Genomic DNA, 56004 nt, shown 5'->3' with positions numbered 1-56004 from the left:
TCTGGACGAGATGGAGAGCTTCCTCAAAAAGGAGTACGACTACGATCTCAGGACGTCCTTCTCAAAGCAGTGTCAGGGACTTGCCGACAATATGAACGGCGATTACAGGATCACCAGGATAAAACTGGAAACGGCTCCTCAGTACGCCGAGGGCAAGGATAATATAGAGGAGTATTTCAGCTCACTCAACGATGTATTCGGCAAGGATTACTACAGTCAGGTAAAGTCCGAGTGCGATGATCTCATCGACGCCTGCTTCTATGTCATGGGCGAGGATTCATACGGAAACGAAAACGTTATTGTCAGCGGCTATGAAATAGTATTTGCTGTCAAGGACGGCAGATACTATACATTCGGATAAGGAGCATATTATGAGCATTATTATAAAAAGAGCGGCAGCTCTTATGGCTGCGGCAGTTATAACCGTAGGAGCAGCAGTATCGTGCAGCAGCAAAAAGAGTTCCTCGGATCACGAGCACGAGCATAACCTTGCAGGCGGAGATATCCCCGAGGGCTACAGCAAGGATCTTGAGGATATGCCCTACGGAGGAGAGTTCCAGAAATTCCAGCCCGGCGAGAACGATTTCCCCCTGGGTATAGATATGGACCCCCGATTTGTCACCACAGAGGAGGCAACGGCTCTTACCAATTATTTCTATGCCATAAACAATCAGGACGAGGAGGCGCTGAAAAAGGCTCTCCACCCCGATTTCCTTGAATACCGCCTTGAGAATTCACAGTATGGTTCCGCAAAGGAATTCCTTGAAGGAGAATACGAGCTTCTCAAGCAGTACACAGGCTCCGACTTCACCTTTGACTATGTGCTTATCGACGGCAGACTGAAGGACACAGAGGGCGCCTTTGAGACATACGATAAGCTCATCGAAACGGCTTCCCCGGGCTGCAACATCACCTCAAAGAATATGTATATGGTAGATGTGACATACCACAAGCCCAATGACGACGGAAGCTATTCGCTCAGGTACAGATTCGGCGATTATATGGATATCGCAGTCTACACCATAGACGGCAAGGCCTACGTTGTTTCGTGATATATCACTAAAAAAGGGAGCAAAGCTCCCTTTTTTGTTACAGTTCTATGAACTTTTCCAACACCCCTTGAAATCCGTATTTTTATGTGATATAATTCCAGTATAAACACTGAAGGGGGAGCTTTTTCAGTATGAAAAACGCTATCAAAACAGCTGCGGCCCTGGTGCTTGCGGCAGTTGCCTGCTTTTTGGGAAGCATGGACTGCTTTGCAAATGCTGCGGAGCAGGATATGGGGAACAGCGAGGCGTCTGTTGCTGATATCAGCGACATGGACTGAGTGCCTCTGCGTAAAAATTACAGGACGGTCAATGACCGTCCTTTTTTGTTACGATTTTTTTACAAATGATTTAAGATTTGCCGCCGACGGTTGAATTGTCACCTGCAGAGTGCTATAATATGGAAAAAGCACGGATAAGAGGCGCAGTTTTATGAAAAAAAGTATCAAAGCAGCGATCGCACTTATATTTACTGTATTCACCTGTATTTTCGGCGGCATGAATGCCTTTGCATGGGTCGCCGCAGACGGGCTGGTATGGATCAGGTACACCAACGCTCCCGAGGGGACCGTTTTTGCGGATATACTGCTGAAAAAGACGGACGACGACAAATACGCTTCCGCAGACGGCAAGGCCTCGGCGTCACTGGTCATTTACGGAGAAGATGAAAACGGCCGGCGTACAGAGACGCCCTTGACTCTCGATGAGAACTGTGAGCTTGCAAAGTATGATGACGGCTATACCAGCTGCCTTTTCGGCAGGGATATCGCCACGGAGTACAGGATACACAGCAGCGATGTGGATGTGATCCTGGACGAGCAGAAGCTGAAAAACATTGACATTTCCAATTACTACGGCAGCTTCAAGGTGGCATACTGCGACGAGAAGGGCAATGTTCTGGGAGTCACGGAGCCTGTGGAGCCTGAGTATACAGACCGGGAAGCGAATTTCTATGTCAATGCAGACGGCAGCAGCCTTGAATGTCAGCTGGATCATGGTATAGATGTGGGAAAGGGACTGACTGCAATTGTATTCGGTACTGTGATCGCCGTATGTATAATAGCTGTTTTGGGCATTGCAGTAATAGCAGCAATTGTTGTGACGATCATACTTATTGCAAGACATAGTAAAAAGAAAGATAAGCAGCAGTACAGACAGTAATGCGCGGTATGGGGGGATATTATGAAAAAGCATATCAAGACTGCCATAGCAGTCGTATTCACGGTAATGACCTGTATTTTCTGCGGCATGAACGCCTTTGCAATGGGGCTGGGAACAGACGTATGGAGTATAGAGATAGAGTACGGGAACGCTCCCGAGGGAACGGCTTTCGTTGACCTGCTCTTTCCTGAGAAGGCTGACGACATATACTATCCCGATCCCACAGCAGGGGAAAACAGCGAGAAATACAGCGTATGCCGCTATGTGTACGCAGACTATATGGGCAGGGGAAACAGCGATCCCATAGTCCTCGATGACAGCTGCGGACTTGCAGTCTACGATGATGGCTATACAAGCTGTATGCTGAGAAGGTACTTCGTTAAGTACAACCATGCCGACAAGGATAAATGCTCGCTGGAGTTCGGTGTGCCGAGCAATACCGAAAACCGTGAGGTCTTTGAGTATTACGGCAGTTTCAAGGTTGCGTACTGCGACGAAAAGGGCAATGTGCTCAGCGTCACTGAGCCTTTGAAGATAAAGCCTTCAAAGGTCAGCTGCCTGTATGAGATAAAGGCAGACGGCACAAAGGCTGATTATCACGTCAAAAAGGACGGTTCGGTAAATCTTGTGCGTATCGTTTGGGCTCTGATCATAGGCGTACCGATCCTTATCGCCCTTATCATAACAGCGGTGATATTCCTCTGCGTTAGGCCGAAGAAGCAGAGCAGATAAATAAAAAGTAAAAAAGGAATGCAGCATAAGATGAAGAAGACTATTTATTATGAACTGAGAAAACATATATTTAATGCACTGAAAAGCACTAATAGAACAATAATTATTGTAATAGCGGTTTTAACTGTAACCTTTAGTTTTACAGGTTGTATTGGTTCAAAAACAATAAAAATAAAAACAGAATATGGTGATCATTTTACTGTTTCATGTGATAGTTTAGGTGAGCTATATGTATTACGTGATGACAATTCGTATTTTTATGCTGATCTTGATTATTTTTCAGATAAAGATCAATTAAAAGCTGTATGTGACAATCAATATATCAGATGCTATCTGATATCTGATACCTTGGAAGATGGATACAAAGATCTATATATCCTAAAAATCAAGGAGTATGACGAGTTTTTTTCCGTAATATGCGGCGACGAAAAGAATAAATCAGATTATATGGGTAAAGAAAATGCTGAAAAAGTAAAAAGGGTGTTTTTATGTGATGATCTACTTGTAGAAATATGTATAGTTGATCTGGACTATCTGTATCATGATGAAATGGTAGACATTTTAGACAAGCTAAATAATCACGAATATGAAGAACTTGAAAAATACGGACTTACCAAGGAAATGACTGAGGACACAGAATCTTTAAATAAAAAAATCACTCTCATAAAGAACTGGCTGATCAAAGCAGACATCAAAGGAATTCATAATAATCAACGTTAAGATTACCTGTCTACAGCATAATAACATGAAATAAAAAAGGCGGACATCATGTCCGCCTTTACCTTTATACTGTGCCGTAAGCGATGTACGACTATCATTTTTTGCAATAGTGAGCGCGTGAAACAAGCGACACCGTGTCAAGGGTGCAGCGTCACGCTGCTTATATCTGTGTTGAGTAGTTGGGAGCTTCCTTTGTGATATAGATATCGTGGGGGTGGCTCTCCTTGAGTCCTGCGCCTGTAATGCGTATGAACTTTGCCTTCTCGTGGAGCGTGGGGATGTCAACACATCCGCAGTATCCCATACCCGAACGGATACCGCCCACAAGCTGGAAGATAGTGTCCGCAACGGGGCCCTTGAAGGGAACTCGTCCCTCTACGCCCTCGGGAACCAGCTTCTTGGCGCCCTCCTGGAAATATCTGTCCTTGGAACCGCAGGCCATAGCGCCGAGGCTTCCCATGCCTCTGTAAACCTTGAACTGACGGCCCTGATATATTTCGGTCTCACCGGGAGCTTCTGCACAGCCTGCAAGGAGCGAGCCGAGCATAACTACATTTGCGCCTGCTGCAAGAGCCTTTACGATATCGCCGGAATACTTGATACCGCCGTCAGCGATAACGGGGATACCGTACTTCTGGGCGACGCAGGCAACGTCATATACTGCTGTGATCTGGGGAACGCCGATACCTGCGACCACACGGGTGGTACAGATGGAACCGGGGCCGATACCTACCTTCAGGCAGTCGGCACCTGCTGCGATAAGAGCTTCGGCGGCTTCTGCTGTAGCGATATTTCCTGCGATAACTGGCATATCGGGATAGGCTTCCTTGACCATTTTCAGGCACTTGATGATGTTGGCGCTGTGTCCGTGAGCAGAGTCAAGGACGAGAACGTCAGCCTGAGCGTCGATGAGAGCCTTAGCTCTTTCAAGGACGTTTGCAGTCACACCGATAGCGGCGCCGCAGAGGAGCCTTCCTTTATTGTCGCGGGCAGAATTGGGGTACTGTACGGACTTTTCAATATCCTTGATAGTGATGAGTCCCTTGAGGTAGCCTGCCTCGTCAACAATGGGGAGCTTTTCGATCTTGTGTGCGCGGAGAATATCCTGAGCCTGCTCAAGAGTAGTACCTACAGGCGCAGTGATGAGGTTGTCCTTTGTCATGACCTCTGAGATCTTTGCGTTGAAGTCTGTGAGGAAGCGCATATCTCTGTTGGTGATGATGCCCATGAGCTTGCCCTTGGCGTCAACAATTGGAACGCCCGAGATCTTGTACTTACCCATAAGCTCGTCAGCGTCAGCAACGATATGATCCTCGGTAAGAGAGAAGGGGTTTACGATAACGCCGTTCTCGCTTCTCTTGACCTTATCGACCTCTTCGGCCTGCTGCTCGATGGACATATTCTTGTGTATGATACCGATACCTCCCTCACGGGCGATGGCGATAGCCATACGGGAATCTGTAACGGTGTCCATAGCGGCAGTCATGATGGGAGTATTGAGGCGGACAGTCTTAGTGAGCTGAGTACCGATCTGGATCATGTTGGGAGTAACATTTGATTCAGCGGGTATAAGCAGCACATCATCGAAGGTGAGACCTTCCTTCTGAAATTTGCTGTTCATGTCGGTCAGCATAATAATTCCTCCTTGCATTGATATTATTAACTTTAATGATACTATTTTTACGGGTCTATGTCAATAGTTTGGGCGGTAGGCATGACATAGAAATTTTTGCTTCAAAAAAGGTCGGGTTTTGGCGAAAAAAGCAATTTGATATTTTAAAGCTATTCAGTGTTAAAGTGACGTTACGGAGCTTGCGGCGTAAAATGCCAGTATAGCCGAAGCGTCCACAGCGTTTATATCGCCGTCGCCGTTCCAGTCTGCGGCGGTATTTGCGTCGCCGGTGAAGCGGCCGGGATTATCCGAGGACGTTGCCGCGTACTCGGCCAGCACCAGAGAAGCGTCCACAGCATTCACGTCTCCGTCGCTGTTGACGTCGCCCTTTTCGAGATGTCCCTCCGCGAAGGCCAGCTTACGGTCGCTTGCGTACTTTTCGGCGGCAGAGCCCTTTTCGCCTCTGATGACGAAGCCCGAGATGTTCTCCGAGGCGCTGCTTCTTACGTCATAGCGCCTGCCGAAGGCTTCGCTGCCTATGGTCTTTACGGAGGCTGGCAGGTAGATATTGCTCATGCCGGCGCAGCTGTAGAAGGCGCCGTTCCCTACGGAGGTGATACTGTCGGGGAAAGGTGCGTTCCTGAGAGAAGTACAGGAGTTGAAGCAGTTTTCGGGTATGGACTTCACCGAGCTGCTCAGCGACACTGTTTCAAGAGCGCTGCAGCTCATGAAGCAGCCCTTTCCCAGAGTTGTGACAGAGTCGGGAATATCCACGCTTTTCAGCGAAAGGCAGCCTGCAAAGGCATTGTCATCGACCACCGTGACAGAGTCGGGAAATGCTACCGAGACTATATCCGCCTTTCCGAAGAAGGCGCCCTTGCGGACAGTCTTTGTGTCCTTGTTTATGACGGCGTCGGCAGGGCCTGCATAGAGCAGCAGATCGCTGCCGTTCTCATAAAGACAGCCGTTTACATTGCTGTAGGTGGGATTATCCTTGTTGACGTCGATATACGACAGGGCAGGGCAGGCGGTAAAGGCGTAATCGCCTATTTTCGTCACGCCGCTGCCGAGGGTTATGGTGCTCAGCGCAGGACAGGTGCTGAAGGCTCTTTCGCCTATGGACTTCACGCTGTCGGGGATAACGCATATGGTTATGTCGGTATTCCCCGAAAAGGCGTCGTCTGCCACGGCAGTTACGGGGAAGCCCTCCAGCTCGGAGGGTATGACGATAACGGCGTCGCTGCCGATGCAGCCTGTGACGGTAGCCTGTTTGTTCTCAACGGTATAGCTGAGCATGAAGCTGCCTGTATCCTCAGCCGCCGAGGTCCCGACGGGAGCTGCGGCAGTCAGCATGACAGCGGCAGCTATTACAGATACTGCCCTTTTCATATCATATCTCCCTGCGGCATATACTGCCGTTTATCATGACCAGCAGAGGCTCCGACATGAGATCAAGGGGATTGCAGCCCTTTTTGTAGAGCTGAATATCCGCGTCCTTGCCCTCCTTCAGCGAGCCTGTAACGTCGTCTATGCCAAGTATGGCGGCAGGCGCAGAGGTGAGAGTCTCTATGGCGTCGTCAAATTCGAGACCGCCCTTTACCGCAGCCTGTGCGGACAGGGGCAGGTACTGTACGGGAATGACGGTGTGGTCTGTGCATATAGCTATCTTTACTCCGCTTTCGTGGAGAGCGGAGGCGTTTTTCAGTTCGAGGCCGCGCATTTCGGGCTTGCAGCGGTCGCACATCAGGGGGCCGCATATCACGGGGATATTCTCCTCCGCGAGGATATCTGCGATCCTGTAGCCCTCGGTGCCGTGGATTATAACGGCGTCAAGGCCGAACTCCTTTGAGATACGCATGGCCGTGCAGATATCGTCGGCGCGGTGACAGTGGAAGAAAGCCTTCACCTTGCGGTCGAGGAGAGCCATGAGAGCCTCGCACTTTATATCGTACTCGGGGGGATCGTAGTTCTCGCTGTCGGAGTAGTAGCTGCCCATATCGTGGACGTAGCGCCTTGCCTTGTAGAGCCCCTCCCTTATGAGGGCGGCAATGGCCATACGGGTAATGGGAGTCTCCTCACGTCCGTTGTATACGTTCTTGGGGTTTTCGCCCAGAGCAAATTTAATGCCGCAGCTGCGTATGAGCATATCGTCGATGCGTCTGCCGCAGGTCTTTACGGCAGCTATCTCGCCGCCGCAGGGATTGGCGCTTCCGGGACTTGAAGCCACGGCGGTTATGCCGCGCATACGGGCCTCCTCGAAGCAGCGGTCGAAGGGATTTATGCCGTCGATAGCCCTCATCTGTGGAGTAAAGGGATCTGTGGATTCGTTGCAGTCGTCGCCCTCGAAGTCAAGACCGTCCTCGATTATGCCAAGGTGATTGTGGGCGTCGATAAAGCCGGGGAGGAGCATACCGCCCTGTGCGTCTATGCTGTCCTCGGGAATATTATCAGGAGCTCCCTCACCTATGGCCTTTATGGAGCCCTCTTCGGTCTCCAGCCAGCCCACGGGTATGACGCCACGGGAGTCCATGGTGTGTATCTCAGCATTGTAGATAAGCATAGTATTACTCACCTTCTTACGGCCTCGGCGATGCGCTCCGCATTTTCAACGGGGCTGCCGACGCAGTCGAGTCTGACAGTGGAGTGTGCAAGGTAAACGTCCCTGCGCGAATTATAGAGGGCTTCCAGCTCCTCCTTGGTGGACTTCATCACGATGGGACGGTTGGTATCGTCCTTGATTCGCTCGTAGCAGGTCTCAAAGGGCACATCGAGGAAAACGACGGCCGCACCTGCCTCCTTTGCAGCCTTAGCGGTATCGGGATTGAGCATTGCGCCGCCGCCGCAGGCCGCAACTGTGGTCTTGCCGCAGAGGGACTTTACTATCTCAGCCTCGGTCTGACGGAAGAAGGGCTCGCCCTTTTTCTCGAATATCTCGGGTATGGTCATTTCCAGAGTGCGGACGATGAGGTCGTCCGTGTCGCAGAAGCCGCAGCCAAGCTTTTTAGCTGCAAGCTTGCCTATAGTAGATTTTCCGCAGCCCATAAAGCCGCATAAAAATACAGTCATAGTATTCTCCTTATTCTTGCTTGTTACGCGCCAGCTTTACCAGCGGTACCCATTCGTCCTCTATCATTTTCTCGCCTGTCAGCTCGAAGCCGTGGCGCTCATAAAAGGCTATGCCGCGGGTGTTGTACTCCAGCGCCCAGAGGTTGTCCGCGCCGAAGCTCTCCACTGCAAATTGCAGAAGCGCCCCGCCTATGCCGCCGCTCTGGAACTGAGGCTCCACATAGAGCTTTACCACCTCGGTGCCGTTTACACGGATAATGCCCTTGACAACGCCGTTGTCGTCATAGACGTATGTGTGGGCGAGCTCTTCGGAGCCCTCGGCGTATTCCGCCGCCATATCCACAACATTGAGTTCCCTGAAATAGAAGTCATCATTGCGGAAGAAGGGGTAGAAGTTCACGCGGTAATTGGTTATGATTATCTCGGCGATACGGGAGGCGTCCTGTGTTTTTGCAGGCCTTATCATATCACTTGTTCATGCTGTCAACAGCATTTTCGACGTCAAGGATTATCTTTGAGATATCCTCTGTGGAGAAGCTTCCGCCGTACCATATCTCATGAGCCTTTACTGCCTGATATACCAGCATGGAAGCGCCGCCCACAGCGGTCTTGCCGAGAGCCCGTGCCTTCTTCATGAGAAGGGTCTCGGTGGGGTTGTATATAACGTCGAATACGCTGAGCGAGTTTTCGATAACGGTATCGCTGACCGCGCAGGCGTCCACCTTGGGGTACATACCTACGGGGGTAGCGTTTATGAGCAGGTCGTAGCTGCCGTCGAGAGTGGATATATCGGCTATCCTTACGGAAGCGCCGCTGCACTTTGCCAGTATCTCCGCCATGAGGAGCTGGGCGTTCTTTACGTCCTGGGGGATAACGGCAAGGGTGATATTGCCGCCGTGGCGAGCCACCTCAATGGCGATCATTCTGCCGACGCCGCCGCAGCCAAGTATAGCCACATTCCCGCCTATGGGAAGGAGCTCCGCAGAGCGCAGGAAACCGTCGCAGTCGGTGTTGTAGCCTGTGAGCCTGCCGTCGCGGTTGCTGATGCAGTTTACGGAGTTGTAGCGCTGAGCGCTGTCCGCAAGCTCGTCCACCAGAGATATGACAGCCTGCTTGTGAGGGATAGTGACATTGAGGCCGCGGAGACCTTCCAGAAGTCCGCGGCTGCCGGCTATATCCTCGGGAGCTATGTCTATGAGCTCGTAGGAGGTATCGTCAAGTCCGCTGAGAGCGAACAGCTTTTCGTGTATGAGAGGGGACATGGAGTGTCCCAGTGGGTGGCCGATAAGTGCGAATTTATTCATGATAATGCTCCTTCAAGTGTTTCTGTATCCTCAACATTTACAGCTGTCACGTCCTTGAGCGTCTTTTTCACAAGTCCCGTAAGAGTTCTTCCGGGGCCGAATTCAACGAATTTGTCGGCGCCTGCCTCATGCATAGCTGCAAGCTCGGAGGTAAAGCGCACGGGAGATACGATATGCTTTGCCAGAATTGACGCCATATCCGAGAAGTCTGTGAGCTCGCCGCCTGTGAGGTTGGAATAGTACTTCACCTGCGGAGCCTTGAACCCAATTGTCTTTGCGGTCTCGTAGAATTTGTCCGCAGCGGGCTGCATGAGCTTTGAATGGAAGGCTCCCGCAACATTGAGGGGGATAACTCTTGCCTTCATGCCCTTGAATATGTCGGTGACCTCCTCTATACCCTTGGGAGTACCTGCGATAACGGTCTGGAGCGGGGAGTTGTAGTTTACCGGGGTGACGAAGTTATTTGCCTCTCCGCAGACCTTCTCCACTTCCTCGGGAGCTATCTTCATCACGGCAGCCATAGCGCCCTCGGCCGAGGCGGTAGCCTCCTCCATAGCGGCAGCCCTTGCCTTTATAAGGCGGAAAGCGTCCTCAAGGGATATCATTCCCGAGGCGTACATAGCGGCATATTCTCCCAGGGAGTGACCTGCCACGCCGTCGAAGGTGAAGCCCCTGCTCTGGGCAGCCTTCAGGCACACGATAGAGGTAGCCATGATAGCGGGCTGTGAGTTGATAGTCCTGGACAGCTCGTCAAGGGGAGCGCTGAAGCACATCTCCTTCAGATCGAAGCCCAGTATCTCAGAGCCTGTCTCGTAGACAGACAGGACTTCGGGGAATGACTCCGCGATATCCTGACCCATGCCCTCATACTGTGAGCCCTGTCCCGAGAATAGTGAAATTGTCATAATAATAAACTTCCTTTCTGTGCGATATATGCAGTGCTTTAGTAAAAACATCTTAATATCTTATTGCTTTTTTGTGAGAAATGACGATATTTTGTTTTTGTTTTGTCAAAGTGACAAAATATCGTTGCAAAAAAACTCAAAATGAATTACAATATTATATGCATGGTATTATGCCCGTTTGACGAAAAAGGTCAGCGGACAGCCTGCCAACACTATTACTATAACATAATTTTCTGGTTTTTACAACCATGTTTTTATAATTTTATTGTTTCTAAGGAGTATTTGATGGGCGTAAACATTTTGGGAATGGGCAGATATGTGCCTGATCAGGTTCTGACAAACGACGATTTCACACGCTTTGTCGAGACCAATGACGAATGGATAAGTACAAGAACAGGCATAAAGCAGCGTCCCATGGCAGGCTGGGAGCCTACATGGTACATGGGAAAGCAGGCCTCTCTCCGTGCAGTGGAGGCTTCGGGGATAGATCCTGCGGATATCGGTCTTGTCATATCCTGTACGGCGACCTCTGATTTTCATACCCCAAGTATGTCCAGCGTTATCCAGCACGAGGTGGGAGCCGTAAATGCTGCCGCCTTTGATATGAATGCCGCCTGCTCTGGCTTTGTGTATGCTCTGGATACCGCAAGACGTTTCCTGGAGACTGACGATTCGCTGAAGTACGTCCTTATCGTTGCAAACGAAGCTCTTTCACGCTTCCTTGACTTTACAGACAGATCCTCCTGTATACTCTTCGGAGACGGAGCGGCTGCGGTAGTTGTGGAAAAGAGCGGCAAGCTCTTCTCATCGGCTCTGCGCTCGGAGGGCAGCGGCGCAGGCTATCTTTGTGCAAGGGCTATGCAGGTAGCTCCCGAGGTGGCGCAGGAAAGCGATTTTGAGGATCCCTTCCCGCAGATGCCCCTCCACAAGCTCTATCAGAACGGAAAAGAGGTCTACAAGTTCGCGGTGCAGGCGCTGCCCCGTTCATTTGAGCTTGCGGCCGAAAAGATAAATATAACCAAGGACGATATAGACTGGTTCGTGCCTCATCAGGCCAATATCAGGATAATCGAGACCGCCGCAAAGAAGCTGGGGGCTCCCATGGAGAAATTCATCGTGACCCTCGATCATTACGGCAATACCTCCAGCGCTTCCATACCCCTTGCACTGTGCGAGGCCATAGAAAAGGGCATGATAAAGCGCGGACAGAAGCTTGCTCTCATAGGCTTCGGAGCAGGTCTTACCTACGGCGGCATTATACTGGAATACTGAGAACTATACGGGGCTGACGTTCGGATCAGTCCTGACAAAAAAGGAGAACTACTATGAAAACACGCATCACAGAGCTTCTCGGCTGCGAATACCCCATAATTCAGGGCGGTATGGCATGGGTAGCCGAGCACACACTGGCTTCCGCAGTATCCAATGCAGGCGGAATAGGACTGATCGCAGGAGGAAGCGCTCCCATAGACTATCTCCGTGAGCAGATACGCCTGTGCAAGGAAAAGACGGATAAGCCCTTCGGCGTGAATATAATGCTCATGAGTCCCAATGCCGACGATCTTGCCCAGCTCTGCATAGACGAGGGCGTTAAGGTCATCACCACAGGCGCGGGCAATCCGGGCAAATACATGGCAGCATGGAAGGAAGCAGGCATAAAGGTAATGCCCGTAGTTCCCTCAGTTGCACTGGCAAAGAGAATGGAGAAATCAGGCGCCGACGCAGTTATCGCGGAGGGCACCGAGTCCGGCGGACATATCGGCGAGAACACAACAATGTGTCTTGTTCCCCAGGTAGTTGACGCAGTGGAGATACCCGTTATCGCCGCAGGCGGAATCGCTGACGGCAGAGGTATGGCTGCTGCATTCATGCTGGGCGCAGAGGGCGTCCAGATAGGCACACGCTTCCTTGCTTCCGAGGAGTGTCAGATACACCCCACCTTCAAGGAGCTGGTCATCAAGGCAAAGGATACCGACAACATCGTAACAGGCAGATATACAGGCCATCCGTGCAGGAATATCAAGACCAAGTTCGCAAAGAAGCTTGCAACAGGCGAGAAGGAGGGAACTCTCTCTCCCGAGGAGTTCGAGCAGCTCACAGTGGGAGCTCTCCGCAGAGCCGTAGTTGACGGCGATGTGGACAGCGGTTCGTTCCTCTGCGGAGCTATCTCCGGCATGGTCAACGAGATAAAGACCTGTGCGGATATAGTAAAGGAAATAAACGACGGCGCAGAAAAGCTCCTGAAAATATGAGATACAAGTATCTCAGAGTAAAGATAAGCCTTACGGGATACTTCCACTATAAAAAGGACGGCACGGAAATGTCTCCCCGGGAGGCTATAGAGCATATGGCTTCCATGGGCTACAGATATGTGGGGAATGTCCCTGTGAGGATAATGGGCTCACACGGTATCATGGCGGAGTATGACATGATATTTGAAAAGGAGCTTCAATAAAAAAGTTACATTTGTAACTGCGGAAAGTGACATTTTTCACGTTAACATCCGCCGCAAAAGATGATAGAATAAGATACAGCAATCCAGAATACCATAACGGAGGTAAAATTATGGCAACTGCAATAATCACGGGCGCTTCTCAGGGAATAGGCGCCTGCATCGCAAAAAGACTTGCAAAGGACGGCTTCGATGTAGTTATAAATCATTATCCCAGCGACAGCGATAAGGAAAAGGCTCTTGCTGTTGCGGAGGAGTGCCGTGCCTTCGGCGTAAAGGCTGAGTGCTATGCGGCAGACGTATCGAAATTCGACCAGTGCGAGGCCATGGTAAAGCAGATAAAGGCCGACTTCGGCACCATAGACGCTCTTGTTAACAACGCAGGCATCACCAAGGACAAGCTCCTTGCAAGAATGAGCGAGGACGAGTATGATGCAGTCATCGCTGTAAATCAGAAGAGCGTATACAACATGACAAAGCACGTTACTGCCGTCATGATGAAGCAGAGACACGGCAGGATAGTCAATGTTGCCTCTGTTGCGGGACTTTACGGAAATCCCGGACAGATGAACTATTCCGCTTCAAAGGCAGCTGTCATAGGCATGACAAAGACCGTAGCCAAGGAGTTCGGCTCCCGCAATATCACCTGCAACGCCGTAGCTCCCGGTCTTATCAGGACGCCCATGACCGACGTGCTCTCCGACGAGCTCAAGGAGAAGATGATAGAGGCTGTGGCGCTCAGACGCTACGGCGAGCCCGAGGAGATAGCCTCGGTGGTATCCTTCCTTGTATCCGATAACGCTTCATACGTTACGGGACAGGTCATAGAGATATCGGGCGGACTTTCGATGTGACATAATAAGGCATACGACGCACTAAGGAGCTGAGGCTCCACACACACCACACATTTCCATTTTAACTAAGAAAGGTATATTTATGAGCAGAAGAGTTGTTATCACAGGAATGGGAGCTGTTACTCCCCTCGGAACAGGCGTTGAGAAGTTCTGGGCAGGAATAAAAGCCAACAAGCTGGGCATATCCTTCATTGATATGTTCGATACAGATCGCACGGGCGTAAAGATCGCAGGCATAGTCCGCGACTTCAATGAAGAGGATTATTACGACGTTCAGGGCTGCTTCACCAAGAAGGAAGCAAAGCACATGGACACCTTCACGAAATACGCCGTTGTTGCCGCTCATGAGGCTCTCACCGATGCAGGTACAGACCTGAAGGATCTGGATCCCTACAGGGTAGGCGTACTGGTTGGCTCGGGCATAGGAGGCGTGGATCTTACCCTCTCCGAGCACTGCAAGTATCTGGAAAAGGGCCCGGGCAGAGTTTCCGCTTTCTATATCCCTATGATGATAAGCAATATGGCAGCAGGCTCCATTTCGATGAAAACAGGCTTCAGGGGAGCCAATTTCGATATAACCACCGCCTGCGCTTCGTCGACCCACTCTATCGGCGAGGCCTTCCGCAAGATCAAGGACGGCTATCTTGACGCCTGTCTTGCAGGAGGAACGGAGTCCACAAGAGTTGAATTCACCTTCGGCGGCTTTGCAAATATGAAGGCTCTCACCAAGAGCAGCGATCTCACAAGAGCCTCCATACCCTTCGACAAGGAGAGAAGCGGCTTCGTCCTCGGCGAGGGAAGCGCTGTTCTCGTGCTTGAGGAGTATGAGCACGCCAAGGCAAGAGGTGCTAAGATATACGCAGAGATAGCAGGTTACGGAGCTACCTGCGACGGCTATCACATGACCTCGCCCATGCCCGGCGGAGAGGCTGCGGCAAAGGGTATGCAGCTGGCAATGGAGGAGGCAGGCCTTACTCCTGCCGATATAGATTATATAAATGCACACGGTACGTCCACAGGCCTCAACGACAAGTACGAGACCGCAGCGATAAAGCTGGCAATGGGCGATGAGGCCGGAAGAGTGAAGATAAGCTCTACCAAGTCCATGATAGGACATCTTCTCGGCGCAGCAGGCGCCGTGGAGGCGGTAGTCTGTGCCAAGTCGGTGCAGGAGGGCTTTATTCACGCAACAGTGGGATATAAGGTGCCCGATGAAGAGTGCGACCTCGATTACTGCGGAGACGGTAATTCAGAGCAGGAGGTAAATGCCGTGCTGTCCAATTCCCTTGGATTCGGCGGACATAACGCTACCCTCTGCTTCAGAAGGGTAACGGATTAAGGAGGATAATAAATGGAAAAGATCTACGGTCAGTTCGACCTTGAAACTATAGAGAGACTTGCTGATATAATAAATAAGAAGGATCTCTCTGAGCTCACCATCGCAAGCGGAGAGAACACCATAACTCTCAAGGGCAGAAAGCCCCTTCCGCCTGTAGCTATGCCCGTTATGGCACAGCCTGCCGTCCATACGGCAGTCCCCGAGGACGGAGTGCTTGCGGAGAGCGAGGCTTCAATGGCCGAGGAGGTAAGCGGCAAGGTGGTGAAATCGCCTATCGTGGGCACGTTCTATTCTGCCCCCTCACCCGACAAGCCACCCTTCGTAAAGACAGGGGACGAGGTGAAGAAGGGCGACGTCATCATGATAATCGAGTCCATGAAGCTCATGAACGAGATACAGTCCGATTATGACGGCACCGTTGAGCAGATACTTGTCTCAGACGGTCAGGCCGTAGAGTACGACCAGCCCATAATGGTCATAAAGTAATGAACTACAGGTATATTACACAGGACATCATCGACGCGGGGACTATAAATATCACGTCTCCTGCCATGTATGCCGAGGCCCGTGAATACAACATCGACGCAGGCAGGAACTACTGCAGGCGGAGAAGGAACCATATCATTATGGGACTGTGGTTCGCGGCTCAGCCTGTGATAATATTCATTACACTTTTCGTTATTGTAGAGATGAAGCAGATAGAACAGACCCATCGTGAGACCTATACCACCAACGCAAGGATAATCGCAGGCGTTGCAGGCCTGCTGGCCTTTGTCGGGGCATATGCCTATTTCGTAGGCTTCAGGGGATACCGCACGCCGTGGGTCATGCTTCTCTGTTCGCTTCCGCTGGTGTTTGTGCACCCTGTTCTGACCGTTCTGTGCGCAGCCAATTTCTTCATAGGGATGTGGTACAGCAAATGGGAGAGGATACTCCGCGGAAAGGACGGATATCCCGACTTCACGCAGCTTGCCATAACCACCATAGACAGCGAGGCCAATACCGTCGGCGAACTCACCTTCGATAATATCAGGGAGAGAGCTGTGAATACCCACAGACACGACGGCTCTTTCCTTAAATAGGAGATTGCTATGGAATACAGATATATCAATCAGGAGACCATAGATTCGGGAGGACGGAACATAACCTCTCCCGAGATGTTCGAGGAAGCAAGAAAATACAATGCAGAGGCCGTGAAGAACCAGAACAGGCGCGAAAAAGCCCGCAAGCTGTTCAATGCGTGGATAGTGGTGCAGTTCTTCCTGCTTTTCTTCAGCGTTACGGGAACTCTTTCAAGGACAACCCTGGAGCAGTACAACACCCATGAATATACCCCCGACTGGCAGGTATGGCTGGGGGTACTGGGACTTGTTGCCTATATCGGTCTTATAGTGTGGTTCGTATTCATGAAGCACAACCGCAACTGTTTCATACTGGCGCTTATATCCCTGCCCGTGCTGGCCGTATCACTGAGGACATTCTATATCCCCATAGGCAACTTCGTCATGGCGTGGTACTACAGCTACGTTGAGGAGCAGCTCTCAAAGGAGCTGGGCTATCCCTCCTTCCCGAGACTGAACGTCACCACCGTCAACAGCGACGCTGACAGCATAACAAAACTCACATATGACAGTATACGCGAAAAAGCCAACAGGGACCACCCTCACGACGGCACGTTCCTGTGATATATCTATCCTTCCCCTTCACGGGGACATATTTTAACGGAGGAAACCGATAATGTCAGATATACTTATGAATAAAGAGCAGATAATGGAGGTAATACCTCACCGCGATCCCTTCCTTCTCATAGACGAGATAGTTGATATGGAAGTAGGCGTGAAGGTACACGCAAGAAAGTACATCAAGGAGGACGATTTCTGGTTCAAGGGTCACTTCCCGGGCTATCCCGTTACCCCCGGAGTTCTCATGGTGGAGATGCTGGCTCAGGCAGGAGCGGTATGTATACTCTCAAAGCCCGAGTTCAAGGGCAAGATAGGACTTTTCGGCGGAATAGACAAGGCCAAGTTCCGCAGACAGGTAGTCCCCGGGGACGTACTTGACCTTGAGGTGGAGATCATACGTCAGCGCGGCCCTGTGGGCACAGGCAAGGCACTTGCCTCTGTAGGCGGCGAAAAGGCCGTATCCTGCGAGATAACCTTCATTGCAGCCGACAATAAATAATCCATACGGGAGATAAATACAGATGTTCAGAAAAGTTCTTATCGCCAACAGAGGCGAGATAGCTGTACGAATAATCAGAGCGTGCAGAGAGCTCAGCATACGCTGTGTGGCGGTATATTCCACCGCCGACAGGACAACTCTCCACGCCCAGATAGCCGATGAGGCGGTATGTATAGGTCCTGCGGCAACAAAGGACAGCTACCTCAACATGAACGCTATCATTCAGGCGGCGCTGAATACGGGAGCTGACGCCATACACCCGGGCTTCGGATTCCTTTCCGAGAACGCCGAGTTCGCAAAGCTCTGCGAGGCAAACGGAATAGTTTTCATCGGTCCCTCATATAAGTCAATAGAGATGCTGGGCGACAAGGCAGCCGCCAAGGAGACCATGGCTGCTGCGGGAGTCCCCGTTATCCCGGGTTCAAAGGGCGCTGTACGTTCTCTTGAGGAAGCCCGCGAGATAGCCGAAAAGGCAGGCTACCCCGTGCTGGTAAAGGCCTCCGCAGGCGGCGGCGGACGCGGTATACGCCGCGTGGATACTCCCGAGGAGCTGGAGGCGCAGATGACTGCGGCACAGCAGGAGGCAAAGAACTTCTTCGGCGACGACGCCGTATATATCGAGAAGTTCCTCATCAATCCCCACCATGTGGAGATACAGATAATCGCCGACAAGCACGGCAACTATATACATCTCTGCGAGCGCGACTGCTCCATGCAGCGCCGCAACCAGAAGATGCTGGAGGAGTGCCCCAGCCCCATAGTGGACGAGGAGCTCCGCGCAAAAATGGGCGCAGCGGCAGTTACCGCCGCCAGGGAGTGCGGCTACTACAACGCAGGCACTATCGAGTTCCTTGTGGACGAGAACCGCGACTTCTACTTCATGGAAATGAATACCAGGATACAGGTGGAGCACCCCATTACCGAGGAGGTAACGGGCTTCGACCTTGTAAAGGCACAGATAGAGATAGCCGACGGCAAGCCTCTTGAGATAAAGCAGGAGGACGTTACCATGCGCGGCCACGCCATCGAGTGCAGGATCAACGCCGAGAATCCCGAAAAGGGCTTCCGCCCCTCACCGGGCACCATAACCGCCCTCTATATGCCGGGCGGCCCGGGAATAAGGATAGACGGCGCAGTATATCAGGGCTATACCATAACACCGTACTACGATTCTATGATAAGCAAGCTCATCGCACACGGCTCTGACAGAGAGGACGCAATAAACAAGATGAGATGGGCTCTTTCCGAGTTCATCGTCGAGGGCGTCGATACCAATATAGACTTCCAGCTGGAGATAATCAGGAACGCTGATTTCAAGGCGGGAAAATACGATATAGGCTTCCTAGGCAGGTTCATGGAAGAAAAGCAGAAATAACACGGAATGTGGTGAACGGAATTGTTTGAGGATTTTTTCAACGTTGTAAAGAAGCGTTTCAACGACGGCGAAGAGGAATACAAGCCGCCGATGTTCAAATGCCCCCGCTGTCAGGGCACCAGCCCTCTCTCCAAGTATGAGGAGCTCCACAGGGTATGCCCCAAGTGCAATTATCACGGAAGGCTGTCCTCACAGGAGCGTATAGCCATAACAGTGGATAAGGAGAGCTTCAGGGAGTTCAACGCCAATCTGCGCGGTGCAGACCCCCTTGACTTCCCCGAATACAAGGAAAAGCAGGCAGAGCTCCGCGGAAGCACGGGACTCAGCGACGCAGTAATAACGGGTACGGCCACCATAAAGGGCTCTCCCGTAGTTATCGGCATAATGGATTCACGCTTCATGATGGGCTCTATGGGCAGCGTCGTGGGCGAGAAGATAACCAGAGCCTTTGAATACGCAACGGAGCACAAGCTCCCCGTGGTGATGTTCACGGCATCGGGCGGAGCCCGTATGCAGGAGGGCATAGTGTCCCTTATGCAGATGGCCAAGACCTCCGGCGCCGTAAAGCTCCACAGCGAGGCAGGTGGGCTCTATATATCGGTAATGACAGACCCCACAACAGGCGGAGTAACAGCAAGCTTTGCTTCATTGGGCGATATAATCATCGCCGAGCCCAAGGTGCTCATAGGCTTTGCGGGCAGACGAGTTATCGAGGGAACTATCAAGCAGAGGCTCCCCGAGGACTTCCAGCTTGCGGAGTTCATGTACGACAAGGGCTTTGTGGATATGATCGTAGAGCGCAGGAAGCTCAGGAGCGTGCTCTCGCATCTTCTGAAGCTCCACGGATTTTACCCTAAGGAGGCGTGAGTATGGACGAGAAAAGATCAGCATGGGAACGCCTTCAGATCGTACACGCCAAGGGCAGACCCACTATAAAGGACTATATCCCCCAGATCTTCACAGACTGGTATGAAATGCACGGAGACCGCCTTTTCGGCGACGACAGAGCCATCATCGGCGGCCTTGCCCGTCTTGACGGCGAGCCCGTGACCATAATCGCAGAGGTAAAGGGCAGAGACCTCAATGAGAACAAGGTCTGCAACTTTGCCATGCCCCACCCCGAGGGCTACAGAAAGGCTCTCAGGATAGCGCGTCAGGCGGAGAAGTTCCACCGCCCCATAATATGCTTCATCGACACCCCCGGAGCCTTCTGCGGAGTCGCAGCCGAGGAGCGCGGACAGGGCGAGGCTATCGCAAAGAATATCGCGGAGTTCATGACTCTCCGCACACCCATAATCTCCATCGTCCTCGGAGAGGGCGGAAGCGGCGGCGCACTTGCCCTGGGCGTGTGTGACGAGCTGGCAATGCTTGAGAACGCGGAATACTCCGTATTATCTCCAAGAGGCTTCGCAAGCATACTCTGGAAGGACGCTTCGAGAGAGCAGGAAGCCAGCGAGCTTATGAAGATAACCGCCGAGGATATGGTGCGTCTGGGCGTGGCCGAAGCCATCATTGAGGAGCCTCTCGGAGGAGCACATAACGATTTAGACAAAATTTCAGAAAATATACACGAATATTTGTCACATAAAATCCCCGAAAAATGCAAAAAAGATATTGACGTTTTGCTTAAAGAACGCTATACTAAATTTAGAAAAATCGGAGCGTTCACGGAATGAGCCGGTTTTGAGAAAAAATAAAGAATAAATGGAGGACCAAATAATGATTTTTGAAAAGCTCAAAGATATTATTGCAGAACAGCTCAGTGTGGAGGCAGACGAAGTAGCAATGGATTCTAATATCCAGGACGACCTCGGCGCTGATTCACTGGACGTTGTTGACCTCATCACAACTATCGAGGACGAGTTTGATCTCTCTATCCCCGACGAGGCTGTTGAGGAGATCAAGACAGTAGGCGACATCGTTAATTACATCGAAAAGAATACTGACGCTGAGTAATAGTGATATATGAAAACTTCCCCTGACGGCAGTCGGGGGATTTTTTTGTTTGCCTTGTCAAACGTCAAAGTTGAACGCTGCTGTGAAATACCACTTGCAATTAATGCTTTAACGTGATATAATATAGGTTGTAGGATTTTTCACAATAGAGTCAAGAGGATAATTATGAAAAATATCAGGATAATCACAGGACATTACGGCAGCGGAAAGACCAATTTCTCCGTTAATCTGGCGGTAAAGGCCGCCGGGGAGGGCAAGTCTGCCGCTATAGTGGACCTTGACATAGTAAACCCCTATTTCCGCACAGCGGACTTCAGGGACCTTTTCGAGGAAAAGGGCATAAGGCTCATCGCTCCCGATTTCGCCAGGAGCAACCTCGATATCCCATCCATACAGTTCGACGTTGTAGAGCTGGCCATGGACGAGGACTGCCTCATTATCGACGTGGGCGGCGACGACGCGGGAGCTGTTGCTCTCGGACGCTATGCCGAAGCTCTGGAGCAGTTCAGGGACAATATCGAGATGTACTACGTCATCAATCAGCGCCGCTACCTCACCAATACCGCTGAGGAAGTAACGAAGCTGATGTATGAGATAGAGGCGGCTGCCCGTATGAAGCATACGGCCATCGTCAATAACACCAACTTAGGCTGCGAGACGGATCTTGACATCATCGAGCAGTCAAGGAGCTTTGCGGAGGAGACCTCACGCCTTACGGGACTTCCCGTTATATATACGGTATACCCCGAGGATATAGCAAAGCAGTCGGACAAGCCCGACGTGTTCCCCGCAAAGATATATGTAAAGCCCGTCTGGGGCTGATGATGTTAATTCGGAATGCGGAATTCGGAATGCGGAATTGAGTATGCAAGTGCTTGACTTCGGATTCCGAACCCCGAATTCCTTATTAGACCATATAATTAATCAATCTGAAAGGAGCGAAAGGTATGGAAAAAATGACAGTTATTACCGAGCGCTGCAAGGGCTGCGGTCTCTGTACAGCTGCCTGTCCCAAGAAGATCGTCGTTCTCCAGAAGGAGCACCGTAACAAGAAGGGATATTTCTACGCAGAATGTACCGACCAGTCAGCCTGCATAAGCTGTGCAATGTGCGCGACTATGTGTCCTGACTGCGCTATCGTTATTCAAAAATAATTATTTATCGAAAGGAGCTGTTCAGCTTTGGAAAGAAATCTTATGAAGGGTAACGAAGCGCTGGCAGAGGCTGCTATCAGAGCAGGCTGCAAATGCTTCTTCGGCTATCCGATCACTCCTCAGACAGAGCTTGCCGCTTATATGGCAAAGCGTATGCATAAGGCAGGCGGCGTATTCTTACAGGCAGAGTCCGAGATCGCTGCTATCAATATGGTGCTGGGCGCTGCATCAACAGGCGTCCGCGCAATGACATCGTCTTCATCACCCGGAATCTCGCTGAAGAGCGAGGGCGTTTCCTACATCGCAGGTTCCGACCTTCCCGCAGTTATCATCAACGTAGAGAGAGGCGGCCCCGGTCTGGGCGGTATCCAGCCCTCACAGGCTGACTACTGGCAGGCTACAAAGGCTCTCGGCCACGGCGACTTCCAGCTCCTGGTATATGCTCCCGCATCAGTACAGGAAATGGTAGACTACGTTGTAAAGGCATTCGACCGCGCCGACAAGTACCGTATGCCCGCTATGATCCTGGCAGACGGTCTCCTCGGACAGATGATGGAGCCCGTTACATTCCCCGAGATCAACCCCGACGCCTACGATAAGAGCGGCTGGGCTGCAAACGGCCACAAGATGCAGAGAGAGCACCACATCATCAACTCCCTCTACCTCAAGCCCGACGAGCTGGAGAAGTCCATACTCGACCGCTACAAGAGATACGAGATCATCAAGGAAACAGAGACAGAGGCTGAGTCCTACCTCACAGAGGACTGCGACATTCTGGTATGCGCATTCGGCGCAACAGCAAGAGTCGTAAAGTCTGCTGTAAACGATGCAAGAGCACAGGGCATCAAGGCTGGTCTCTTCCGTCCCAAGACACTGTGGCCCTTCCCCGTAAAGGAGATCAACGAGGCTGCAAAGAGCGCAAAGAAGCTTCTCAGCGTAGAGATGTCAATGGGTCAGATGATAGACGATATAAAACTTGCTATCAACTGCTCAAAGCCTGTTGAGTTCTTCGGAAGAACAGGCGGCGTTATCCCCACACCTGCTGAGGTACTGGGCGAGATCAAGAGAATGGGAGGTGCCCTCTGATGGCTGTAGTATTTGAAAGACCCAAGTCGCTCATCGACGTTCCTACACATTACTGCCCCGGCTGTACTCACGGTATCGTACACAGAATACTCTGTGAGGTTATCGACGAAATGGGTATCGAGGGCGATACAATAGGAGTATGTCCCGTTGGCTGCTCCGTAATGGCATACGATTACTTCAACTGTGATATGATCGAGGCTGCACACGGCCGTGCTCCGGCTGTTGCAACAGGCGTAAAGCGCACAAACCCCGATAAGTTCGTATTTACATATCAGGGCGACGGCGACCTTGCCGCTATCGGTACTGCCGAGACAGTTCACGTTGCTACAAGAGGCGAGAATATCGTCGTTATCTTCATCAACAATACTATCTACGGAATGACAGGCGGCCAGATGGCTCCTACAACACTTCCCGGACAGGTAACACAGACCACCCCCTTCGGAAGAAGCCCCGAGCTTGCAGGCTACCCCGTAAAGGTATGCGAGATGCTCTCACAGCTGACAGGTACTGCTTATGCAGAGCGTGTCGCAGTAGACAGCGTTCCCCATATCAAGGCTGCAAAGAAGGCTATCCGCAAGGCATTCGAGAACCAGAAGGCAGGAAAGGGCTTCTCTATCGTAGAGGTGCTTTCAACTTGTCCCACAAACTGGGGACTTGCTCCTCTTGACGCTATCAAGAGACTTCAGGACGAAATGATCCCCTACTATCCTCTCGGCGTATACAAGGACGTTGAAGAGGGAGTATTCCCCAAGACAGAAGGAGGTAACGATTAATGGCTACTACAGAGATCCTTCTTGCAGGCTTCGGCGGACAGGGTATCCTTTTCGCAGGAAAGATACTTGCATACTGCGGACTTATGGACAATAAGGAGCTCTCATGGCTCCCCTCATACGGTCCAGAGATGAGAGGCGGTACCTGCAACTGTTCAGTTACTATCTCCGATGATCCCATCGGTTCACCTCTCGTACTCACACCCCACCTCCTCATTGCGATGAACCAGCCTTCATTCGACAAGTTTGTAAGCTGTGTACGTCCCGGAGGAAAGGTATTCTTCGACAGTACAATGATCGAGCCCGAGACAGACAGGACAGATATCGAGCTGTTCGGTATCCCCTCGCAGCAGATGGCTGACGACAACGAGCTGAAGGGCGGCTCAAACATCATACTTCTCGGCAAGCTCCTCAAGGAGACAAACATCTGCTCACTTGAGACTATGCAGAAGGCTATCGAGAAGGTAGTACCGCCTAAGAAGGCAGCACTTATCCCCAACAACTTTAAGGCTATCGAGCTCGGTATGAACGCATAATAAAAAGCTCCCGGTTTCCGGGAGCTTTTTCAGCTTTGCAGGGGCGCACACTGTGCGCCCCTTTGTTTTATTGCGTTTTCAGGCTGACCTTACAGGCTATGCGTTACATGAACAGTCCCACAAGGAAAGCCGCGCCGGAGGCGGCCAGTGCCACAACTATCAGCGGCATCTCGAAGAAGGCCAGAACTACCGCAACAGCAGTTCCCGCAATGGCTGTCCACATATTATGAGTGGTGTAGAATATGGCAGGTATGGTCATGGCGCTGAGCACCGCATATGGGATATAGTACAGGAAGCTGCGGAAAAACCGCGACTTTATCTTCCTGCGGAAGAAGGTGAAGGGCACCATGCGGATAAGATAGGTCACTCCTGCCATGACTATGATATAAACAGCTAAACTCATGCTTCGGCCTCCTCGTCCTTAACGGGGAATATCAGCGCAGCTGCCGCAGAGGCGGTAACAGCCGATATGATTATGGCGAAGCCCTCGCTGACCATGGGCAGGCAGTACCTGAACACAACGCTGAGAGCTGCGGCCATGGCAATTACAAAGAGCACGCTGTGCTGCTTTTTTGCAGGTGGGATTATTATGGCGATGAACATACCGTAGAGGACTATCTCCATGGCCTTGCTCACCGACACGGGAAGGAGCTCTCCTGCGGCCGCTCCCATAGCCGTACCCGTTATCCACCCCACGGCGGCAATGAGTATCATTCCGTACATATACGCAGGAGTCAGGGGCGTTTTCTGCGCCGAGCACACCGCGAATATCTCGTCGGTTATGCCGTAGGACGCCATCAGCCTGTGAGGTGTGGTGAAGCGCTTGTCCAGCTTCTGTGAAAGGGAGAGCGCCATGAGGGAGTATCTGATATTTATAGTGAGCTGAAGCAGTATCATCTCGATGATGGTACCGCCTGCGGCAATAACGTCAACGCCTGCCTTCTGGCCTGCCGAGGTCAGATTGGAAGCGGATATGACCGAAGCCTCAAATACCGACAGTCCCGCCTTGCTGACGGCGAGAATGCCGAAACCGAAGGACACGGACAGATATCCGAGACATATGGGTATACCGTGGGACATACCCCGCAAGAAACTGTTTTTCAAGTTTATACCTCCGATGAAGTCCCGTGAACAGGGACTTTTTTGATAACCTTAATATTATAACATAATCGGCATTTTTCGTCAATACTTTGTCAATCCGGGAAAGAGCAGGGAGATACCGTCCCGCTTGAAGGGGCTGAGAGCAAAAAAACAGGCGCACATCTTGTGCGCCTGCCGATATTATTTGCTTCCGAATTTCCTCTTGAAGCCTGCCTTGTCCAGAGCCGTGCCTGCGACTGCATAGAGGACCGTGCTGGCGGCTATCTGCACGAGATAGGCGGGAGTTTGCGTGAAAGCGGCGATAATGCCCGCTGCGGAAAGGCCCTTCGTGATAACGAAGCCCTCGTACAGGCTGTAGCCCACAACGCAGATTATGAGCGAGGGGATAACAGCGATCAGATTTCTCTTTGTAACTATCCTGTCGCCCTTATTTGTGAAGAACATAGCCGTCAGGGCCTTGATTATAATGGTGGCAGGTATCCATATGGGGTAGCCCGAGAGGCCGTCTGCGAGAGCTCCGCCGATAACGGCTGAGGCTATGGCATAGGGCATGGGGAGTATGCTTGCGGAAAGGTAGATCAGACCGTCGCCTGCGTGGGTGTAGCCTGACCCCGTGGGAACGTGTATATATGCGGTAAAAACGAAGATGAGCGCGGAGAAAAGACCTGTGAGCACTAATTTTTTCACCTTTTCAGAGCTTGCTGTTTTTGTCATAATGATCCTCCTTTAAAGTATACAAAATCGGTATGTATTACGGATTTTCATTATTATAGCATTGTTGAGCCTATAATTCAAGATGTTTTTTCTACAAAAAACGCAAACCGAAAAGCCGCGAAAATAGGACAGATAACGTATAATTTGCGGCTATATCCCGTTATAGCCGCGGCAGACGGTACGAAAAAGCGGCTGTGAAAATAAAGCTCCCCGAAGCAAGAGGACTGCTTCGGGGATATGTCTGATAAGCGTTATCTGTGGTGGCTGCTGTGGCCGATGCTTCCGCCGTGGGAGTGGCCTCCGCCGCCGCCTCCTCTGTAGCCGCCTCCGCCGCCTCCGCTGCTGGACTGTATCCTGTGCTTGGTGACGTAGGTGCGTATGAGTACGTCGGACTTCTCTCTGAACCTTACGTTATCGGGTGAGAGATAAATGGACGGATTGGTCTTGGACTTGAACTTATACCTGCTCTTTGAGATAAGGTAGAGTATAAGCGTGAGCAGTCCGCCTGCAAGCTCGGCGACAATACAGATACGGAGCTTTTTAAAAGGCGGCTTGCTGGTGGTGACATAGGTCTCGCCGTTCTTGGTGTAGACGTATACGGGAGTATCAGCAGTTGCGTCGTAATAAGAGCCGCTTGCCCTGTCGGGGTCGTAGTAGGACTCTATCATGGGGCAGAAGTGCTCAACGGCGTTGATGATGTGTTCCGTATAAACGGGGCCGTATGAGGGCGGGAGATACTCGTCGAGAGCGGTGTATATTCTCTGACAGATATCCTCGGTATATATCAGGTTGGCCGCGGCGCTCTTTGCGATATCGTCGCAGGCAGGAGATTTGCCAGATATATCTATGTAGTAGAGGAGACCGTCGGTATTCTCACCGAAGGTGTCGTTATACTGGTTTGCGGTGAAGTTCCTTACATCGTCATCTGAATAGTACCTTCGGTCAGACGAGGGCAGGAACACCTGTATATTCATATTGGTCTTGTCCGCACATTCCTCGATGCGCTCCTCCAGCTTTGCAAGAGCCTCGGGCTCGTCGGCAAAGAGGCCGTTCTCGTCGATGATGCCTGACGACGAATGATCCTTGCTGTTTTCCACATGGCGGTTCCTTGTGCCTGTATGGAAGGCCAGAACGTAGTCCAGACCGCCCAGAAGGACGATGCCTATTATTATACCTAAGAATATCTTCAGTCCTTTATTTGACTTTTTCATCAGAACAGCACACCTCCCAGCACTATTATAGCAGCCGCCAGTGCGCCGCCTATGCAGCCGCATACAGCCGCCAGTCTGCCCTTTGACAGGGGAGGAGTGCCTGCAAGCTTTCCTGTCTGGCCGTTTATGGCGAATTCGTATATTTTGTCCTTGTACTTATAGGACATGAACCATACGGGCAGCATGGTGTAGTTCCAGTCGGTATTGGTGACCTTGTACTGGTCGCTGGAGGGCATAAGCGAGCTGTAGCCGCTAATGGTGGATCTGATGAAGGTCAGGCAGGCCTGTTTTGAGCGTTCTCTTATGCGTGGGAACACCTGTGACTTGTCCACGTCGTACTTGTCGGCGTAGAAGCCGCTGAGGTAGGACATTGAGAAGTCCTTCATCTCGCGGTAATCAAAGGGCTCGATAGCCTCCATGAGCAGGTCGTCGATCTTTGTCTCACCGTCGGCGGGGACGCCTCTTGTGAGCATGGAAGCGTCACGGATGACGCGGTATTCCTTTGTCTCGGTGTAGCTGTAGTTGCCCGATACCCAGTGGCGGAGCTTCTTGCCTATGGCGCGGTAATCCGCCTCGATGTGGCAGTCGGCTATCCAGAAGGGGACGTAGAGGCCTGTCAGCTTCTCGATCTGCTGCTGTGATTTGAAGTCCTTGGGGACGAACCAGCGTCTGCCCACCCATTTCTTGAAGCAGGCTATGGCGTTGTCTCGTGTGAGCTTGAAGCCTATGACCTTGTCGGGCTTGAATTCTCCGCCCATTTTTCCTGCTAAAATTACGGGATTGTGGCAATAATAGCAGAAGGTGGCGGTCTGCTGATCGTCGGCCATTATCTCTGCGCCGCAGCTCTTGCAGCGGTACAGGTGGGTATGGTTGGCGAAGTCCTCCTGAAGCTGTACTGCCTCGGGAGGTATGCTGTTCTCCGTCTTGGAGCAGAGCTTCTTTATCTCGTCAACGGTAAAGGAACTGAGGCAGAACTCGCAGTCCAGCTTCTGGGTGGAGGGACTGAATTTCAGGTCTGCGTTACAGTTCGGACATTTGTACTCAACTGATTCCAAAAAACCAACTCCTTTGCGCTGCGCAGTGCATAACCCCATAAACAGACAGTGCGCGGCGAATAATTTCTATATCATGTACCGTAGATATCCGGTAAATATATATTACCATATCGCGGAATGATTTTCAAGAGAAAAGCAGAAAATTTACACAGATATAATGTTTGCTGAATTAACTATTTGTTGAGCCTTGACAAAATAAATGAAGTCCAGTATAATTGTAATATGCACAATTATTACTACAAACTGTAAAAGAAAGGGATGACGATAAATGAGATACAAATTTTCAGAAATAACCCCCGAAATATCGCGGCTTGCAGAGATGTCGCTGGAAGGCTACAGGATAGACCCCGAGCTCTATACCCAGTATGACGTTAAGCGCGGTCTCCGCGACATAAACGGAAACGGCGTAGTGGCAGGCCTTACGAATATAAGCACCATAAAAGTGCTGGATATGGGCGACGGTATGCCCAATCACGGTGACGGAAAGCTCTACTACAGAGGAATTGACGTAGAAGATATCGTCGCCGGCTTCATAAAGGAAAAGCGCTTCGGCTTTGAGGAGACCGTATATCTGCTGCTTTTCGGCAGTATGCCCTCGGAGCACGAGCTTGCCGGGTTCAGGAAGCTCCTTGCGGATTTCCGCGAGATCCCTTCAAACTTCATGAGAGACGTTATCATGAAGGCTCCCACAGATAATATGATGAACACTCTTGCAAAGAGCGTTCTTGCCTTATATTCATACGACGACAGGGCAAACGATATATCCATACCCAACGTCCTCCGTCAGAGCGTTGAGCTCATCACCATGTTCCCCGTGCTGTCTGTATACGCCTATCATGCCTACAAGTACGCAAGGCTGGGCGGCGACCTGTTCATACACAGTCCCCGTCCCGAGCTTTCAATTGCGGAGAACATACTCTATATGCTCCGCGACGACGGAAGGTACACCGAGCTGGAGGCGCGTATACTTGATCTTGCGCTGGTGCTCCACGCAGAGCACGGCGGCGGAAACAACTCCACCTTTACTGTCCATGTAGTGTCCTCGTCGGGCACGGACACCTATTCCGCCATTGCCGCGGCACTGGGCTCGCTGAAGGGACCCAAGCACGGCGGCGCCAATATCAAGGTGGCCATGATGTTCGACGATATGAAGCAGAATGTAAAGGACTGGACTGACGAGGAGGAGGTAAAGGGCTATCTGAGAAAGCTCCTTCACAAGGAAGCCTTCGACCACGCAGGCCTAATCTACGGTATGGGACACGCGGTATACTCCCAGTCAGACCCCAGAGCAAAGGTGTTCAAGGGCTTTGTGGAGTCTCTCAGCTCCGAGAAGGGCAGACACGAGGAATTCGCACTGTACTCACTGGTAGAGCGCCTTGCTCCCGAGGTAATAGCCGAGGAGCGCCGCATATACAAGGGCGTATGTGCCAACGTGGACTTCTACAGCGGCTTCGTATACCGTATGCTGGGCATACCCGACGAGCTGTTCACGCCTCTGTTCGCAACATCGAGGATAGCAGGCTGGTCAGCCCACAGGATAGAGGAGCTCATCAACTCAAACAAGATAATCCGTCCTGCATATAAGGCCATATCTCCCATGCGCGAGTACACCGACATGGAGAACAGAATGGACTGATGACGGCTTATGAAAAAGAAGGTCATTTTCAAATCCTTACTTATGGGGATATGTGTCCCGGGCGGAATATACCTGGCAGCAGGAGCACTCGATATCATAACTCAGGAAAGCAGCTTTATGCTTTGGGTAATGTTCTTCACAGGCATTATACTCTTTTTGCTTCCGATGTTTTTCCTCAGCCGTGAAAAGAAGCTGAACTCGCAGGCTCCCACAAAGCTTGCCGCGCCTGCGTATCTTCTGGGATATGCTGCGGTAACAGCTGCCCTGCTGTACATTGTTGACGCTATCGACACCGAAAAGGTCTTCCATCACAGGTATCTGGGCGGTATCGGGCTTATCATTCTGCTCATCATTCTGACCCTCGGTCTGGGCTGGGCGGTGCTGTTCCGCGTCATTACGGCAATAATCCGCCTTATACGAAAAGCAGCGAATAAAACTGATCCATAAGCGCAAGAGCTTTTGGTTCTGCTTGTAAAATATATTTAAAAGGATCGTGATAGAAATGAAAAACACAGCGGAATTATTTGAATGGAAGGGCACGACCTGCGTAAAGCTCAGTGCAGGCGGCTATGAGGCATGGGTGGCCAACGAGATAGGCTCCAATGTTATCCGCCTCCGCGACAACGCAAACGGTCTGGAGTTCTTCCGCTTCAGCGAGGACAATACTGCCGATACCATAAAGCAGTCCGCAGAGGTATGGGGACTTCCCACGCTTTACCTGCCCAACCGCTTTGCAGACGGCGTGCTGAAGACCTCCGACGCTGTATATCAGCTTCCCGTAAACGAGAAGGCTCCCTACAACAACCATATCCACGGCTTCCTTCACAAGAGAGCCCACGAGGTTGTGGAATACAAGGCCGACGACAACTGCGCATGGGTAAAGACACGCTATGTATACGACGAGAAGGACGAGTTCTTCAAATATCTTCCCGTCCGCTTCACTGCGGAGTACACATTCACGCTGTCGGAGCAGGGACTTGAGCAGAATATCCGCTTCATCAACACCGACGGCGTAAAGGTGCTGCCCATGTCGCTGGCTTCCCATACGACTATCAGTTCGCCCTTCGTTGACGGCGCAAAGGAGGAGGATATCCGCCTGACAGTGCCCATAGGCAAGCGCTGCGAGCTCAACGAGCGCTGTCTGCCCACCGAGAACCTGAAGGTGCCCACCATGCACGATCTGGAGTACAGAAACGGCGTGAAGAAGCCCGTACTCCAGGTAGTTGACAACGAGATGTACTTCGGCGAGTATATAGATATCGACGGTGAGAAGTTCCACGGCGTCATCGCAGAGGATATCGCCAGCGGCAAGAAGCTCTGCTATGAGGTATCGGAGGAGTACGGCTTCTGGATAATCTGGAACGACCGCGGCTTCAATCACTACTTCTGTCCCGAGCCAATGACCGCAATGATAGACGCTCCCAACCTGAGCCTGCCTGCCGACGTTACAGGCTACCGCGAGGTAAAGCCGGGAGATGTTTTCGAGGCACACGAAAGATTTTTCACTAAGTTATAATTATATGGGCGGATATTATCCGCCCTTTCACGTACCGTACACAGAAAGGATCATACTATGAGAGCTTTCAGGATAACTGCATTATTATTAGCAGCAGCGATTTTTTCACTTAACACAGGCTGCAATCATGAGACGCCAGAGTCAAAAGTTGACGAGCCCACCACGGCTGCAATAGCTGACGATGAGCTGGATCTCAGCAAGCTGAGTACTTTCGAGCTCAGATCCGACGACCTGCATGACGGCGTATGGGATACGGTGATAACCAAGACTAAAAACGGCGAAAACCGTTCGCCCCAGCTCTCATGGGAGCCCGTTGACGGAGCTTCCTGCTATGCTATCTTCATGGTGGACACTACCGCTGCAAACTGGCTCCACTGGAAGTCCATAAGCGACAGTGATACCGTGCTTCCCGCAGGCTGGGCTCCCGCAGATGAGTATGTAGGCCCCTATCCGCCCGACGGCACCCATGATTATGAGGTGTTCGTGCTTGCGCTGAAGCAGAAGCCCGAGAGGATAAAAATGATATTTGATATGTCAAATCCCGAGATACTCAAATCCGCAAAGGAGATAGACGGTGACGACGGCAATATAATATCCTACGGTCATCTCACGGGTACCTACACCCACGGAGATTAAATCAAGGGCTGCAAATCCATATAGGGGCGGATATTATCCGCCCTTTTTGATCCGTCCGCATATGCGGGCGGTTTTTTATGGGCTGATATGTGACAAATGTATCACACTGCACAAATAAACGCCGCTCTGATTGTGCAGGTCTACAAAGGTGATTGATTTGTCACTTTTTCTGTTGACAAACTCATATCAGGGTGATATAATTGTCACAGAAAGTGATGAATACATCACACAAAATAAAAGCGTCAGTGAATGACGGAAAGGAACAACAATGAGCATAAGAAGTTTTTTTGAAGCAGATAACACAGCAAAAAAGCCCGCAATGAGCCTACACAGCTATCACAGATTTGCCGCAGCAGGCTTTCTGATGAGCGCCTTCACATTCCTGGGCATGGGCATGATAAACAAGCATAATTTCGTGGTTATGATTGTCCTGCTGGTACTGGCAGCTGTAGCGGAGCTGATACTCGCTGTCAGGTTTTTCGGCATGATCAAGGGACACACCATACAGCAGGCCGACGAGCTTGCACATCAGATACTGTATAAGGCAGGCAGAATGGCGGCAGGCGCACTTATAGTCATCGGCGGTATCATAGAGCTGATATTTGCCTGTACCGAGGGAAGCTTTACCATTAACAGCTCCAATGCGGCAGTTCTGTTTTTCGGAGTATGTCTGCTGGCGGCAGGACTGAAGAGCCTTTTCTTCGTGCTGCTTGACCGCACTGAGGACGGGGAGGAAGAATAATGGAAAAGACGAAGAAAAAATTCTCATATACAAACTTTCATACACTTGTATTTGTAATAGCTTCCACGCCCGTGACCCTGTATGTCTTTTGCAGAATTCAGGGCAAGACATACGGCGATAAGCTTTCCATACTCATAGGAATGGCTGTTTTGGCGGTATTGCAGGCGTTTGTTCAGTCAAGGTTCTACACATTGGAGAAAAAGGATGAAATGGTGCAGTACAACCTTGCAAAAGCCAACAGAATTACACTGTGTATCGTGCTGACCGTGCTTTTCGGGGCAGTTCTTGTTAACGACTATCTGGTAAAGGGACTGATATGCTCAGATTTCTGCTGGATAACGGTCATGGGAGCAATAGCGCTGAGGAGCCTGCTGTTCATGTTCTTTGATGCACCCGCCGGAAAGGATACGGAGGAAGAATAATGTCCGAGCTGAAAACAAAACTGAAGGAATACCGCGCAAAGCAGGATATGAAGCAGGGGGAGCTTGCGGAGCTGGTGGGAGTCCGCCGCGAGACCATAATCCGCCTTGAAAAGGGACTCTACAATCCCTCCCTGAAGCTGGCTATGGACATTGCAAAGGTCTTTGGCACCACCGTTGAGGAACTCTTTTTCTTTGAGGAATGAGCATAAGGCAATATGCACAAAAAACGGTCAGAAAATAATACACAGCAATTTTGGAATAATCTATTGTAATATAAGCGAAAATGTGATATAATATTACAAATGTGGGCTTTTTGTCCGCTTTGTCACCAAAAATAAAGGAGTAATATTATGAAGTTCGGATTTTTTGACGACGCTAAGAAGGAATATGTTATCAATTCCCCAAAGACTCCCTATCCGTGGATAAACTACCTCGGCAATCAGGGATTTTTCTCACTTATTTCCAATACAGCAGGCGGTTACTGCTTCTATAAGGACGCACGCCTCAGACGTATCACACGTTATCGCTATAACAACGTACCCCTTGATATGGGCGGACGTTATTTCTATATCAACGACAACGGAACCATCTGGAATCCCGGCTGGTCTCCTGTGAAGACACCCCTCGATTTCTACGAGTGCCGCCACGGTATGGGCTATACCGTTATCACAGGCAAGAAGAACGACCTGAAGGCTGAGGTAACATTCTTTGTTCCCCAGAACTATGACGGTGAAGTTCAGCAGGTAGTTCTCACAAACGAGAGCAAGGAAGCAAAGAGCTTCTCTATCTTCTCCATCGCTGAGTGGTGCCTCTGGGACGCACAGGACGACTGCACCAACTTCCAGAGAAACTTCTCCACAGGCCGTGTTGAGATCGAAGGTTCAACTATCTACCACGTAACAGAGTACAGAGACAGACGTAACCACTACGCTTTCTATACTGTAAACGATACCATCGACGGCTACGATACAGACCGTGATGCCTTCCTGGGAAGCATCTACAACGGCTGGGACAACCCCGAGACCGTAAAGGCAGACAAGCCCGCTAACTCATTTGCTGACGGCTGGTCACCTGTAGCTTCTCACTACAAGAAGGTGACACTGGCTCCCGGTGAGTCCAAGACACTCATCTATATCCTCGGCTACGCTGAGAACCCCCAGGACAAGAAGTTCGCTGCTGAAAAGCCTGCTGACCTCCTCACAAGAGAGACATGGGTGCTCAACAAGGAGAAGGCTTATGCAATGATCGAGAAGTACAACACTCCCGAGAAGGTAGCAGCAGGACTTGAGGAGCTCCGCAATACATGGAACGATCTCCTCTCCATCTTCAATGTAAACACACCTGATGACAAGGTAAACAGAATGGTAAATATCTGGAACCAGTATCAGTGTATGGTAACATTCAACCTTTCACGTTCCGCTTCATACTTCGAGAGCGGTATCGGCAGAGGCATGGGCTTCCGTGACTCCAACCAGGATATCCTCGGATTTGTTCACCAGATCCCCGAGCGTGCAAGAGAGAGACTTATCGACATCGCTTCAACACAGCTTTCAGACGGCGGCTGCTACCACCAGTACCAGCCTCTTACAAAGAAGGGCAACGCTGATATCGGCGGCGACTTCTCTGACGATCCGCTCTGGATGATCCTTTCTGTTGCAGCATATATCAAGGAGACAGGCGACTGGGGTATCCTGGACGCAAACGTTCCTTTCGATGATGATCCCAACGGCAAGCACACAATGCTTGAGCACCTCAACGTTTCCTTCTATCACATCGTAAACAACCTCGGACCTCACGGTCTGCCGCTGGCAATGAGAGCTGACTGGAACGACTGTATCAACCTTTCATGCTTCTCTGACACACCCGGTGAGTCCTTCCAGACCTACACCAATCCCAAGTTTGCAGCAGAGGGCGGCTACTCCAAGATAGCCGAGTCCGCATTCGTTGCAGCACTCTTCACATACACAGGTCCTGCATTCGTAGGAATCCTCCAGCACCTCGGCAAGGCTGACGAGGCTGCAAAGGCTCAGGCAGAGATCGACAAGATGAAGAAGAACGTTATGGAATCCGCATTCGACGGCGACTGGTTCATCAGAGCTTATGACGCAAACGGCGAGAAGATGGGCTCCAAGGAGTGCGAGGAAGGCAAGATCTTCATCGAGCCCCAGGGCTTCGCAGTAATGTCCGAGATAGGCAAGGATCAGGGCGCAGATATCAAGACCCTGAACTCCATCGACAAGTACCTCAACTGCGAGTACGGTCTCGTTCTCAATAACCCTGCATTCACAAAGTACTATGTACAGTACGGCGAGATCTCCACATATCCCGGCGGATACAAGGAGAACGCAGGTATCTTCACACACAATAATGCATGGATCATCTGCGCTGAGGCATATGCAGGCCGCGGTGACAAGGCATTTGAGTACTACAGCAAGATAGCTCCTGCATTCACAGAGGAGACATCTGATATCCACAAGACAGAGCCTTATGTATACGGTCAGATGATCGGCGGTAAGGACGCAAAGAACTTCGGTCAGGGCAAGAACTCATGGCTCACAGGTACAGCTGCATGGAACATGGTAGCTATCTCCCAGTACATTCTGGGTGTACAGCCTGTATTTGACGGCCTGAAGGTAGATCCCTCCATTCCTCACGAGTGGGACGGCTTCACAGCAGTCCGTAAGTTCAGAGGCGCAACCTTCAACATCACAGTCAAGAATCCCGAGCACGTTTGCAAGGGCGTAAAGTCTATGACAGTTGACGGCAAGGCAGTAGACGGTTGTGTTATCCCCGTATGCGAGGGCGGCACACACGAAGTTGAAATTATAATGGGTTAATGAAAAAGGACAGGCTTTGAGCCTGCCCTTTCTATATCGCGTAAATATGTATGGGCGGATATTATCCGCCCGAAAAATGTTATGTAGGGGACGCCGTCCCCGGCGTCCCGAAAAAAGCGTTAATCTAAAGCGTCTCTTAATTCTTCCTCGGAGTATCCATACATATAATCTTCGTCATATCCATTGGATTCCCAGATAAGAGCTGCGTCTTCAACACTTAAATCTTCACTTTCATCATCATCTTCTTCATAATCTTTTTGGTCATCATACATTTCATCTATATAACCTAAAGCACAACTGGCACATAATGTTTTTCCTTTTTTGTCTTCCACATCAGAACGATATAAATCACCAACAGATGAATCTGAATTAAAATAAGAATTGGCTTCGATAATGTCAAATTCACATCCGCATTCTTCACATTTATCATAGAAAATTCCGTCTACATCATCTTCCCACGCTTGCTCAAGACAATCTTTACATAATTCTTTTTTTATATAATCTGTCCAAATTCCTGTTTCATCACAAAAATCATTAACTTCATCTTCATCGATCACGTTTCCACACCATTCACATAATGCCATACTAATACCTCCTTTATTCTTATAAGGTTTTTAAACCTATATTATAATTATAACACATATGTAATCTAAATGTCAATATATGTGTTCAATATTTACAAAAACGTATATCATATTATCTGAGGTGATAATACCTGCCGATAAATCAATCTTCATATGAAAAGGCGGACTTAATGTCCGCCTTCATTATTTATATAGTCACTCAGTTAGCCAGGAACTTTCCGTCCGCGTCCGTGTTCATGCTGCCCGTGAGTATCATGATACCCTCGATAAGGCCCCATACACCGCTGACAACGCCGAGTATACCGCAGCTGAGAACGGTTATGAGCAGCTGAGCGACGGCCTTGCCGTAAAAGCCCAGGTAGAAATTATGTACACCAAAAGCGCCGAGGAGTATGCCCAGCACGCCGGCTGCTACCTTTGATCTGGTGCTCACGTCCTGATAGGGAGGCATACCGAACTGGTTATATCCCTGATTGTAGCCCTGATTATAGCCGTTGCTGCTGTACTGATCATAATATCCCTGATCGTTGCTCTGGTCGCTGCTGCGTGTGAAGTCCTGGGAATTGCCCTGAACATAGCGCATATCGTTGCCGCATTCGTCGCAGAAATTGGTATTGTCGGGAAGGTCCTTCCCGCATCTGTTGCAAATCATGATATCCCTCCGTTTTCGGGAACTGCTGCCGTGTCCCGACTCATTTTACATATTATAACATGAAATCCGAAGAAAATCAACAGTCGGAGCGCACAAACAGCGCTCCGATTTTTCTTTGTTGCAAATTCACAGGAACGTATGTTTATATTTGTGCAGGTATACAAAGTCGGAAAATATTTTTTTCTTATTCAACGGTTTTCGTTTGAATTTCACCCCTTTACGGCCCTCTTATGAACGGCGTCAACGTTCAGTACCGAAAGGAGGTCATATTTTTTTGAACAGAAACACAAAAGCAAGGCTCAACTCATTCTGCTGCAATTATGTTATCCTGGGCAGTGTGGAGGAGGCGGCTGTGAGAGCGGGCTTTCCCCGTGAGAGCGCTCTTTCGGAGGGTATCGGGCTGCTGAAAAATGAGGAGTGCCGACAGCTCATAGCGCAGCTGCGGCAGCTCCTTGCGGACAGCGGCACGGTAGCCGCAGGACTGAAGCGTCTGGCCTTCGGCAGCTGCACCGACGCGGTATACCTTGTATTCGCGGAGGAGCTTCCGCCTGCGGAGGTCATAGAAAAGCTTGACCTTTTCAATGTCTCCGAGATAAAACGGGTAAAGGGCGGAGGAGTTGAGGTAAAGCTCTTTGACAGGCTGAAAGCGCTGGAGAAGCTCTTTGAGCTGGAAAACGCATTCAGCGACCGTGATAAGGCGGAAAGCCTTATAAAAGCGCTGACTGCCGACGGGGAGGACGATATCTGTGACGGTATATGATTTCTCGCCAAAGCAGCGCCTTGTGATGAAGTGGTGGAATATGCGGAGCTGCGGCGGCCGCGACGCAATAATATGCGACGGCGCGGTGCGAAGCGGCAAGACTCTTTCCATGTCGCTGGGCTTCATATTCTGGGCAGCAAAATGCTTTAAGGGAGGCTATTTCGCCATGTGCGGCAAGACAGTGACCTCCCTGCGCAGGAACGTGGTAACGCCTCTGCTTCCGCTGCTCAGGGAATACGGCTTCGTCATCACAGAGAAGGTCAGCGGCAATTACTTTGATATGACCTTCCTCGGCAGCACCAACAGGGTGTACCTTTTCGGCGGCAAGGACGAAAGCTCCGCGGCGCTGATACAGGGCATGACCCTTTCGGGGGTATTCTTCGACGAGGTTGCGCTGATGCCCCGCTCCTTTGTGGAGCAGGCGCTTGCACGCTGCTCGGTGTCGGGCTCGAAGATGTGGTTCAACTGCAATCCCGACAATCCCTCCCACTGGTTCTACAACGAGTGGATAAAGAAACGCAGGGAGAAAAACGCCCTGTATATCCATTTCACCATGGAGGACAATCCCTCCCTTTCAAAGGCGGTCAGAGAGCGCTATGAGCGTATGTACTCGGGAGCCTTCTACGACCGCTTCGTTCTGGGCAGATGGACAGCCTCCCACGGGGTGGTATACCCCATGTTCAGCGCGGAAAAGCACGTTTTCAGCGGCCATGTGGAGTGCGAACGCTTTGTCATATCCTGCGATTACGGCACGGTGAACCCCTCCTCCTTCGGGCTGTGGGGGCTTCATGACGGAGTCTGGTACAGGCTCGGGGAGTATTACTACGATTCCCGCCGCGAGGGGGTATCCCGCACCGATGAGGAGCACTATGCGGCTCTTGAGGAGCTGGCGGGAGGCAGGAAGATCGACAGAGTAATAGTCGATCCCTCTGCGGCAAGCTTTATCGAGTGCATAAGGCGGCACGGGAGATTTCCCGTTATCAGGGCGGACAACGATGTTATATCGGGTATCCGTCAGGTCAGCACGGCTCTCAAGCAGGGCAGGCTCCGCTTTCACAGCTCATGCAGGGACATAATCCGCGAGTTCTCGCTGTACAGCTGGAACGAAAAGTCGGGAGCAGACGCTCCCGTAAAGGAAAACGACCACGCAATGGACGATATGCGCTACTTTGTGGCGGATATGGTCGGGAACCGTGACTGCGGCGAAGGCTTCATAGCGCTGTCCGTTCCCAGATAAGAACGCAGACGCCGTTCAGTACACGAAAGGAGGAAATATGAAGCTTTTTCAGAAGAACAAGACGCCGAAGGCTGTTCCCGAGCTCATAGGCGCACAGCGCAGCAGCGGCGGGAGCTTTTCCCTGCCGGGGACTGTTCAGCCCTGTGAAAAGGAGCTCTATGACAGGCTCCGCTGTGCAGTTCCCATTATTGACGCCGCTATCATGAAGATGATAAGGCTCACGGGAGGCTTCCGCGTTATATGCAGCGACGAAAGCCTTCAGCAGGAGCTGGACAGCTTTCTGGAAAACGTTCCCGTAGGACTTACGGGGCGTTCGGTGGGCTGCTTTGCGGACAACTTCCTTGACAGCCTTCTCACCTACGGCAGCGCTGTGGGCGAGATAGTCACCGACAGCGGTCAGCAGAGGATAGCGGGACTGTGGAACGGGGATATTTCCAAAGTCAGCATAGCTGCGGGAGGAGACCCGTTCAGCAGGAGCTACACCGTAAGGGCTCCCGACGGCAGCAGCCGCAGGCTCTCACATCCCGAACGCATAGTCTACGCCGAGCTCACAGGCGGCAATTCGCTGCTCAGGGGGCTCCCGTCACTCAGCGGCATCCTTATGAGGATATATCAGTGTATCGGTCAGAACTACGACCGCGCAGGCAATATCCGCTATGCAGTGACCTACAGACCCTCGGGTGAGGCGGCAGACATGATGAACACGGGAGAGAGGGCAAAGCAGATAGCCCGCGAGTGGGCAGACGGCATGAACTCGGCAAAATACGGTCAGGTAAAGGACTTTGTGGCGGTGGGCGACGTTGATATAAAGGTCATCGGAGCCGAAAACCAGCTCTTTGATACCAATGTGCCCGTAAGGCAGATACTTGAGCAGCTCATCGCAAAGCTTTCCATACCGCCGTTCCTGCTGGGGCTCTCCTGGAGCTCTACGGAGCGTATGTCGTCACAGCAGGCGGATATACTCACCTCGGAGCTTGAATACTACCGCAGGCTCCTGACGCCCGTGATATGCGACGTGGGAAACGCCTTCCTTGCTTCCATAGGAGCGGAGGCCTCATGCTCGGTAGAATGGGACAACATCAATCTTCAGGACGAAACAGCGCTTGCAGAGGCAAGGCTGAAAAACGCACAGGCGAGGGAAATAGAGCTTCGCCTTGAAAAGAATGAATAATACGGAGGTAAAAATATGTATAACGATATCAGACTTGAAAAGGGCCTTTACAATCTCAGCGGCAAGTCATTCACAGCCGCTCTCGAGGAGCTGGACCCCTCCTCGGCATACGCAGGAACTCCTCTCGAAAAGCTGGACGCCTTTGAGAGACAGCTCAAGCGCTTCAACATCAGGATAAGCGGTCCCGACTGCGACTGCGTTGAGAAGTTCTTCTCCACAACGGAGACAGCGGTGCTCTTCCCCGAATTCGTAACACGCTGTATCAGAAAGGGCTTCGACGAGACCGTGCTGAAGTCGGTATGCGCCGCAAAGACGGTATGTTCAAGCAGCCAGTATCTGGGCTGCGTGCTTGACGATTCCGAGGCCTACGCCGCCACCGATCAGGCGGAGACTCTTCCCGAGGCTACCGTGAGAGAGGGAACAACAGCTACCGTTCTGGAGAAGTTCGGCAGACTCATCAGCGCTTCATATGAGGCTGTACGCCAGCAGAGACTTGACGTTTTCGGCGTGATGCTCAGAAGCGTAGGCGTAAGACTTGCGGTATCCGTGGTGAAGAAGGCAGTTGCCGTACTTTCAAACGGTCTTACTCCCATTACCACAACAGCTCTTACCTATAACGATCTTGCGGCGCTCTACGGAGAGTTCGACTGCTTCGACATGAATACGGTGATAGCTTCTCCCGCCCTTGCCTCAAAGATAGCTGCAATGGAGCAGCTGAAGGACTGCAAGGCGGCTCCCGACGGCAGACTTATCCTGCCCTTCGGTGCTGAGCTGGTCAAGACCTCCGCTGCCGACGAGGATACCATCATAGGTATCGACCGTGATTTCGCGCTGGAATTCATCACCAGCACCGACCTTGTAATGGAGACGGACAAGCTCATCGACCGTCAGCTGGATCAGATGACTGTATCTATCACCTGCGGCTTCAGAAGGATAACTCCCGACGCAGTCAAGGTGCTTACGGTAACAGAGAACGAGTGATACGGTAAGCAGTGGACAGCGGGCGGCGGAACGCCGCCCCTGCACGGTAAATATGCAGGGGGCGATGAAGTCATCGCCCCTGCAAAAAATTTCCCGAAAGGAGAAATATATGGATAAGACTATTCTCGACAAGATAAACAGATTCACCCGCAGAAAGCTCAGCGAGGACGAGGTCTACGTCTTTTCGGTGATACTCTGCGACAACGATATCGACCGCGACTGCGAGCGCTTTTCCGACGGTGCTCTGGAGGCTCTCAGACAGCGCTTTATCGGCAAGACAGGCATATTCGACCACGATCCCTCCACCGTCAATCAGAACGCCCGTATTTTCCATACCGAGCTCATCACCGATGAGGAGAGAAAGAACGCCTGCGGAGAGCCCTACAAGTACCTGAAGGCTATGGCCTATATGGTGCGCACCGACGAGAACAAAAACCTCATCGCCGAAATAGACGGCGGCATAAAAAAGGAGGTCAGCATTTCCTGCTCGGCGGCAAAGCGTATATGCTCGGTCTGCGGCAATGACAAGAATGTTACTTCCTGCGCCCATGTCAAGGGCAGAAGCTACGGTGGAAGGCTCTGCCATACCGTCCTTGACGATATCACAGACGCCTATGAGTGGAGCTTCGTGGCTGTGCCTGCACAGGTAAACGCGGGAGTAACCAAGAAGTACAGCGAGGAGGACACGGTGAAGGCTGCGGTCTCCTGCATCTCCGAGGCAGATGACGAGCTACGCCGCGATATACGCAGACTGGCCTATTTCGCAGGGGGCAGGGCTGCCGCGGACATAGCCTCACTTTCGGCGGCAGGCCTTACCACCAAGCAGCTCATAGCTCTACGCAGATCCTTTGAGGAGCAGTGCGGACGGGGCAGGGCAGAGGTGCAGCTGGCTCCCGACGCGGAGGAGACCGACCCCACAGAGGGATTTTCCATGAGATAGGAGGGAGATTATGGATATAAGTGATATCACCGAGATATTTGAGCTTTTCACAGGCGAGGAAAACGGCATTGAATACTTCAGGATAATAAATCTCGCAATGTACGAGACGGGCATGATGCTCCGTCCCGACGCGGGCAGGACCGATACAAGGCTCAATTACCTTGCCGCAGCCATAGCATATTACAGGTTCCAGCAGATACTTGCCGCAAGAGAGCGCGCAGCCGTTACCTATGCGGGAAAGGTGCTGAAGGAATCGCAGAATACCGCCTATGAGTATTCAAAGCTGCTGATGAAGGACTATATGCAGATATGCAGCGACCTCATCAAGCCGCAGGGCTTTATATTCAGCAGCTTCTCCGGCGGAGAGGAGGCATTGTCATGATGAGAGAGCTTATAAACGATATCATCGTAAAGCTGCGCAGACAGGGCGTTGAGGATATTTACAGCGCCTTTGACGCAAAGGCCGTTGACCATAAGGGCGGCGGCTTCTTCACGGTGGTGGGCTTCAATTCCTTTGAAGCCTCGTCGCCTATCTATTCGCCGTATACGGTGTATATGCCCTTCAAGGCCGAGGCGGATATAAAGGTGACTGCACCAAAAAGCAGCTCCATGACGGAGCTCTACGACTATTACGACAGCAGGATATCAAAGACCGTTGAAGGTATGTCGGGACTGACCTGCCGCCTTTCGGGCATGAGCGTCAAGTTCGACAGCAATATACAGCGCCTTGTGCTGGACGTAAGGCTTGCGGTCAGCGGTATCTCAAGGACAGAGAGGAGCCCGTCATGAGCAGTACAGCGGCTTTTTCGGAGCGCAGGGCCGAGCCTGTTGCTATCGGCGGTATAACCCTTTACTGCGAGAGCTTCAGGATATCCGCGGCAAGGGTAATGAACGAGGAGTCGGCTGCTGACGGCAGCACCGCCGTGACGAACTCGGCCTACAGGAGCAGCAGGCTCACCTTCAGGGGAAGGGTATGCACTCAGGGCGCTCCCGGGGATTTCATTCTCGGCCTCAACGGGCTGGTACACTCGGCGGCGGCCTTTACCATAGAGTATACGGGGCTGGTTTTCAGCGGCTGCCGTATGCTGGCCTACACCCTTGAGGACAAGGGCGGCGAATGGGCGGATATATCCGTTACCGTTGCAACTGCGGAGACCATAACGAGGGGGAATGTAGCATGACGGCGGTGCTTACGGTAAAGACCGCAGACGGTACTTCCCTTGCGGAGAACACAGTTCTCAGCTTTATGTTCGATAAGGACAGATATACTCCTTATACCACACTGAGGGCAAGAGTAAAAGCGGAGCACAGCTCCTTTGAGGAGGCTGCGGAGGTACTGCTCACAGTGGGCGGTCATACCGTTCATCACGGTCTCATCGACAATATCCGCTGGGAGAGCAGGAAAGGCGAGCGCTTCATGAGCGTAAGTTCAAGGGGCTTCACCTCTCTGCTGACCCAGAACCAGATAGAGCCGGGACTGAAAATGAACATATCCTTCAATATGCTCATGGATAACTTCTACACCCTGCCCTATGTGACCCATGAGTACAATGCCGACGACAGCAGCTATATCTATGTCCGTCCAAATACCTCCATGTGGGACGCGGCGGCAAATCTGTCATACAAGCTGCTGGGCACATATCCCTACATAAGGGGCACCAACACGGTGAGGATAAGTTCGGAGGCATCTCCCGCAAGCTTCGACCTGCGCGGCGCGAAGCTGCTTTCCCTGGGGACGGAGCTTACGGACAGCCGTCTTGCCAGCGGCTATCATATGGCCAATATGGGCGGCACCTACGGGGACTTCGACCTCACCGACAGCGATGTGGAGCGGCTGAAGATCGTAAGGCACAAATACTTCGATCTGGATATGCGCTTCCTCTATTCGCCCCAGCAGGCTCTTGTGTACCGCGACAAGTACGACTTCCGCGGACAGAAGAGGGTATTCTGCTCCTACGGGGGCTACGGCGGCGAGGATATATCAGACCTTGTCAGCTTCGGCGCCGTCAGCGGCGGACGTATCGGCTCTGTCAGCATAAGCGGCAGCAGCGCAGGCATAGTCACCGAAATCGGCGTATACACGGACAAGTTCCCCTCATGAAAAATATCCCGCAGCGGTTTTCATGCTGCGGGATATTTCTGTGTATAGGACGTCAGGTCATGAGGGACCTGAAGAAGCTGCATTCGTCGTCGTTGGCCTCCTGAGCCTGTGGGAGACGTACATTGCAGTGGAAAACATGACCAAGGGGCTCCTCATCGGTGCCGTAGAGCTTGTACTCGTATCTGACTCCTGCTCTGTCAAGGCTCTCCATGAGGTACTGAGGCTCCTTTACAAGGAAGTCGCCCTTTGCGGTCATTATGAAGCAGGGCGGGAAGCTGCCGCCGACTATGTTCACCATGTTGAGCTTGTCAAGTATGGCGGGATAGTCCTGCTTTCTGATGAAATCCTTCAGTGATCTTACCGTGGCGGTATCCTCTATCCTGTAGATGCCGCAGTTCAGCGCAAGACCCTTTATTTTCAGTCCTTCGGGGACTTTGAAGCTGTAGTTCTTCGCATATTCCTCATCGGTGACTATACAGGCGTAGAGGCCTATGCCCAGGGCTCCTGCGGAGTCTCCCACGCCGAAGATATTATCGGTGTCGAAGCCGTATTTTTCAGCGTTTTCCAGCAGCCAGCAGAACACCTCGTTGGTGTCCTCAAAGGGGGCGGGATAGCGGTATTCGGGGGCGAGCCTGTAGGAGTAGTTCACTACTGCGAAGCCCCGCTTTGCAAGCTCCATGCAGTAGAACTGGTATACGTTCTTGTCGCCGTATACCCAGCCGCCGCCGTGGAAGCTGACTATAACGGGGAGCTTGCCCTTTTCCGACTTAGGACGGTATACGTCCAGGATATCCCATTTTTCCTTGCAGCCGCTGCTGCCGTATCTTATATCGTCAAAGCGTTCCACCTCGGGGGGAGTTGTGAGTCCTGCGTCCCTTTCGGTGTCGCTTTGTGTACACATTTTTCTGAATATGTTGCTTTTTACAGACATGGTGCCTCCTTAAAGTGACTTTATCCTCTCGGCGGAATCGCTAATCTCAGCCCATGAATAATCTATCATGTATTCGCCGTGATAGGAGTTCATGGCGGCGGAATCTCCTGCGAACAGGTCGTAGAGGTCGCAGTCGACCGCCTCCTTGTTCACCTGTATCTGGCGGTTCTGCTTGATTATTACGTTGTGGAAGCCTGCGGCCTCGATATCCTTTATCAGGTCGGAGACGTACTGCGACACCTTCTTTGAGGTGGGACGGTCGAAGTCCTCCACCTCCAGCACGTCGGAGGCTATCTCCTTGCTGGTGACGGGATAGCCGCACTGGTCTATGAGGTAGGCGAATATCTCCTTGGAAATGGTGCGTGAGAACTTCAGCGGGGTATCGTCGCTGCCGAAAACGCGGAAGTTTCCGAAGGTGCGTATCTTCAGCTTGTCGCTGTGCTTCTTTTCCTGCTCGGGGTGATATCTGAAGTTATCGAATTCGTTGCGGATATCCTCCTCGGTATAGGGCTTCATTATGTAGCCGCTGGGACGCATCTGTATGGCGGCAAAGGCATATTCCGAATAGCTGGTCACGAATACTATATTGCAGTGGGGGGAGTGCTTTTTCAGCTCGATGGCCACCTGTATGCCCGACATCTTGCCTATGCGGATATCAAGAAAGGCTGCGTCGAAGCTGTCCTTCTCCTCGTATTCGAGGAACTGTGAAGCACGGCGGAAGGCTACTATCTCGGCTTCCGGATTTACCTTGTGCAAGGTCTCGACCAGCATCTGGAGTGCGTATCTTTCATCGTCAATCGCCAGTATTTTCATCGTGATTCTCCTTCGGGATAAGTATGATACATTCTGTTCCCTTGTCGGGAACGCTGTTTATTATGAGTTCGCCGCCGCACTCGTCCATAAGGCGCTTGCGGACGTTTGCGATGCCCACATGGCTGTCATCCAGCTCTTCGAGGGCTTCGGTGTCGAAGCCTGCGCCGTCGTCGGTTATGGTTATCCTATGGTACATATCCGTCTCCTCGGTGGTGACCCTGACGGTTCCGCAGCCGCTCTCGGAGCCGTTGATGCCGTGCTTTACGGCGTTTTCCACCATTGGCTGGAGGGTGAGTACGGGGAGGGTGAACATATCGTCCTTTATGTCGAATTCAACGTTGAGGTCCTCGTCAAAGCGGAGCTTTTCAAGGGAGAGGTATACCTTTGTGTGCTGGAGCTCGTCCTTGATGGACACAAGTCCCTTCTGGCTGAGAGAGTCAACGTTCTTCCTCAGATACTTTGAGAAGTCTATGAGGGCGTTCTTTGCCTTCTGGGTGTCCTTGTCGCAGAGGTATATTATAGAGGTGAGGGAATTGTACATGAAATGTGGCTGTATCTGTGAGAGAGCTACCACGCGGCGGCTCCTCTCCAGCTCAAGCTCGCTGGTACGGAGCTTGATCTTGGTCTCGCTGTGGTAAATGGCTACCAGATAGAAGTAGTAGATGATAACGTCGAGGGCTACTATCTCGTCCATAAGATCCACCACGATATAGGCGGCTTCAAGGTAACATTCAAGTATGGTCAGGAAAACGATGAATACAACCGCGATACCCTTGCTCATCTTCTTTTCCTTCAGGAATACTATGGAGTATCTCAGAAGGAGAAGCAGGTAGATCATGCCGACAAAATAGGGCATGAGGAAAAGGGGACCGTCACTGAAATCGAGGTGCCTGTTGTAGCTGAATATTATCTTGGGGCCGAAGAGGTTTAGGATCTCGCATATTATGAGCACCAGCTCGGGTATGAAAAGTATGTACTTCTTCTTTACGGGGGTTATGAGGAGCAGCTCCACATAGGCTATCATGGGGAAAAGTATATGCTCTATGCAGGAGCGGAAATAGACGAAGCCCGTGGCCGCGTCGCCTCTGTAGTCCATGTCGGGGTCGTAGACGGAATTGAAGAACCATTCCTTCAGCTCGGTATTGACTACGATTATGGACAGCATAACAACGATTATGGCGATATGCTCTGTACCGTAGGGACGCTCCTTGCGGTTCTCTATGAGCATTATGACGATGCCGAGTATCATGGCTGCCGAAACGAAATTGTAGGATATAAGGTGAGACATCAGCTCCATACAGCCGCCCCCCTGTCATTAAAATAAATATATAATAGCATTATATCACATTATGCACTGTTTGTAAAGAAAAGAATTGCTGTTTTTTGTGAGTTTTTTTCGGGGAAAGGGGAAATGAGGACTTTGCGGGCCGCGATTTTTCCGCTTTTGTGGAGTTTTTACATGATTTTTTGCAAAAAAGCCGGAAAAACAGCGTTTTTGTTGAACCGTGTGGAACAGGCTGTGATATAATACTTTTGGGATATGATATGTATATATCGTGATTGTAGATAAGCGGAGGCGTTTGTGCCGCAGCACGGCAGGGGGGTTACAGTCGTGGTGCGTTATGTTGATATCGCCGCTGTCGGCCTGACGCTTCCCTTGCTACGTTTCCTCTCAGTGTTTTTTAGCTCCGCCCCTCTCATTCAGGCGGAGCATTGAAAGCGATAATTTCTTTCAAGGGGTTGTATTTATCTTCATTGTTCATAAGTTGTGTATGCGCAGTCATAGTGACTGCGCACTTTTTTTGTCTCCGCAGGGTTTAACGGAATGTTCATTTTTGGCTTCTGCAATATAGTATTCTCATTATATCCGATAATGTCATAACGCTGTAAATCCATTGACACCGTATTTCTTAAATGCTAAAATGAACTCGGAAAGAAAACATGACCGTTGATTTTTCAAAATAAACACAGAAAGGAAGATCACAGATGAAAGCAATGAAAAAGACTATGGCAGGTCTTTGTGCGCTGTTCATAAGTCTGGGCTGCTGCTCCGTTTCAGGCACTGCGGAGAGAGCGGGAAAGGCTTATGCGGCCTCAGAGGACATCTCGCAGACCATGGAATGGGGCACCCTCAAAATAGGCGGAGGCGGCTTCGTTTCGGGAATCGTTACAGGCAAGAAGGATATGTACGCAAGAACGGACGTAGGCGGCGCGTACAAGTACAACTATGACACAGAGAGCTGGGAGCAGCTCTTCGGCTTCATCAATGAGGCGGACCGCGGTCTCCTCAGCGTTGACGCTATGGCCATTGACCCCACAGACGACAATACGGTCTATTTCCTCTGCGGCTGCGCTTACTTCTCCTCGGAGAAAACGGTCATCTTCAAGACCACCGACGGCGGCAGGACCTTCAAGGAAATAAACGTTACCAACCTCATAAAGGTAATGGGCAACGGCGACGGCCGTCAGTGCGGCGAGTCCATAGCCGTAGACCCCGATAACCCCAAGATAATCTACGCAGGCGGCGACGTTACTGCGGACAAGAACTCAAAGTCCGCCCTCATCAAGTCCACCGACGGCGGCGAGACATGGGAGCCCGTTATCGGCTACGATCAGCTGGGACTCTTCGACAAGACCACAAAGTGGCCCAAATGGACAGAAAATATCGCCCGCTGTACCCTTGAAGGAGAATACAACCTCCAGAACGGCGTGGCTGCTATCGCTATAACAGGCGGCAAGGTGTATGTTGCCACTTCAAAGACAGGTGTCGCAAATATCCACGTTGCCGACGTGAAGGACGATGAGTTCTCGGTGCTCTCAAAGGAGCTGCCCACAAATCTGTTTCCGTCCAGGATCAATCTCGACGCCAACGGTGACCTGCTCATAACATATATGCTGGGTCTTGCCTTCGGCGGCGGACAGGGCGGCGGCTTCCGCTATTCGCCAAGGACAGGAAAGACCACACATCTTTTCAGCAGGCTCCCCGGCGAGCAGGATCCCACACAGATAGTCGAGGCTCTTGATGTGGGTCTGGGCTCTATCTGGGCAGACCCCACAAATCCCGATCACCTTATCGCAGGAAGCTGCGGAAGCTGGAAGGATCAGGAGTGGGAGCCCTGGACAGAGGAGCACGGCCCTGCATGGGGCGACCAGTACTTCCGCTCATTTGACGGCGGACAGACCTGGCAGAACTTCACTCCCGGAAAGACCAAGGGCTGGGAACAGCCTCTCATATCAAATTATCTCCGGGACGGCGGCTATTCGTGGATAAGGGACAAGGCCATCCACTGGTCGGGCACTGTAGTGACAGACCCCAGAGACCACAACAGGATGTTCATAACCTCGGGCAACGGCGTTTTCATCGCAGAGAATATCTGGAGCACCGACGAGGATAACCTCCCCACCTTTACCTTCAACCCCGACGGTATAGAGGAGGTAGTTTCCCTTGACTTCGTCAGCACGGAGGACGGCCTCGACCTGTCGGCTATCGGCGACTACGACGGCTTCGTACACACTAAGGTGGACGAGATAGGCCTTCAGTATCAGCCAAATATGGGCTCGACCTCGGCTATTGCCGTATGCCCTCAGAACACGGACGTATGGGCAAGAACCGCCAATGGTGACGGAAATAATACAGGCAGCGGATACTATACCACCGACCGCGGCAAGACATGGAATGTGTTCGAGCCTGCCTGCACAGGCGGAAAGCTCTCCATAACGGAGCTGGCAAAGGGTAAGTACAGGATAATAAATACCAGCGCAACAGGTGCGGTCTCCTACACTGACGACTTCGGCAAGACCTGGAACAAGAGCACAGGCATAAATGCCACCAAGGGAGTATATACTCTTGTTGATCCCAAGGATCCCAAGATCGTTTACGCAAATGTACTGAAATATAACGAGTACTGGTCTTCAAATCCAAATCTCAAAGAGCCTCCTCTTGAGGACGCTCACTACGCATTTGCTGTCAGCACCGACTACGGCGCTACATTTACCGAGACCACCCTTTGCAGGTACGATATGTGCGATAACACAGGCGATCCTGCTTACCTCGGAAACGGAAAGGTAGCTATTGCGGCAGGCTGGTACGGTATGTACGTCATATCCGACGGCGGCAGGAACGTCAGCAAGCTTGACAGCGTATCCTATGCGAAGTGCGTTGGCTACGGAGCTCCCGAAAAAGCAGGCGGCGTGAATACCCTGTTCATATACGGCAAGCCTCAGGAGGACGACAAGGAGGGCATCTACCGCTCCACAGACGGCGGCGCTACATGGGTATGTATCAACACAGACCATCTCTACGGCGGCACAGGCAACGGCAACTATCTTGTGGGCGATATGGACGAGTTCGGCAAGGTGTATATGTCAACTGTAGGCTGCGGTATCGTCTACGGACAGATAGCAAGCGGAGAGAAGCCGCCTGTGACAAAGACCACAACGACTACAGCAAAGCCTGTGGTAACCACTACAACTACTACCTCGGCTCCTGCTGTTACCGGCAAGAACTACAAGGCAGGGGATTCCAACTGCGACGGCAAGATCGAGCTGGCAGACGCTATCCTCATCATGCAGGCTCTGGCCAACCCCAACAAGTACGGCCTCAACGGCACCGATAAGGGGCATCTGACCGCTCAGGGCAGAGAGAACGCAGACTGCTCCGGCAGCTTTGACGGTATGACCTCAAGCGACGCTCTGGCTATACAGAACTTCCTGCTTCACAAGATAGGGGAGCTCCCCGAGAAATAAAGATCATCAGCCCGCAGGTATTTCGGTGAAATGCCTGCGGGTTTTCTGCTTTGGCGGCAATTTTTGGCAAAAAATGAAAAAATCGCAAAAAATAAGCGGTTATATATGGAAAAAACTGTATATTTGTCAATTGACGGAAGTATTTTTGTTTGTTATAATATATTTGTAATTTGATTTTGTTCAAATATCCAAGGAGGTATGAGAAATGAAGAAGAATCTGAAAGCTATCGCAGTCCTTCCCATCGCTGCTGTTCTGCTGGTTGGCTGCGGCGAAGCAACTATCAATCCCAACGACTACCTGAAGGTAGAGTTCAATGGCATGGACACTATCGCCACTGCCGATTATGAGATCGATTACGAGAAGATGGTAACCGATAACCTCAAGGCATTCGGCATCAAGAGCAAGAAGGACGATCACGCTATCGAGAGAGCTGTTAAGAAGCTCCAGAAGTATCTCGGCGGCGAGCTCGACAAGACAAGCTCACTTTCAAACGGTGACGAGATCGTTTTCGAGTGGGACGACGATGATGTTGAGAAGCTTGAGAACAAGTACAAGATCAAGCTCAAGCTCAGCGACAAGACCATCACTGTAAAGGACCTTGAAGAAGCTAAGAAGTTCGATCCCTTTGAGTACCTTGATATCACATACAGCGGCGTAGGTCCCGACGGCCAGCTCAGCTTGGACTACGACAAGCTCCCTGTTGACTATATCTCATTCTATGCTGATAAGAGCTACGGCCTCAGCAACGGCGACAAGGTAACAGTTACATTCGGCTACGACGAGGACGACACCAAGGACGAGTGCTTCCGTCAGGGTTATGTTCCCGAGAAATTCGAGAAGGAGTTCACCGTTGAGGGTCTCCAGCAGTACGTTACAAAGATCTCCGAGATCGAGAAGAAGTCCTACGACAAGATGGACAAGTACGCTCAGGATCGCTTCATGGAAGATGTTGAGGACAACTGGGAGAAGAAGAAGCTTGAGGATATCGAGCTCCTCGGTGTAAACCTCTATATCCCCAAGGAAGAGAACTACAGCATGAAGAATGCTCTCTGCTATGTATACAAGGTAACAACAACTCTTACCAAGGAAGCAGGCGGAGAAGAGGAGGAGCCCACTACAGAGGCTGCTACCGAGAAGGCTACAGAGGCTGCTACTACAACTGCTGAGGGCGCAACTACCACAAAGGCAGGCGAGACAGCTACTGAAGCAACTACCGAGAAGGCTACAGAGAAGCCTACCGAGGCAGCAAAGAAGGGCGAGAAGGTATACTACTACTTCGCTTGGTATCAGAACGTTCTCTCACCCGGTAACGATGACAGCGATTATGACGCTTCAAGCTACAACGAGCCCAGCTACTCCAACTTCTTCGGCGTTTCAGGCGACGCATTCGCTATCGACGACGTTCTCTATGTAGGATATGAGAACCTTGACGATCTCTACAAGGCTGTTGAGGACAAGTTCTACTATGAGTGCAAGAAGGAGACTAATATCAAGAAGAACTAAGAGCTTCTGCTATAATATCCGTAAGATAAAGCCCCGAGGCATTATGCCCCGGGGCTTTGTGTTTATCCGGCTGCTGTTTGTAATTGCAGGGACGGCATCCTCGATGTTCCATCAGGGGACGCCCTCACTTGCAGGGCGTCCCTCTCCCGAAAACAATTCACTGGATTGTTTTCGGGATTCACACTTGCGGAGCGCCTGATGTATTCAGGGCGCTGCCCCGAACCCCGCAAGGGCTGTCAGCCCTTGACCTGACCAAAGGGTTGTAAACCCTTTGGAATCCCTTTCATGGAGCCAGCAAAGTTAAAGTGTAAAGTTTTGCTTTGTATCAGCTACCGAAGTATGACAAGGCGTTCCAGCTCTGTCTTTGCGCTGCGCCAGTCGGGAGACATACGGTCAAGGAGAGCGTAGAAATCTGCCGAGTGGTTCGGATATATGAAATGACAGAGCTCATGGGCTACCACATGGGCGATACAGCGGGGCGGAGCTTCAATGAGCCGCCTGTTCAGCACTATCATGCCCTTTCCGTAATGACAGCTTCCCCACCTTGCTTTCATGGTCCTGATCTTTAGTGCGGGCAGATGTATCCCCAGAGGTTGGAAGTCCTGCCATACCTCCTGAGTTATCGCCGTCAGCTCCTCGCTGCACCGCTTCGCCAGCCATTGGCTGTAAAGCCTTTCTATGCGTTCCGTGTCGGCTGCGTCCTTTAACATGATATATATGCGTTCATCATCTGACGTGACCTGCTGTCGGTCTGATTGTATCACCTTCAGCTCCATATCCCGCCCCAGCAGCTTCACCGCAGCGCCGTCGGTGTAAACAGGGCGGGGGACTGCTTCTGCGCGGCTCCTGTAGTACTCCTGCGCCTGTAATATATAGCGGCTTTTCTCGGCAATGAAGCACTCTATCTCCCTTACGGGAACATACCGCGGCGCAGATACATACACAGTGCAGTCCCTGCGGACATGAAGGTTTATGTTTTTGACCTTCTTGCGTTCGAGGATATACTCTATGGCTCCGCTGGAGGTCTCTGCCCTGCGGAGCTTTCCTGTCTCTGCCATTGTATCAGTAAAGGGCGGAATTGGGCGGACAGCGTCTTATGCCAAGCTGTCCCGAACGCACCAGCCAGCTGATATTGCCCGCTATTACCTGCTTGGGTACTCCGAAGGCTGCGGACAGCGCCGATATGGCCGCCCTTGTGTTATATGTGCCGTTTCTCAGCACTGTTGCCGCTATACTGCCTCTTATGGCTGCGTTTATTACGGTTCTGTTCATGATATCAACCCTTTCTGCGGTATACCGCTCTCTTGTTTCTGTTGAGTCCTGCGAATTCCAGCTCGCTGCTGTACTCCGATTCCACCAGCTGGAAGAACTTCTTGCCGAACTGGCCTGCCTCTCCGTTGGGAAGGTCCCACCTGTCGCCCAGTATCTCGGGGACGGTGAAGCTCTCTCCTGCATTGTACTTTTTCAGCGCTTCCTTTATGGCGTCAAGGGGCGTGAGCTTTACCGCATCGGGAAAGAGCTCCATGCGGATATAGTCCTGCAATGAGAGTCGTTTTTCCTCGGCGCGTCCGCAAAGGAGCTCATAGCTCTCGTCGGACAGGGAGAATTTTACTATCTTTGACATGGTATTCACCTCGGCATGGTATATAAGTACGCATGGTACAAACCCTGCGTTTTCTATATTATAACACAGCAATTATCATTTGTCAATACCCAAAATCAGATAAGTCAGGACAGGCAACAGGCTGATACGAAAAAACGGATCAGATAACTGATCCGGTTTCGTTTATATTATTTGCTCTTGCCATGCCTGATTGTATCAAGCTGCTTTTTTATTTTTTTCCTTACGTGTTCCGATGAATTCTCTTTACCGTGAGCGGGAAGGAAAAGACGGCACCCTGTATTGACAAGTCTGATCCATGATCCTGCAACTTCGTCAGGATGTTCAGCGAATGGAGGAAAGATCTCTCCGTTTACGGAGCGTACCATGCAATCACCTACCAGCGCTATCTCGTTATCCACAATAATACTGACAGAACCGTCAGTATGTCCCGGAGTAGATATTATCCGTGCATTTATACCGTATTTTTCCAGGGTCACACCATCGCTTACAGGTACAGCTCCGGGACATGGAGGGAATTTCTGAAACGGCAGGATAATTCTTCTTGAATTGATAAACCCGACAGCCCGCCTGAACGGCTGAGCCATACCGTCGGGAAGATATGTGTACCCTTTTCGCAGGCCCTCATAGTCTTTTTCATGTATCAGGACATCGCATTTGTATTTCCTTCTGAAAAATTCCGCATTCCCTGCATGGTCGAAATGATTATGCGTAAGCACCACAGCAGAAGGCTTCTTGATACCGTTCTTCTTCATAGCTCTTTCAATAATGGATCTTTCCGCTCTGATACTTGTGTCGACTAAAACTGCGTTGTTACCTTTAACAATAAAATAACAGCTGCATCTGAAGTTGTTGAGCCTTATTACTTTAGTTCCTGATACGGTTGTCCATGTGTGCATCGTTATATCCTCCTTTTGCATGAGCTGAAGTGCTGTTGAGCCATAGATCACCGCCGATAAATAAAAGCGCATACTCCTCTTTGGAAAGAGGCAGGACAATACTATTCGCTGACCTTTCCTGCTTTCAGTCTGGCCAGATAATCCTTTGTCTCGGCGGAGACAACTCCCGAGAGCATTATTATGGCGATGACGTTGGGTATGGCCATGAGACCGTTGAATATATCGGCTATGTTCCACACCGCTTCTACTGCAAGATACGGTCCTATGAATACAGCTGCTATATATATCCACCTGTATATTGCTGTGACCTTCCTGCTCGCTCCTGTCAGATAGGACAGACAGCGCTCGGAATAGTAGTTCCAGCCAAGGATCGTAGTGAAGGCAAATACCGCAAGACAGGACATAAGTATGAATGAGGAGATCTTTTCACTGAAGGGGAGTCCGTAATCAAAGGCGTCCATGGTTATCATAACGCCTTTGAGCCCGGAGGTGTTGTGGCTTCCCGACATGATTATGGCAAGTCCCGTCATGGTGCATACGATTATGGTATCTATGAAGGTGCCTGTCATGGTGACAAGTCCCTGGCGGACGGGCTCCTTTGTCTTTGCGGCGGCTGCGGCGATAGGTGCCGAGCCGAGCCCTGCTTCATTGGAGAATATGCCTCTTGCCACGCCGCTTTTCACAGCCTGCATCATTACCGTGCCGGCGGCGCCGCCTGCTGCGGCTTTGAAGCTGAAGGCGCCTCTGATTATGGAGGCGAATGCCGAGGGTATCTCTGTGATGTGGCAGATTATTATGGCGAGACAGCAGCCTGCATAGGCTATTATCATCACGGGCACAACTACCTCGGAGACCGTGGCGATACGCTTTATGCCGCCGATAACTATGAGGGCGGTAAGCAGGGTTATAAGAGCTCCCGCAATGACCGTTGTCCATGTGTAT

Annotated in this window: 65 protein-coding genes (1 of these 65 only partly in view); 43 read left to right on the top strand and 22 right to left on the bottom strand. The window is 51.2% G+C overall.

Annotated elements, in window-relative coordinates; genetic code table 11:
• The 6 genes from Q0Y65_RS10405 to Q0Y65_RS10380 all read left to right on the top strand — a co-directional run.
• Positions 1-361, top strand: partial view of a hypothetical protein gene (locus Q0Y65_RS10405; RefSeq protein ID WP_297959447.1) — the 3' end only. The gene continues 452 nt to the left of window position 1, outside the view; the window shows 361 of its 813 coding nt (coding positions 453-813); its start codon lies beyond the left edge, outside the window; its stop codon occupies positions 359-361.
• 10 nt (positions 362-371) lie between these two features.
• Positions 372-1052 (top strand): hypothetical protein, encoded by a 681-nt coding sequence (locus Q0Y65_RS10400; RefSeq protein ID WP_297959446.1) that lies wholly within the window; start codon positions 372-374, stop codon positions 1050-1052.
• 131 nt (positions 1053-1183) lie between these two features.
• Positions 1184-1330 (top strand): hypothetical protein, encoded by a 147-nt coding sequence (locus tag Q0Y65_RS10395; RefSeq protein ID WP_297959445.1) that lies wholly within the window; start codon positions 1184-1186, stop codon positions 1328-1330.
• Between the two features lie 151 nt (positions 1331-1481).
• Positions 1482-2210, top strand: coding sequence for a hypothetical protein (locus tag Q0Y65_RS10390; RefSeq protein ID WP_297959444.1), 729 nt, complete (start codon positions 1482-1484; stop codon positions 2208-2210).
• Between the two features lie 21 nt (positions 2211-2231).
• Positions 2232-2942: a hypothetical protein gene (locus Q0Y65_RS10385; RefSeq protein WP_297959443.1), complete on the top strand. Its 711-nt coding sequence runs from the start codon at positions 2232-2234 to the stop codon at positions 2940-2942.
• A gap of 30 nt (positions 2943-2972) precedes the next feature.
• Positions 2973-3662, top strand: a complete 690-nt coding sequence (locus Q0Y65_RS10380; RefSeq protein WP_297959442.1) for a hypothetical protein — start codon at positions 2973-2975, stop codon at positions 3660-3662.
• 160 nt (positions 3663-3822) lie between these two features.
• On the opposite strand, the gene guaB is transcribed toward Q0Y65_RS10380, so the two are convergent.
• The 7 genes from guaB to fabD all read right to left on the bottom strand — a co-directional run bounded on the left by guaB (position 3823) and on the right by fabD (position 10549).
• The gene (gene guaB / locus Q0Y65_RS10375) at positions 3823-5295 is read right to left on the bottom strand and encodes an IMP dehydrogenase (protein ID WP_297959441.1); all 1473 of its coding nucleotides are present in this window, start codon (positions 5293-5295) and stop codon (positions 3823-3825) included.
• Between the two features lie 159 nt (positions 5296-5454).
• Complete coding sequence (locus tag Q0Y65_RS10370) at positions 5455-6663, bottom strand: leucine-rich repeat protein (protein ID WP_297959440.1); 1209 nt, start codon at positions 6661-6663, stop codon at positions 5455-5457.
• Between the two features lies 1 nt (position 6664).
• Positions 6665-7834, bottom strand: coding sequence for an amidohydrolase (locus Q0Y65_RS10365; protein WP_297959439.1), 1170 nt, complete (start codon positions 7832-7834; stop codon positions 6665-6667).
• A gap of 8 nt (positions 7835-7842) precedes the next feature.
• Positions 7843-8340 (bottom strand): shikimate kinase, encoded by a 498-nt coding sequence (locus Q0Y65_RS10360; protein ID WP_297959438.1) that lies wholly within the window; start codon positions 8338-8340, stop codon positions 7843-7845.
• 10 nt (positions 8341-8350) lie between these two features.
• The gene (locus Q0Y65_RS10355; protein WP_297959437.1) at positions 8351-8806 is read right to left on the bottom strand and encodes a GNAT family N-acetyltransferase; all 456 of its coding nucleotides are present in this window, start codon (positions 8804-8806) and stop codon (positions 8351-8353) included.
• Position 8807: 1 nt separating this feature from the next.
• The gene (locus Q0Y65_RS10350; RefSeq protein WP_297959436.1) at positions 8808-9644 is read right to left on the bottom strand and encodes a shikimate dehydrogenase; all 837 of its coding nucleotides are present in this window, start codon (positions 9642-9644) and stop codon (positions 8808-8810) included.
• Positions 9641-10549 carry an ACP S-malonyltransferase gene (gene fabD, locus Q0Y65_RS10345; protein WP_297959435.1) on the bottom strand — a complete coding sequence of 303 codons (909 nt, stop codon included), beginning with the start codon at positions 10547-10549 and terminating at the stop codon, positions 9641-9643. Before fabD ends, Q0Y65_RS10350 begins: the two co-directional genes overlap by 4 nt.
• A gap of 285 nt (positions 10550-10834) precedes the next feature.
• On the opposite strand from fabD, the gene Q0Y65_RS10340 reads away from it, so the two are divergent.
• From Q0Y65_RS10340 to Q0Y65_RS10255, 18 genes are all read left to right on the top strand, one after another.
• Positions 10835-11821 (top strand): beta-ketoacyl-ACP synthase III, encoded by a 987-nt coding sequence (locus tag Q0Y65_RS10340; RefSeq protein ID WP_297959434.1) that lies wholly within the window; start codon positions 10835-10837, stop codon positions 11819-11821.
• A 53-nt stretch (positions 11822-11874) separates the two neighbouring features.
• Positions 11875-12801: an enoyl-[acyl-carrier-protein] reductase FabK gene (fabK, locus tag Q0Y65_RS10335; RefSeq protein ID WP_297959433.1), complete on the top strand. Its 927-nt coding sequence runs from the start codon at positions 11875-11877 to the stop codon at positions 12799-12801.
• On the top strand, positions 12798-13004 hold the full coding sequence (locus tag Q0Y65_RS10330) for a DUF4177 domain-containing protein (protein WP_028519806.1): 207 nt from the start codon (positions 12798-12800) through the stop codon (positions 13002-13004). Before fabK ends, Q0Y65_RS10330 begins: the two co-directional genes overlap by 4 nt.
• Positions 13005-13114: 110 nt before the next feature.
• Positions 13115-13855 (top strand): 3-oxoacyl-[acyl-carrier-protein] reductase, encoded by a 741-nt coding sequence (gene fabG, locus Q0Y65_RS10325; RefSeq protein WP_297959432.1) that lies wholly within the window; start codon positions 13115-13117, stop codon positions 13853-13855.
• A gap of 82 nt (positions 13856-13937) precedes the next feature.
• On the top strand, positions 13938-15194 hold the full coding sequence (gene fabF, locus Q0Y65_RS10320; RefSeq protein WP_297959431.1) for a beta-ketoacyl-ACP synthase II: 1257 nt from the start codon (positions 13938-13940) through the stop codon (positions 15192-15194).
• A 12-nt stretch (positions 15195-15206) separates the two neighbouring features.
• Positions 15207-15680 (top strand): acetyl-CoA carboxylase biotin carboxyl carrier protein, encoded by a 474-nt coding sequence (accB, locus tag Q0Y65_RS10315; protein WP_297959430.1) that lies wholly within the window; start codon positions 15207-15209, stop codon positions 15678-15680.
• Positions 15680-16276: a hypothetical protein gene (locus tag Q0Y65_RS10310; RefSeq protein ID WP_297959429.1), complete on the top strand. Its 597-nt coding sequence runs from the start codon at positions 15680-15682 to the stop codon at positions 16274-16276. Before accB ends, Q0Y65_RS10310 begins: the two co-directional genes overlap by 1 nt.
• A gap of 9 nt (positions 16277-16285) precedes the next feature.
• Positions 16286-16879: a hypothetical protein gene (locus Q0Y65_RS10305; protein WP_297959428.1), complete on the top strand. Its 594-nt coding sequence runs from the start codon at positions 16286-16288 to the stop codon at positions 16877-16879.
• Between the two features lie 52 nt (positions 16880-16931).
• Positions 16932-17375 (top strand): 3-hydroxyacyl-ACP dehydratase FabZ, encoded by a 444-nt coding sequence (gene fabZ / locus Q0Y65_RS10300; RefSeq protein ID WP_297959427.1) that lies wholly within the window; start codon positions 16932-16934, stop codon positions 17373-17375.
• A gap of 22 nt (positions 17376-17397) precedes the next feature.
• The gene (gene accC / locus Q0Y65_RS10295) at positions 17398-18750 is read left to right on the top strand and encodes an acetyl-CoA carboxylase biotin carboxylase subunit (RefSeq protein WP_297959426.1); all 1353 of its coding nucleotides are present in this window, start codon (positions 17398-17400) and stop codon (positions 18748-18750) included.
• A 21-nt stretch (positions 18751-18771) separates the two neighbouring features.
• A complete protein-coding gene (accD, locus tag Q0Y65_RS10290; protein WP_297959425.1) occupies positions 18772-19617 on the top strand; it encodes an acetyl-CoA carboxylase, carboxyltransferase subunit beta in 846 nt (281 codons plus the stop codon).
• A 2-nt stretch (positions 19618-19619) separates the two neighbouring features.
• Positions 19620-20426 (top strand): acetyl-CoA carboxylase carboxyltransferase subunit alpha, encoded by an 807-nt coding sequence (locus Q0Y65_RS10285; protein WP_297959424.1) that lies wholly within the window; start codon positions 19620-19622, stop codon positions 20424-20426.
• Between the two features lie 43 nt (positions 20427-20469).
• Positions 20470-20706 carry an acyl carrier protein gene (gene acpP, locus Q0Y65_RS10280; protein WP_297959423.1) on the top strand — a complete coding sequence of 79 codons (237 nt, stop codon included), beginning with the start codon at positions 20470-20472 and terminating at the stop codon, positions 20704-20706.
• Between the two features lie 165 nt (positions 20707-20871).
• The gene (locus Q0Y65_RS10275; protein ID WP_297959422.1) at positions 20872-21528 is read left to right on the top strand and encodes a cobalamin biosynthesis protein CobQ; all 657 of its coding nucleotides are present in this window, start codon (positions 20872-20874) and stop codon (positions 21526-21528) included.
• Between the two features lie 125 nt (positions 21529-21653).
• Entirely contained in the window at positions 21654-21860 is a 207-nt protein-coding gene (locus Q0Y65_RS10270) for a 4Fe-4S dicluster domain-containing protein (protein ID WP_019680241.1), read from the top strand.
• Between the two features lie 42 nt (positions 21861-21902).
• Positions 21903-22946 carry a 3-methyl-2-oxobutanoate dehydrogenase subunit VorB gene (locus Q0Y65_RS10265; RefSeq protein WP_297959541.1) on the top strand — a complete coding sequence of 348 codons (1044 nt, stop codon included), beginning with the start codon at positions 21903-21905 and terminating at the stop codon, positions 22944-22946.
• A complete protein-coding gene (locus Q0Y65_RS10260; protein WP_297959421.1) occupies positions 22946-23719 on the top strand; it encodes a thiamine pyrophosphate-dependent enzyme in 774 nt (257 codons plus the stop codon). The genes Q0Y65_RS10265 and Q0Y65_RS10260 overlap by 1 nt, the downstream gene beginning before the upstream one ends.
• Complete coding sequence (locus Q0Y65_RS10255) at positions 23719-24252, top strand: 2-oxoacid:acceptor oxidoreductase family protein (protein ID WP_297959420.1); 534 nt, start codon at positions 23719-23721, stop codon at positions 24250-24252. The genes Q0Y65_RS10260 and Q0Y65_RS10255 overlap by 1 nt, the downstream gene beginning before the upstream one ends.
• Positions 24253-24355: 103 nt before the next feature.
• Here Q0Y65_RS10255 and Q0Y65_RS10250 read toward each other — a convergent pair whose 3' ends face one another.
• From Q0Y65_RS10250 to Q0Y65_RS10230, 5 genes are all read right to left on the bottom strand, one after another.
• On the bottom strand, positions 24356-24655 hold the full coding sequence (locus tag Q0Y65_RS10250; RefSeq protein ID WP_297959419.1) for an AzlD domain-containing protein: 300 nt from the start codon (positions 24653-24655) through the stop codon (positions 24356-24358).
• Positions 24652-25356 carry an AzlC family ABC transporter permease gene (locus tag Q0Y65_RS10245; RefSeq protein WP_297959418.1) on the bottom strand — a complete coding sequence of 235 codons (705 nt, stop codon included), beginning with the start codon at positions 25354-25356 and terminating at the stop codon, positions 24652-24654. Before Q0Y65_RS10245 ends, Q0Y65_RS10250 begins: the two co-directional genes overlap by 4 nt.
• 177 nt (positions 25357-25533) lie before the next feature.
• On the bottom strand, positions 25534-26067 hold the full coding sequence (locus Q0Y65_RS10240) for a TIGR04002 family protein (RefSeq protein WP_297959417.1): 534 nt from the start codon (positions 26065-26067) through the stop codon (positions 25534-25536).
• A gap of 251 nt (positions 26068-26318) precedes the next feature.
• Entirely contained in the window at positions 26319-27278 is a 960-nt protein-coding gene (locus Q0Y65_RS10235; RefSeq protein ID WP_297959416.1) for a hypothetical protein, read from the bottom strand.
• Entirely contained in the window at positions 27278-28333 is a 1056-nt protein-coding gene (locus tag Q0Y65_RS10230; protein ID WP_297959415.1) for a hypothetical protein, read from the bottom strand. Before Q0Y65_RS10230 ends, Q0Y65_RS10235 begins: the two co-directional genes overlap by 1 nt.
• Before the next feature lie 268 nt (positions 28334-28601).
• Here Q0Y65_RS10230 and Q0Y65_RS10225 point away from each other — a divergent pair, with 268 nt between their 5' ends.
• The 8 genes from Q0Y65_RS10225 to Q0Y65_RS10190 all read left to right on the top strand — a co-directional run bounded on the left by Q0Y65_RS10225 (position 28602) and on the right by Q0Y65_RS10190 (position 36122).
• Entirely contained in the window at positions 28602-29969 is a 1368-nt protein-coding gene (locus Q0Y65_RS10225; RefSeq protein WP_297959414.1) for a citrate/2-methylcitrate synthase, read from the top strand.
• Positions 29970-30086: 117 nt separating this feature from the next.
• Positions 30087-30416 carry a hypothetical protein gene (locus Q0Y65_RS10220; protein ID WP_297959413.1) on the top strand — a complete coding sequence of 110 codons (330 nt, stop codon included), beginning with the start codon at positions 30087-30089 and terminating at the stop codon, positions 30414-30416.
• A gap of 55 nt (positions 30417-30471) precedes the next feature.
• A complete protein-coding gene (locus Q0Y65_RS10215) occupies positions 30472-31485 on the top strand; it encodes an aldose 1-epimerase (RefSeq protein WP_297959412.1) in 1014 nt (337 codons plus the stop codon).
• A gap of 57 nt (positions 31486-31542) precedes the next feature.
• Positions 31543-32121, top strand: a complete 579-nt coding sequence (locus Q0Y65_RS10210; protein ID WP_297959411.1) for a YbhB/YbcL family Raf kinase inhibitor-like protein — start codon at positions 31543-31545, stop codon at positions 32119-32121.
• Positions 32122-32389: 268 nt separating this feature from the next.
• The gene (locus Q0Y65_RS10205; RefSeq protein WP_297959410.1) at positions 32390-32863 is read left to right on the top strand and encodes a hypothetical protein; all 474 of its coding nucleotides are present in this window, start codon (positions 32390-32392) and stop codon (positions 32861-32863) included.
• Positions 32863-33285 (top strand): hypothetical protein, encoded by a 423-nt coding sequence (locus tag Q0Y65_RS10200; RefSeq protein WP_297959409.1) that lies wholly within the window; start codon positions 32863-32865, stop codon positions 33283-33285. The genes Q0Y65_RS10205 and Q0Y65_RS10200 overlap by 1 nt, the downstream gene beginning before the upstream one ends.
• Positions 33285-33488: a helix-turn-helix transcriptional regulator gene (locus Q0Y65_RS10195; RefSeq protein ID WP_297959408.1), complete on the top strand. Its 204-nt coding sequence runs from the start codon at positions 33285-33287 to the stop codon at positions 33486-33488. Before Q0Y65_RS10200 ends, Q0Y65_RS10195 begins: the two co-directional genes overlap by 1 nt.
• Positions 33489-33635: 147 nt before the next feature.
• On the top strand, positions 33636-36122 hold the full coding sequence (locus Q0Y65_RS10190; protein ID WP_297959407.1) for a GH36-type glycosyl hydrolase domain-containing protein: 2487 nt from the start codon (positions 33636-33638) through the stop codon (positions 36120-36122).
• Between the two features lie 119 nt (positions 36123-36241).
• Here the strand turns inward: Q0Y65_RS10190 and Q0Y65_RS10185 are convergent, their stop codons facing one another.
• Both Q0Y65_RS10185 and Q0Y65_RS10180 read right to left on the bottom strand, forming a co-directional pair.
• The gene (locus Q0Y65_RS10185) at positions 36242-36706 is read right to left on the bottom strand and encodes a hypothetical protein (RefSeq protein ID WP_297959406.1); all 465 of its coding nucleotides are present in this window, start codon (positions 36704-36706) and stop codon (positions 36242-36244) included.
• A gap of 199 nt (positions 36707-36905) precedes the next feature.
• Entirely contained in the window at positions 36906-37358 is a 453-nt protein-coding gene (locus tag Q0Y65_RS10180) for an NINE protein (RefSeq protein ID WP_297959405.1), read from the bottom strand.
• A 274-nt stretch (positions 37359-37632) separates the two neighbouring features.
• Here Q0Y65_RS10180 and Q0Y65_RS10175 point away from each other — a divergent pair, with 274 nt between their 5' ends.
• The 9 genes from Q0Y65_RS10175 to Q0Y65_RS10135 all read left to right on the top strand — a co-directional run bounded on the left by Q0Y65_RS10175 (position 37633) and on the right by Q0Y65_RS10135 (position 44548).
• Positions 37633-38118: a terminase small subunit gene (locus Q0Y65_RS10175; protein WP_297959404.1), complete on the top strand. Its 486-nt coding sequence runs from the start codon at positions 37633-37635 to the stop codon at positions 38116-38118.
• A gap of 25 nt (positions 38119-38143) precedes the next feature.
• Positions 38144-39355, top strand: a complete 1212-nt coding sequence (locus Q0Y65_RS10170; protein WP_297959539.1) for a PBSX family phage terminase large subunit — start codon at positions 38144-38146, stop codon at positions 39353-39355.
• A gap of 37 nt (positions 39356-39392) precedes the next feature.
• The gene (locus tag Q0Y65_RS10165; protein ID WP_297959403.1) at positions 39393-40526 is read left to right on the top strand and encodes a serine/threonine protein phosphatase; all 1134 of its coding nucleotides are present in this window, start codon (positions 39393-39395) and stop codon (positions 40524-40526) included.
• A 15-nt stretch (positions 40527-40541) separates the two neighbouring features.
• Entirely contained in the window at positions 40542-41507 is a 966-nt protein-coding gene (locus tag Q0Y65_RS10160; protein WP_297959402.1) for a hypothetical protein, read from the top strand.
• Between the two features lie 109 nt (positions 41508-41616).
• Positions 41617-42447 (top strand): hypothetical protein, encoded by an 831-nt coding sequence (locus tag Q0Y65_RS10155; protein WP_297959401.1) that lies wholly within the window; start codon positions 41617-41619, stop codon positions 42445-42447.
• A gap of 10 nt (positions 42448-42457) precedes the next feature.
• On the top strand, positions 42458-42829 hold the full coding sequence (locus tag Q0Y65_RS10150) for a hypothetical protein (protein ID WP_297959400.1): 372 nt from the start codon (positions 42458-42460) through the stop codon (positions 42827-42829).
• Positions 42826-43236 carry a hypothetical protein gene (locus Q0Y65_RS10145; RefSeq protein WP_297959399.1) on the top strand — a complete coding sequence of 137 codons (411 nt, stop codon included), beginning with the start codon at positions 42826-42828 and terminating at the stop codon, positions 43234-43236. The genes Q0Y65_RS10150 and Q0Y65_RS10145 overlap by 4 nt, the downstream gene beginning before the upstream one ends.
• Positions 43233-43628: a hypothetical protein gene (locus Q0Y65_RS10140; RefSeq protein ID WP_297959398.1), complete on the top strand. Its 396-nt coding sequence runs from the start codon at positions 43233-43235 to the stop codon at positions 43626-43628. The genes Q0Y65_RS10145 and Q0Y65_RS10140 overlap by 4 nt, the downstream gene beginning before the upstream one ends.
• The gene (locus Q0Y65_RS10135) at positions 43625-44548 is read left to right on the top strand and encodes a hypothetical protein (protein ID WP_297959397.1); all 924 of its coding nucleotides are present in this window, start codon (positions 43625-43627) and stop codon (positions 44546-44548) included. The genes Q0Y65_RS10140 and Q0Y65_RS10135 overlap by 4 nt, the downstream gene beginning before the upstream one ends.
• Positions 44549-44600: 52 nt before the next feature.
• Here the strand turns inward: Q0Y65_RS10135 and Q0Y65_RS10130 are convergent, their stop codons facing one another.
• From Q0Y65_RS10130 to Q0Y65_RS10120, 3 genes are read right to left on the bottom strand one after another with little or no spacing between them, the layout of a single operon-like run.
• Entirely contained in the window at positions 44601-45479 is an 879-nt protein-coding gene (locus tag Q0Y65_RS10130) for an alpha/beta hydrolase (protein WP_297959396.1), read from the bottom strand.
• Positions 45480-45488: 9 nt separating this feature from the next.
• Complete coding sequence (locus Q0Y65_RS10125) at positions 45489-46292, bottom strand: LytTR family DNA-binding domain-containing protein (RefSeq protein WP_297959395.1); 804 nt, start codon at positions 46290-46292, stop codon at positions 45489-45491.
• A complete protein-coding gene (locus tag Q0Y65_RS10120; RefSeq protein ID WP_297959394.1) occupies positions 46273-47589 on the bottom strand; it encodes a sensor histidine kinase in 1317 nt (438 codons plus the stop codon). Before Q0Y65_RS10120 ends, Q0Y65_RS10125 begins: the two co-directional genes overlap by 20 nt.
• Before the next feature lie 689 nt (positions 47590-48278).
• On the opposite strand from Q0Y65_RS10120, the gene Q0Y65_RS10115 reads away from it, so the two are divergent.
• Together Q0Y65_RS10115 and Q0Y65_RS10110 are read left to right on the top strand one after the other, a co-directional pair.
• A complete protein-coding gene (locus Q0Y65_RS10115) occupies positions 48279-51038 on the top strand; it encodes a 1,4-beta-glucanase (protein ID WP_297959393.1) in 2760 nt (919 codons plus the stop codon).
• Positions 51039-51243: 205 nt separating this feature from the next.
• A complete protein-coding gene (locus Q0Y65_RS10110) occupies positions 51244-52542 on the top strand; it encodes a hypothetical protein (RefSeq protein WP_297959392.1) in 1299 nt (432 codons plus the stop codon).
• Between the two features lie 329 nt (positions 52543-52871).
• Here the strand turns inward: Q0Y65_RS10110 and Q0Y65_RS10105 are convergent, their stop codons facing one another.
• The 5 genes from Q0Y65_RS10105 to Q0Y65_RS10085 all read right to left on the bottom strand — a co-directional run.
• Positions 52872-53600, bottom strand: coding sequence for a M48 family metallopeptidase (locus Q0Y65_RS10105; protein WP_297959391.1), 729 nt, complete (start codon positions 53598-53600; stop codon positions 52872-52874).
• 4 nt (positions 53601-53604) lie between these two features.
• The gene (locus tag Q0Y65_RS10100; protein WP_297959390.1) at positions 53605-53814 is read right to left on the bottom strand and encodes a hypothetical protein; all 210 of its coding nucleotides are present in this window, start codon (positions 53812-53814) and stop codon (positions 53605-53607) included.
• A 4-nt stretch (positions 53815-53818) separates the two neighbouring features.
• Positions 53819-54166 carry a DUF1413 domain-containing protein gene (locus tag Q0Y65_RS10095; RefSeq protein WP_297959389.1) on the bottom strand — a complete coding sequence of 116 codons (348 nt, stop codon included), beginning with the start codon at positions 54164-54166 and terminating at the stop codon, positions 53819-53821.
• Between the two features lie 167 nt (positions 54167-54333).
• Positions 54334-55062 carry an MBL fold metallo-hydrolase gene (locus Q0Y65_RS10090; RefSeq protein ID WP_297959388.1) on the bottom strand — a complete coding sequence of 243 codons (729 nt, stop codon included), beginning with the start codon at positions 55060-55062 and terminating at the stop codon, positions 54334-54336.
• Positions 55063-55163: 101 nt separating this feature from the next.
• A partial coding sequence (locus Q0Y65_RS10085; RefSeq protein WP_297959387.1) for a sodium:alanine symporter family protein occupies positions 55164-56004 on the bottom strand: 841 nt, incomplete at its 5' end.

It is taken from the genome of uncultured Ruminococcus sp. (assembly GCF_947301925.1).
GTDB lineage: Bacteria > Bacillota > Clostridia > Oscillospirales > Ruminococcaceae > Ruminococcus.
The sequence above is the reverse complement of the archived record's forward strand: the minus strand, read 5'-3'. Positions and strand labels throughout refer to the sequence as shown.

Coding starts and splice junctions, on each gene's coding strand:
- Q0Y65_RS10400 (WP_297959446.1), top strand. CDS start 372: ATGAGCATTATTATAAAAAGAGCGGCAGCTCTTATGGCTGCGGCAGTT.
- Q0Y65_RS10395 (WP_297959445.1), top strand. CDS start 1,184: ATGAAAAACGCTATCAAAACAGCTGCGGCCCTGGTGCTTGCGGCAGTT.
- Q0Y65_RS10390 (WP_297959444.1), top strand. CDS start 1,482: ATGAAAAAAAGTATCAAAGCAGCGATCGCACTTATATTTACTGTATTC.
- Q0Y65_RS10385 (WP_297959443.1), top strand. CDS start 2,232: ATGAAAAAGCATATCAAGACTGCCATAGCAGTCGTATTCACGGTAATG.
- Q0Y65_RS10380 (WP_297959442.1), top strand. CDS start 2,973: ATGAAGAAGACTATTTATTATGAACTGAGAAAACATATATTTAATGCA.
- guaB (WP_297959441.1), bottom strand. CDS start 5,295: ATGCTGACCGACATGAACAGCAAATTTCAGAAGGAAGGTCTCACCTTC.
- Q0Y65_RS10370 (WP_297959440.1), bottom strand. CDS start 6,663: ATGAAAAGGGCAGTATCTGTAATAGCTGCCGCTGTCATGCTGACTGCC.
- Q0Y65_RS10365 (WP_297959439.1), bottom strand. CDS start 7,834: ATGCTTATCTACAATGCTGAGATACACACCATGGACTCCCGTGGCGTC.
- Q0Y65_RS10360 (WP_297959438.1), bottom strand. CDS start 8,340: ATGACTGTATTTTTATGCGGCTTTATGGGCTGCGGAAAATCTACTATA.
- Q0Y65_RS10355 (WP_297959437.1), bottom strand. CDS start 8,806: ATGATAAGGCCTGCAAAAACACAGGACGCCTCCCGTATCGCCGAGATA.
- Q0Y65_RS10350 (WP_297959436.1), bottom strand. CDS start 9,644: ATGAATAAATTCGCACTTATCGGCCACCCACTGGGACACTCCATGTCC.
- fabD (WP_297959435.1), bottom strand. CDS start 10,549: ATGACAATTTCACTATTCTCGGGACAGGGCTCACAGTATGAGGGCATG.
- Q0Y65_RS10340 (WP_297959434.1), top strand. CDS start 10,835: ATGGGCGTAAACATTTTGGGAATGGGCAGATATGTGCCTGATCAGGTT.
- fabK (WP_297959433.1), top strand. CDS start 11,875: ATGAAAACACGCATCACAGAGCTTCTCGGCTGCGAATACCCCATAATT.
- Q0Y65_RS10330 (WP_028519806.1), top strand. CDS start 12,798: ATGAGATACAAGTATCTCAGAGTAAAGATAAGCCTTACGGGATACTTC.
- fabG (WP_297959432.1), top strand. CDS start 13,115: ATGGCAACTGCAATAATCACGGGCGCTTCTCAGGGAATAGGCGCCTGC.
- fabF (WP_297959431.1), top strand. CDS start 13,938: ATGAGCAGAAGAGTTGTTATCACAGGAATGGGAGCTGTTACTCCCCTC.
- accB (WP_297959430.1), top strand. CDS start 15,207: ATGGAAAAGATCTACGGTCAGTTCGACCTTGAAACTATAGAGAGACTT.
- Q0Y65_RS10310 (WP_297959429.1), top strand. CDS start 15,680: ATGAACTACAGGTATATTACACAGGACATCATCGACGCGGGGACTATA.
- Q0Y65_RS10305 (WP_297959428.1), top strand. CDS start 16,286: ATGGAATACAGATATATCAATCAGGAGACCATAGATTCGGGAGGACGG.
- fabZ (WP_297959427.1), top strand. CDS start 16,932: ATGTCAGATATACTTATGAATAAAGAGCAGATAATGGAGGTAATACCT.
- accC (WP_297959426.1), top strand. CDS start 17,398: ATGTTCAGAAAAGTTCTTATCGCCAACAGAGGCGAGATAGCTGTACGA.
- Q0Y65_RS10285 (WP_297959424.1), top strand. CDS start 19,620: ATGGACGAGAAAAGATCAGCATGGGAACGCCTTCAGATCGTACACGCC.
- acpP (WP_297959423.1), top strand. CDS start 20,470: ATGATTTTTGAAAAGCTCAAAGATATTATTGCAGAACAGCTCAGTGTG.
- Q0Y65_RS10275 (WP_297959422.1), top strand. CDS start 20,872: ATGAAAAATATCAGGATAATCACAGGACATTACGGCAGCGGAAAGACC.
- Q0Y65_RS10270 (WP_019680241.1), top strand. CDS start 21,654: ATGGAAAAAATGACAGTTATTACCGAGCGCTGCAAGGGCTGCGGTCTC.
- Q0Y65_RS10265 (WP_297959541.1), top strand. CDS start 21,903: ATGAAGGGTAACGAAGCGCTGGCAGAGGCTGCTATCAGAGCAGGCTGC.
- Q0Y65_RS10260 (WP_297959421.1), top strand. CDS start 22,946: ATGGCTGTAGTATTTGAAAGACCCAAGTCGCTCATCGACGTTCCTACA.
- Q0Y65_RS10255 (WP_297959420.1), top strand. CDS start 23,719: ATGGCTACTACAGAGATCCTTCTTGCAGGCTTCGGCGGACAGGGTATC.
- Q0Y65_RS10250 (WP_297959419.1), bottom strand. CDS start 24,655: ATGAGTTTAGCTGTTTATATCATAGTCATGGCAGGAGTGACCTATCTT.
- Q0Y65_RS10240 (WP_297959417.1), bottom strand. CDS start 26,067: ATGACAAAAACAGCAAGCTCTGAAAAGGTGAAAAAATTAGTGCTCACA.
- Q0Y65_RS10235 (WP_297959416.1), bottom strand. CDS start 27,278: ATGAAAAAGTCAAATAAAGGACTGAAGATATTCTTAGGTATAATAATA.
- Q0Y65_RS10225 (WP_297959414.1), top strand. CDS start 28,602: ATGAGATACAAATTTTCAGAAATAACCCCCGAAATATCGCGGCTTGCA.
- Q0Y65_RS10220 (WP_297959413.1), top strand. CDS start 30,087: ATGCTTTGGGTAATGTTCTTCACAGGCATTATACTCTTTTTGCTTCCG.
- Q0Y65_RS10215 (WP_297959412.1), top strand. CDS start 30,472: ATGAAAAACACAGCGGAATTATTTGAATGGAAGGGCACGACCTGCGTA.
- Q0Y65_RS10210 (WP_297959411.1), top strand. CDS start 31,543: ATGAGAGCTTTCAGGATAACTGCATTATTATTAGCAGCAGCGATTTTT.
- Q0Y65_RS10205 (WP_297959410.1), top strand. CDS start 32,390: ATGAGCATAAGAAGTTTTTTTGAAGCAGATAACACAGCAAAAAAGCCC.
- Q0Y65_RS10200 (WP_297959409.1), top strand. CDS start 32,863: ATGGAAAAGACGAAGAAAAAATTCTCATATACAAACTTTCATACACTT.
- Q0Y65_RS10195 (WP_297959408.1), top strand. CDS start 33,285: ATGTCCGAGCTGAAAACAAAACTGAAGGAATACCGCGCAAAGCAGGAT.
- Q0Y65_RS10190 (WP_297959407.1), top strand. CDS start 33,636: ATGAAGTTCGGATTTTTTGACGACGCTAAGAAGGAATATGTTATCAAT.
- Q0Y65_RS10185 (WP_297959406.1), bottom strand. CDS start 36,706: ATGGCATTATGTGAATGGTGTGGAAACGTGATCGATGAAGATGAAGTT.
- Q0Y65_RS10180 (WP_297959405.1), bottom strand. CDS start 37,358: ATGATTTGCAACAGATGCGGGAAGGACCTTCCCGACAATACCAATTTC.
- Q0Y65_RS10170 (WP_297959539.1), top strand. CDS start 38,144: ATGAAGTGGTGGAATATGCGGAGCTGCGGCGGCCGCGACGCAATAATA.
- Q0Y65_RS10165 (WP_297959403.1), top strand. CDS start 39,393: ATGAAGCTTTTTCAGAAGAACAAGACGCCGAAGGCTGTTCCCGAGCTC.
- Q0Y65_RS10160 (WP_297959402.1), top strand. CDS start 40,542: ATGTATAACGATATCAGACTTGAAAAGGGCCTTTACAATCTCAGCGGC.
- Q0Y65_RS10155 (WP_297959401.1), top strand. CDS start 41,617: ATGGATAAGACTATTCTCGACAAGATAAACAGATTCACCCGCAGAAAG.
- Q0Y65_RS10150 (WP_297959400.1), top strand. CDS start 42,458: ATGGATATAAGTGATATCACCGAGATATTTGAGCTTTTCACAGGCGAG.
- Q0Y65_RS10145 (WP_297959399.1), top strand. CDS start 42,826: ATGATGAGAGAGCTTATAAACGATATCATCGTAAAGCTGCGCAGACAG.
- Q0Y65_RS10140 (WP_297959398.1), top strand. CDS start 43,233: ATGAGCAGTACAGCGGCTTTTTCGGAGCGCAGGGCCGAGCCTGTTGCT.
- Q0Y65_RS10135 (WP_297959397.1), top strand. CDS start 43,625: ATGACGGCGGTGCTTACGGTAAAGACCGCAGACGGTACTTCCCTTGCG.
- Q0Y65_RS10130 (WP_297959396.1), bottom strand. CDS start 45,479: ATGTCTGTAAAAAGCAACATATTCAGAAAAATGTGTACACAAAGCGAC.
- Q0Y65_RS10125 (WP_297959395.1), bottom strand. CDS start 46,292: ATGAAAATACTGGCGATTGACGATGAAAGATACGCACTCCAGATGCTG.
- Q0Y65_RS10120 (WP_297959394.1), bottom strand. CDS start 47,589: ATGGAGCTGATGTCTCACCTTATATCCTACAATTTCGTTTCGGCAGCC.
- Q0Y65_RS10115 (WP_297959393.1), top strand. CDS start 48,279: ATGAAAGCAATGAAAAAGACTATGGCAGGTCTTTGTGCGCTGTTCATA.
- Q0Y65_RS10110 (WP_297959392.1), top strand. CDS start 51,244: ATGAAGAAGAATCTGAAAGCTATCGCAGTCCTTCCCATCGCTGCTGTT.
- Q0Y65_RS10105 (WP_297959391.1), bottom strand. CDS start 53,600: ATGGCAGAGACAGGAAAGCTCCGCAGGGCAGAGACCTCCAGCGGAGCC.
- Q0Y65_RS10100 (WP_297959390.1), bottom strand. CDS start 53,814: ATGAACAGAACCGTAATAAACGCAGCCATAAGAGGCAGTATAGCGGCA.
- Q0Y65_RS10095 (WP_297959389.1), bottom strand. CDS start 54,166: ATGTCAAAGATAGTAAAATTCTCCCTGTCCGACGAGAGCTATGAGCTC.
- Q0Y65_RS10090 (WP_297959388.1), bottom strand. CDS start 55,062: ATGCACACATGGACAACCGTATCAGGAACTAAAGTAATAAGGCTCAAC.